Source organism: Pseudomonas sp. V98_8, from assembly GCF_029967975.1.
Lineage (GTDB): Bacteria > Pseudomonadota > Gammaproteobacteria > Pseudomonadales > Pseudomonadaceae > Aquipseudomonas > Aquipseudomonas umsongensis.
Window position 1 is genome coordinate 57146 of record NZ_JASCAE010000053.1, and the last position, 56388, is coordinate 113533.

Annotated in this window: 56 protein-coding genes and 1 pseudogene (2 of these 57 only partly in view); 39 read left to right on the forward strand and 18 right to left on the reverse strand. The window is 60.2% G+C overall.

What is annotated here, in order from left to right:
• From fdx to QLG10_RS18115, 13 genes are all read left to right on the forward strand, one after another.
• A protein-coding gene (gene fdx, locus QLG10_RS18055; protein ID WP_020795601.1) for an ISC system 2Fe-2S type ferredoxin crosses the window boundary here: on the forward strand, nt 1-35 show its 3' end. It extends 307 nt beyond the left edge of the window; 35 of the gene's 342 nt are visible here — the last part of the coding sequence; its start codon lies off the left edge, out of view; the stop codon is at nt 33-35.
• Between the two features lie 14 nt (nt 36-49).
• Complete coding sequence (gene iscX / locus QLG10_RS18060) at nt 50-250, forward strand: Fe-S cluster assembly protein IscX (RefSeq protein WP_168757286.1); 201 nt, start codon at nt 50-52, stop codon at nt 248-250.
• A gap of 88 nt (nt 251-338) precedes the next feature.
• Nucleotides 339-764 (forward strand): nucleoside-diphosphate kinase, encoded by a 426-nt coding sequence (gene ndk, locus QLG10_RS18065; protein ID WP_020795603.1) that lies wholly within the window; start codon nt 339-341, stop codon nt 762-764.
• A gap of 28 nt (nt 765-792) precedes the next feature.
• Nucleotides 793-1935: a 23S rRNA (adenine(2503)-C(2))-methyltransferase RlmN gene (rlmN, locus tag QLG10_RS18070; RefSeq protein ID WP_020795604.1), complete on the forward strand. Its 1143-nt coding sequence runs from the start codon at nt 793-795 to the stop codon at nt 1933-1935.
• A 16-nt stretch (nt 1936-1951) separates the two neighbouring features.
• Nucleotides 1952-2710, forward strand: coding sequence for a type IV pilus biogenesis/stability protein PilW (gene pilW / locus QLG10_RS18075; RefSeq protein WP_248678826.1), 759 nt, complete (start codon nt 1952-1954; stop codon nt 2708-2710).
• The gene (locus QLG10_RS18080; RefSeq protein ID WP_188265058.1) at nt 2710-3732 is read left to right on the forward strand and encodes a RodZ domain-containing protein; all 1023 of its coding nucleotides are present in this window, start codon (nt 2710-2712) and stop codon (nt 3730-3732) included. The genes pilW and QLG10_RS18080 overlap by 1 nt, the downstream gene beginning before the upstream one ends.
• A gap of 3 nt (nt 3733-3735) precedes the next feature.
• Nucleotides 3736-4845, forward strand: coding sequence for a flavodoxin-dependent (E)-4-hydroxy-3-methylbut-2-enyl-diphosphate synthase (gene ispG / locus QLG10_RS18085; RefSeq protein ID WP_020795607.1), 1110 nt, complete (start codon nt 3736-3738; stop codon nt 4843-4845).
• Nucleotides 4846-4882: 37 nt separating this feature from the next.
• Nucleotides 4883-6172, forward strand: coding sequence for a histidine--tRNA ligase (gene hisS / locus QLG10_RS18090; RefSeq protein ID WP_020795608.1), 1290 nt, complete (start codon nt 4883-4885; stop codon nt 6170-6172).
• 41 nt (nt 6173-6213) lie between these two features.
• The gene (locus tag QLG10_RS18095; protein ID WP_110747052.1) at nt 6214-6855 is read left to right on the forward strand and encodes a tetratricopeptide repeat protein; all 642 of its coding nucleotides are present in this window, start codon (nt 6214-6216) and stop codon (nt 6853-6855) included.
• Nucleotides 6848-7999, forward strand: coding sequence for an outer membrane protein assembly factor BamB (gene bamB, locus QLG10_RS18100; RefSeq protein WP_020795610.1), 1152 nt, complete (start codon nt 6848-6850; stop codon nt 7997-7999). The genes QLG10_RS18095 and bamB overlap by 8 nt, the downstream gene beginning before the upstream one ends.
• 249 nt (nt 8000-8248) lie before the next feature.
• Complete coding sequence (der, locus tag QLG10_RS18105) at nt 8249-9718, forward strand: ribosome biogenesis GTPase Der (protein ID WP_110747055.1); 1470 nt, start codon at nt 8249-8251, stop codon at nt 9716-9718.
• 225 nt (nt 9719-9943) lie between these two features.
• Nucleotides 9944-11092, forward strand: a complete 1149-nt coding sequence (locus QLG10_RS18110; protein ID WP_110747058.1) for a pyridoxal phosphate-dependent aminotransferase — start codon at nt 9944-9946, stop codon at nt 11090-11092.
• Nucleotides 11080-11871 (forward strand): amidohydrolase, encoded by a 792-nt coding sequence (locus QLG10_RS18115; RefSeq protein WP_188265059.1) that lies wholly within the window; start codon nt 11080-11082, stop codon nt 11869-11871. The genes QLG10_RS18110 and QLG10_RS18115 overlap by 13 nt, the downstream gene beginning before the upstream one ends.
• A gap of 179 nt (nt 11872-12050) precedes the next feature.
• Here QLG10_RS18115 and leuA read toward each other — a convergent pair whose 3' ends face one another.
• Complete coding sequence (gene leuA, locus QLG10_RS18120; protein WP_020795615.1) at nt 12051-13730, reverse strand: 2-isopropylmalate synthase; 1680 nt, start codon at nt 13728-13730, stop codon at nt 12051-12053.
• A 388-nt stretch (nt 13731-14118) separates the two neighbouring features.
• Between leuA and QLG10_RS18125 the strand changes: the two genes are divergently transcribed.
• Entirely contained in the window at nt 14119-14475 is a 357-nt protein-coding gene (locus QLG10_RS18125) for a hypothetical protein (protein ID WP_020795616.1), read from the forward strand.
• A 100-nt stretch (nt 14476-14575) separates the two neighbouring features.
• Here QLG10_RS18125 and QLG10_RS18130 read toward each other — a convergent pair whose 3' ends face one another.
• Nucleotides 14576-15397 (reverse strand): M23 family metallopeptidase, encoded by an 822-nt coding sequence (locus QLG10_RS18130; protein WP_033041361.1) that lies wholly within the window; start codon nt 15395-15397, stop codon nt 14576-14578.
• Nucleotides 15398-15400: 3 nt separating this feature from the next.
• Nucleotides 15401-16780, reverse strand: a complete 1380-nt coding sequence (gene xseA / locus QLG10_RS18135; protein ID WP_020795618.1) for an exodeoxyribonuclease VII large subunit — start codon at nt 16778-16780, stop codon at nt 15401-15403.
• Nucleotides 16781-16952: 172 nt separating this feature from the next.
• Between xseA and QLG10_RS18140 the strand changes: the two genes are divergently transcribed.
• The 6 genes from QLG10_RS18140 to tadA all read left to right on the forward strand — a co-directional run bounded on the left by QLG10_RS18140 (nt 16953) and on the right by tadA (nt 23777).
• Nucleotides 16953-17732 carry a sulfite exporter TauE/SafE family protein gene (locus QLG10_RS18140; RefSeq protein ID WP_282487782.1) on the forward strand — a complete coding sequence of 260 codons (780 nt, stop codon included), beginning with the start codon at nt 16953-16955 and terminating at the stop codon, nt 17730-17732.
• 61 nt (nt 17733-17793) lie between these two features.
• A complete protein-coding gene (locus tag QLG10_RS18145) occupies nt 17794-18342 on the forward strand; it encodes a hypothetical protein (RefSeq protein ID WP_020795620.1) in 549 nt (182 codons plus the stop codon).
• A gap of 218 nt (nt 18343-18560) precedes the next feature.
• On the forward strand, nt 18561-20030 hold the full coding sequence (guaB, locus tag QLG10_RS18150; RefSeq protein WP_020795621.1) for an IMP dehydrogenase: 1470 nt from the start codon (nt 18561-18563) through the stop codon (nt 20028-20030).
• Nucleotides 20031-20129: 99 nt separating this feature from the next.
• A complete protein-coding gene (gene guaA / locus QLG10_RS18155; protein WP_083348292.1) occupies nt 20130-21707 on the forward strand; it encodes a glutamine-hydrolyzing GMP synthase in 1578 nt (525 codons plus the stop codon).
• Between the two features lie 196 nt (nt 21708-21903).
• Nucleotides 21904-23280, forward strand: coding sequence for a multicopper oxidase family protein (locus tag QLG10_RS18160; RefSeq protein ID WP_282487783.1), 1377 nt, complete (start codon nt 21904-21906; stop codon nt 23278-23280).
• Nucleotides 23280-23777, forward strand: coding sequence for a tRNA adenosine(34) deaminase TadA (tadA, locus tag QLG10_RS18165; protein WP_110747066.1), 498 nt, complete (start codon nt 23280-23282; stop codon nt 23775-23777). The genes QLG10_RS18160 and tadA overlap by 1 nt, the downstream gene beginning before the upstream one ends.
• A 132-nt stretch (nt 23778-23909) precedes the next feature.
• On the opposite strand, the gene cmoB is transcribed toward tadA, so the two are convergent.
• From cmoB to QLG10_RS18210, 9 genes are all read right to left on the reverse strand, one after another.
• Nucleotides 23910-24866, reverse strand: coding sequence for a tRNA 5-methoxyuridine(34)/uridine 5-oxyacetic acid(34) synthase CmoB (gene cmoB, locus QLG10_RS18170; RefSeq protein WP_188265062.1), 957 nt, complete (start codon nt 24864-24866; stop codon nt 23910-23912).
• Nucleotides 24863-25642 carry a carboxy-S-adenosyl-L-methionine synthase CmoA gene (cmoA, locus tag QLG10_RS18175; RefSeq protein WP_177411559.1) on the reverse strand — a complete coding sequence of 260 codons (780 nt, stop codon included), beginning with the start codon at nt 25640-25642 and terminating at the stop codon, nt 24863-24865. The genes cmoB and cmoA overlap by 4 nt, the downstream gene beginning before the upstream one ends.
• A 145-nt stretch (nt 25643-25787) precedes the next feature.
• On the reverse strand, nt 25788-26246 hold the full coding sequence (locus QLG10_RS18180; protein ID WP_282487784.1) for a hypothetical protein: 459 nt from the start codon (nt 26244-26246) through the stop codon (nt 25788-25790).
• A 171-nt stretch (nt 26247-26417) separates the two neighbouring features.
• Nucleotides 26418-27053, reverse strand: coding sequence for a lysoplasmalogenase (locus QLG10_RS18185; protein WP_282487785.1), 636 nt, complete (start codon nt 27051-27053; stop codon nt 26418-26420).
• Between the two features lie 2 nt (nt 27054-27055).
• On the reverse strand, nt 27056-27448 hold the full coding sequence (locus QLG10_RS18190; RefSeq protein ID WP_110755150.1) for a protease inhibitor I42 family protein: 393 nt from the start codon (nt 27446-27448) through the stop codon (nt 27056-27058).
• Between the two features lie 137 nt (nt 27449-27585).
• Nucleotides 27586-27972, reverse strand: coding sequence for a hypothetical protein (locus tag QLG10_RS18195; RefSeq protein ID WP_282487786.1), 387 nt, complete (start codon nt 27970-27972; stop codon nt 27586-27588).
• Between the two features lie 168 nt (nt 27973-28140).
• Nucleotides 28141-30558, reverse strand: a complete 2418-nt coding sequence (gene lon / locus QLG10_RS18200; protein ID WP_110755148.1) for an endopeptidase La — start codon at nt 30556-30558, stop codon at nt 28141-28143.
• Between the two features lie 184 nt (nt 30559-30742).
• Complete coding sequence (locus tag QLG10_RS18205; protein WP_188265066.1) at nt 30743-31246, reverse strand: L,D-transpeptidase family protein; 504 nt, start codon at nt 31244-31246, stop codon at nt 30743-30745.
• A 125-nt stretch (nt 31247-31371) separates the two neighbouring features.
• Nucleotides 31372-31923, reverse strand: coding sequence for an NUDIX hydrolase (locus tag QLG10_RS18210; protein ID WP_020795633.1), 552 nt, complete (start codon nt 31921-31923; stop codon nt 31372-31374).
• Between the two features lie 147 nt (nt 31924-32070).
• Between QLG10_RS18210 and QLG10_RS18215 the strand changes: the two genes are divergently transcribed.
• The 5 genes from QLG10_RS18215 (at nt 32071) to purT (ending at nt 35336) form a co-directional block, all read left to right on the forward strand.
• A complete protein-coding gene (locus QLG10_RS18215; protein WP_110755146.1) occupies nt 32071-32670 on the forward strand; it encodes a CoA pyrophosphatase in 600 nt (199 codons plus the stop codon).
• A gap of 55 nt (nt 32671-32725) precedes the next feature.
• A complete protein-coding gene (locus QLG10_RS18220) occupies nt 32726-33250 on the forward strand; it encodes a gamma carbonic anhydrase family protein (RefSeq protein WP_188265067.1) in 525 nt (174 codons plus the stop codon).
• Nucleotides 33247-33462 carry a DUF1289 domain-containing protein gene (locus QLG10_RS18225; RefSeq protein ID WP_282487787.1) on the forward strand — a complete coding sequence of 72 codons (216 nt, stop codon included), beginning with the start codon at nt 33247-33249 and terminating at the stop codon, nt 33460-33462. Before QLG10_RS18220 ends, QLG10_RS18225 begins: the two co-directional genes overlap by 4 nt.
• 125 nt (nt 33463-33587) lie before the next feature.
• Nucleotides 33588-34055: a hypothetical protein gene (locus QLG10_RS18230; protein WP_020795637.1), complete on the forward strand. Its 468-nt coding sequence runs from the start codon at nt 33588-33590 to the stop codon at nt 34053-34055.
• Nucleotides 34056-34154: 99 nt separating this feature from the next.
• The gene (purT, locus tag QLG10_RS18235; protein WP_110755142.1) at nt 34155-35336 is read left to right on the forward strand and encodes a formate-dependent phosphoribosylglycinamide formyltransferase; all 1182 of its coding nucleotides are present in this window, start codon (nt 34155-34157) and stop codon (nt 35334-35336) included.
• Nucleotides 35337-35443: 107 nt separating this feature from the next.
• Here purT and QLG10_RS18240 read toward each other — a convergent pair whose 3' ends face one another.
• The 3 genes from QLG10_RS18240 to ccsA form a co-directional block, all read right to left on the reverse strand.
• Nucleotides 35444-36757 (reverse strand): MFS transporter, encoded by a 1314-nt coding sequence (locus tag QLG10_RS18240; protein WP_188265069.1) that lies wholly within the window; start codon nt 36755-36757, stop codon nt 35444-35446.
• A gap of 262 nt (nt 36758-37019) precedes the next feature.
• The gene (locus tag QLG10_RS18245) at nt 37020-38273 is read right to left on the reverse strand and encodes a transporter associated domain-containing protein (RefSeq protein WP_282487788.1); all 1254 of its coding nucleotides are present in this window, start codon (nt 38271-38273) and stop codon (nt 37020-37022) included.
• Between the two features lie 12 nt (nt 38274-38285).
• Nucleotides 38286-39098 carry a cytochrome c biogenesis protein CcsA gene (ccsA, locus tag QLG10_RS18250; RefSeq protein WP_110755139.1) on the reverse strand — a complete coding sequence of 271 codons (813 nt, stop codon included), beginning with the start codon at nt 39096-39098 and terminating at the stop codon, nt 38286-38288.
• Between the two features lie 195 nt (nt 39099-39293).
• Between ccsA and ffh the strand changes: the two genes are divergently transcribed.
• The 11 genes and pseudogenes from ffh (at nt 39294) to QLG10_RS18305 (ending at nt 49267) form a co-directional block, all read left to right on the forward strand.
• Complete coding sequence (gene ffh / locus QLG10_RS18255) at nt 39294-40670, forward strand: signal recognition particle protein (RefSeq protein ID WP_020795642.1); 1377 nt, start codon at nt 39294-39296, stop codon at nt 40668-40670.
• A gap of 249 nt (nt 40671-40919) precedes the next feature.
• Complete coding sequence (gene rpsP / locus QLG10_RS18260; RefSeq protein ID WP_003198088.1) at nt 40920-41171, forward strand: 30S ribosomal protein S16; 252 nt, start codon at nt 40920-40922, stop codon at nt 41169-41171.
• Nucleotides 41172-41176: 5 nt separating this feature from the next.
• A complete protein-coding gene (gene rimM / locus QLG10_RS18265) occupies nt 41177-41713 on the forward strand; it encodes a ribosome maturation factor RimM (protein ID WP_020795643.1) in 537 nt (178 codons plus the stop codon).
• Between the two features lie 2 nt (nt 41714-41715).
• A complete protein-coding gene (gene trmD / locus QLG10_RS18270; protein WP_188265071.1) occupies nt 41716-42468 on the forward strand; it encodes a tRNA (guanosine(37)-N1)-methyltransferase TrmD in 753 nt (250 codons plus the stop codon).
• Between the two features lie 45 nt (nt 42469-42513).
• On the forward strand, nt 42514-42864 hold the full coding sequence (gene rplS, locus QLG10_RS18275; protein ID WP_003175895.1) for a 50S ribosomal protein L19: 351 nt from the start codon (nt 42514-42516) through the stop codon (nt 42862-42864).
• A gap of 99 nt (nt 42865-42963) precedes the next feature.
• Entirely contained in the window at nt 42964-43860 is an 897-nt protein-coding gene (gene xerD / locus QLG10_RS18280; protein WP_110755138.1) for a site-specific tyrosine recombinase XerD, read from the forward strand.
• A 250-nt stretch (nt 43861-44110) separates the two neighbouring features.
• The gene (gene dsbC, locus QLG10_RS18285) at nt 44111-44842 is read left to right on the forward strand and encodes a bifunctional protein-disulfide isomerase/oxidoreductase DsbC (RefSeq protein WP_034149004.1); all 732 of its coding nucleotides are present in this window, start codon (nt 44111-44113) and stop codon (nt 44840-44842) included.
• Between the two features lie 123 nt (nt 44843-44965).
• Nucleotides 44966-46270, forward strand: coding sequence for a homoserine dehydrogenase (locus QLG10_RS18290; RefSeq protein ID WP_110755152.1), 1305 nt, complete (start codon nt 44966-44968; stop codon nt 46268-46270).
• 69 nt (nt 46271-46339) lie between these two features.
• The gene (gene thrC, locus QLG10_RS18295) at nt 46340-47749 is read left to right on the forward strand and encodes a threonine synthase (protein ID WP_020795649.1); all 1410 of its coding nucleotides are present in this window, start codon (nt 46340-46342) and stop codon (nt 47747-47749) included.
• 121 nt (nt 47750-47870) lie between these two features.
• Nucleotides 47871-48806 (forward strand): annotated as a pseudogene (locus tag QLG10_RS18300) (transporter substrate-binding domain-containing protein); the annotation flags it as partial.
• A gap of 173 nt (nt 48807-48979) precedes the next feature.
• Nucleotides 48980-49267 (forward strand): DUF3509 domain-containing protein, encoded by a 288-nt coding sequence (locus QLG10_RS18305; RefSeq protein WP_020795651.1) that lies wholly within the window; start codon nt 48980-48982, stop codon nt 49265-49267.
• Between the two features lie 168 nt (nt 49268-49435).
• Here QLG10_RS18305 and QLG10_RS18310 read toward each other — a convergent pair whose 3' ends face one another.
• Both QLG10_RS18310 and QLG10_RS18315 read right to left on the reverse strand, forming a co-directional pair.
• Nucleotides 49436-50404, reverse strand: coding sequence for a TIGR02285 family protein (locus tag QLG10_RS18310; protein ID WP_110755136.1), 969 nt, complete (start codon nt 50402-50404; stop codon nt 49436-49438).
• Complete coding sequence (locus QLG10_RS18315) at nt 50358-51557, reverse strand: CaiB/BaiF CoA-transferase family protein (RefSeq protein WP_110755135.1); 1200 nt, start codon at nt 51555-51557, stop codon at nt 50358-50360. Before QLG10_RS18315 ends, QLG10_RS18310 begins: the two co-directional genes overlap by 47 nt.
• A 147-nt stretch (nt 51558-51704) precedes the next feature.
• Here QLG10_RS18315 and QLG10_RS18320 point away from each other — a divergent pair, with 147 nt between their 5' ends.
• The 3 genes from QLG10_RS18320 (at nt 51705) to QLG10_RS18330 (ending at nt 55403) form a co-directional block, all read left to right on the forward strand.
• On the forward strand, nt 51705-52247 hold the full coding sequence (locus QLG10_RS18320; protein ID WP_008057823.1) for a YaeQ family protein: 543 nt from the start codon (nt 51705-51707) through the stop codon (nt 52245-52247).
• Nucleotides 52248-52304: 57 nt separating this feature from the next.
• The gene (gene recJ, locus QLG10_RS18325; protein WP_083348302.1) at nt 52305-54014 is read left to right on the forward strand and encodes a single-stranded-DNA-specific exonuclease RecJ; all 1710 of its coding nucleotides are present in this window, start codon (nt 52305-52307) and stop codon (nt 54012-54014) included.
• 282 nt (nt 54015-54296) lie between these two features.
• Nucleotides 54297-55403: an NADH:flavin oxidoreductase/NADH oxidase gene (locus QLG10_RS18330; protein ID WP_110755134.1), complete on the forward strand. Its 1107-nt coding sequence runs from the start codon at nt 54297-54299 to the stop codon at nt 55401-55403.
• A gap of 55 nt (nt 55404-55458) precedes the next feature.
• Here the strand turns inward: QLG10_RS18330 and QLG10_RS18335 are convergent, their stop codons facing one another.
• Nucleotides 55459-56388 carry the 3' portion of a glucan biosynthesis protein D gene (locus tag QLG10_RS18335; protein WP_110755133.1) on the reverse strand. 696 nt of this gene lie beyond the right edge of the window, so only the last 930 of its 1626 coding nucleotides appear in the window; the start codon falls outside the window, past its right edge; it ends in the stop codon at nt 55459-55461.

Genomic DNA, 56388 nt, shown 5'->3' on the forward strand with positions numbered 1-56388 from the left:
ACTCGCTCAACCACGCAGCCGAAGCGCCGCACTGATTCAAGGAACTGTCATGAGTCTCAAGTGGACTGATGTGCTGGAAATCGCGATCCAGCTGGCTGAAAGCAAGCCTGAAGTGGACCCTATGTCGGTCAACTTCGTCGATCTGCGTAAATGGGTGATGGAATTGCCCGAATTCGACGACAAGCCTGAGCATTGTGGCGAAAAGATCCTGGAGGCCATTCAGGCCCACTGGATCGAAGAACGCGACTGAGCCACGCAGCAGGTTAGGCAATACCCAAGAACCCGCGTATAATTCGCGGGTTTAATTTTTCGCAAATTACCGTTTCTGGAGTTACACCATGGCTGTTCAACGTACTTTCTCCATCATCAAGCCTGACGCCGTTGCTAAAAACGTGATCGGCAAGATCGTTTCCCGTTTCGAAGACGCTGGCCTGCGCGTTGTAGCTTCGAAAATGAAGCAACTGTCCAAAGCCGAAGCCGAAGGCTTCTACGCTGAGCACAGCGAGCGCGGTTTCTTCGGTGACCTGGTAGCGTTCATGACCTCCGGTCCGGTTGTTGTCCAGGTTCTGGAAGGCGAAAACGCCATCGCTCGCAACCGTGAGCTGATGGGCGCTACCAACCCTAAAGAAGCTGCTGCCGGCACCATCCGTGCTGACTTCGCTGAATCGATCGACGCCAACGCCGTACACGGTTCGGACTCCGAAGCCGCTGCCGCTCGCGAAATCGCATACTTCTTCGCAGCTACTGAAGTAACCACTCGCTAAGCATTGGCTTAAGAGTGAAGGTGAATCCATGACTACATCGACTGTAAAAACCAACCTGCTGGGTCTGACTCAACAGGAAATGGAAAAATTCTTCGACTCAATCGGGGAGAAGCGTTTCCGTGCCGGTCAGGTAATGAAATGGATTCACCACTTTGGCGTCGATGATTTCGACGCCATGACGAACGTCAGCAAGGCCCTGCGCGAGAAGCTCAAGGCCGTTGCTGAAGTTCGCGGTCCGGAAGTGGTCAGCGAGGACATCTCCAGCGACGGCACCCGCAAGTGGGTGGTGCGCGTGGCGTCCGGCAGCTGCGTCGAGACCGTGTACATTCCCCAGGGCAAACGCGGCACCTTGTGCGTTTCGTCCCAGGCAGGCTGTGCCCTGGATTGCAGTTTCTGCTCCACCGGCAAGCAAGGCTTCAATAGCAACCTCACCGCCGCCGAAGTCATCGGCCAGGTGTGGATTGCCAACAAATCCTTTGGCAGCGTCCCGGCAACCGTCGACCGTGCCATCACCAACGTGGTGATGATGGGCATGGGTGAGCCGCTGCTGAACTTCGACAACGTCATCGCGGCCATGCACCTGATGATGGACGATCTGGGCTACGGCATTTCCAAGCGCCGCGTGACCCTGTCGACCTCCGGCGTGGTGCCGATGATCGATGAGCTGTCCAAGCACATCGACGTCTCCCTGGCGTTGTCACTGCACGCACCGAATGACGCATTGCGTAACCAATTGGTGCCGATCAACAAGAAGTATCCGCTTAAGATGCTTCTCGAGTCGTGCCAGCGCTACATGTCGTCCCTGGGCGAAAAGCGCGTGCTGACCATCGAGTACACCTTGCTCAAGGACGTGAACGACAAGGTCGAGCACGCCGTTGAAATGATCGAGCTGCTCAAGAACATCCCGTGCAAGATCAACCTGATCCCGTTCAACCCGTTCCCGCACTCCGGTTACGAGCGGCCTAGCAACAATGCCATTCGTCGGTTCCAGGATCAGCTTCATCATGCCGGTTTCAACGTCACTGTCCGCACCACCCGTGGTGAAGACATCGACGCGGCCTGTGGTCAATTGGTAGGGCAGGTGCTGGATCGCACCCGTCGCAGCGAACGTTATATCGCCGTGCGTGAACTGAGCGCCGACAACGATATGGCGTCGAACGCTGCGAAGTAATCAAGAGAGGATCTCCATGTCCCTGCGCTTTGCGCTGCTTTTGCTAATGGCCAGCCTGTGCGCTGGCTGTGTGCTTTCGGGCGACTACAACCCGATGAAGACCAGCAAAGGCCGTGGCGAGGCGCGTGAGGCGTATGTGCAGCTGGGCATCGGTTATTTGCAACAAGGCATGACCGAGCGCGCAAAAGTGCCCCTGAAGAAGGCGCTGGAGCTGGACGCCGCAGACCCGGACGCCAATGCTGCGCTGGGGTTGGTGTTCCAGGCCGAAATGGAGCCGGAACTGGCTGACCAGCATTTTCGCACGGCGCTGTCTTCCCGTCCCGCCGATGCGCGAATCCTCAACAACTACGGCAGCTTTCTCTACGAGCAGAAACGTTACAAGGAAGCCTACGAGCGTTTCGAACAGGCCGCCGCCGATACCCTGTATCCTGAGCGTTCGCGCGTGTTCGAGAACCTGGGCATGACGGCTTCGATGCTCGGCCAGCGCGAGTTGGCCCAGCAGCAACTGGAAAAAGCCCTGCGTTTGAATCGACAACAGCCTCGGGCATTGCTGGAAATGGCTGAGTTGTCTTACGAAGACAGGCATTATGTGCCCGCGCGTGACTTTTACGACCGTTTTAGCCTGCTTGCCGAGCAAAATGCACGTAGTCTATTGCTCGGCATTCGCCTGGCAAAAGTGTTTGATGATCGCGACAAGGCCGCCAGTGCGGGCCTGCAATTAAAACGACTTTATCCCGGTACATCGGAATATCAGCAATACCTGTCGGAGCAATGATGAAAGCGGCGCATCCCGAAGTTGTAGCAGCGAATCGCGTTAACCCCGGTGAGACCTTGCGCCAGGCCCGCGAAAGCAATGGCTGGTCGCTGGCCGAAGTGGCCCTTAAGCTCAACCTTACCGTCAATTCCCTGAGCAATCTGGAAGCCGGCGATTTCGACAAGCTGCCAGGGCATACCTTCGCCCGCGGCTATATCCGCGCCTATGCCAAATTGCTCGGCATGGACCAGGCCGTCCTGGTCCAGCAGTTCGACCAATCCACCGGTACCGACTCCAAGGGCAGCAGCGTTCACAGCCTGGGCCGTATCGAAGAGCCAGTGCGCGTGTCCCACACCATCCTGCGCATTGTCAGCCTGTTGTTGCTGGTGGCTGTGGTAGGTGGTGGTTTTGTCTGGTGGCAGGACCAGACCTCGCTGCGCACCAAGGACCTGATCAGCCTTGCCCCGGAACACGTGGAAGTCGAAGGTGCCGACGGCACCACCCAGATTCATCCGCTGGATGAGCCGGAAGACCAGGCGGTGGCCGAGGGTGAGGCGCAAAACGCAACAGCCCTGGCATTGCCCCAGGCCGACTCCGCGACCCCGGCTCCGGCTGAAACACCAGCGCCGGCCCCCGTTGCACCGACCGCCGCCGCACCGACCGCCGCCACGCCTGTGACGCCAGCCCCGGCTGTTCCTGCAGCTCCAGCTGTTGCAGCGCCGACGGTGACTGCACCGGTTGCTCCAAGTGTTGCAGCGCCAACCGCTGCGGCACCGGCGCCAGCAGCGCCTGCTGTGGCAGGTCAGGGCCAGGTCCAACTGCAGTTCACCGCCGACTGCTGGACCCAGGTGACCGATGGCAACGGCAAGGTGCTGTTGAGCGGCCTGAAGCGTAAAGGCGAAAGCGTTTCCCTCAATGGCAAGCCGCCGTTTTCCGTACGCCTGGGTTATGCCCGCGGCGCGCAGGTCAGCTACAACGGTCAGGCGGTCAATGTCGCTCCGTTCACCAGTGGCGAGACTGCTCGCCTGAAGTTGGGTCAATAAGTCATGCACGGCGAATCTCCAATCAAACGTCGCGAATCGCGCAAGATCTGGGTCGGTAATGTACCTGTTGGCGGCGATGCGCCCATCGCTGTGCAAAGCATGACCAACAGCGACACCAACGACGTCGCTGCGACCGTTGCGCAAATCAATCGCCTGGAAGCCGCGGGTGTCGATATCGTGCGGGTGTCCGTGCCGGACATGGACGCCGCCGAGGCCTTCGGCAAGATCAAGCAACTGGTCAAGGTGCCCTTGGTCGCCGACATTCACTTCGACTACCGCATCGCCTTGCGCGTGGCCGAACTTGGCGTTGACTGCCTGCGCATCAACCCGGGCAACATCGGTCGCGAAGACCGCGTGCGCGCGGTGGTCGATGCCGCTCGCGATCGTGGCATTCCGATCCGTATCGGGGTGAACGCCGGCTCCCTGGAAAAAGACCTGCAGAAAAAATACGGCGAGCCGACGCCTGCCGCGCTGGTTGAATCGGCGTTGCGCCACGTCGAACACCTTGAGCGCCTGAACTTCCAGGACTTCAAGGTCAGCGTGAAAGCCTCCGACGTGTTCATGGCCGTCGAAGCCTACCGCTTGCTGGCCAAGGAAATCGTCCAGCCGCTGCACCTGGGGATTACCGAAGCCGGTGGTTTGCGTTCAGGCACGGTGAAATCTGCCGTGGGCCTCGGTATGCTGCTCGCCGAAGGGATTGGCGATACCATTCGCATCTCGTTGGCGGCTGATCCGGTCGAGGAAGTGAAAGTCGGCTACGACATTCTCAAGTCCCTGCATCTGCGTTCCCGTGGCATCAACTTCATCGCCTGCCCGAGTTGCTCGCGGCAGAACTTCGATGTGGTCAAGACCATGAACGAGCTGGAAGGGCGCCTCGAAGACCTGCTGGTACCGCTGGACGTCGCGGTCATCGGTTGCGTGGTCAACGGGCCGGGCGAAGCCAAGGAAGCCCATATCGGCTTGACCGGCGGCACGCCAAACCTGATTTACATCGACGGCAAGCCGTCGCAGAAACTGACGAATGACAATCTGGTGGACGAGCTGGAACGCTTGATCCGCGAGAAAGCGGCCGAGAAGGTCGAAGCTGACGCTGCAGTCATTGCGCGCGGCTGAGCCCGATCGAAGCGCCGAACGAATTTAAGGATTTAATGTGAGCAAGTCTCTGCAAGCCATTCGTGGCATGAACGACATCCTGCCCGAACAGACCCCCCTGTGGCGTCATTTCGAAGGCACCGTTTCGCGCCTGCTGGATAACTACGGTTACAAGCAGATCCGCATGCCGATCGTCGAGTTCACCGAGCTGTTCAAGCGCTCCATCGGTGAAGTGACCGACATCGTCGAAAAAGAGATGTACACCTTCGACGACCGTAACGGCGACTCCCTGACCCTGCGTCCCGAAGGCACGGCAGCCTGCGTGCGCGCGGTGCTCGAGCACGGCATCACCGGCGGTGGCCAGGTGCAGAAGCTTTGGTACATCGGTCCGATGTTCCGCCACGAGCGCCCACAGAAAGGCCGCTATCGCCAGTTCCACCAGATCGGTGTCGAGGTGTTCAACCTCGACGGTCCGGACATCGACGCCGAACTGATCGTGCTGACCTGGCGCCTGTGGGGCGAGCTGGGCATCCGCGATGCGGTCAAGCTCGAACTCAACAGCCTGGGCACCAGCGAGTCCCGTGGCCGCTATCGCGAAGCGCTGGTCGAGTTCCTGTCCGGTCACCTGGACAAGCTGGACGAAGACAGCCAGCGCCGCCTGAAAACCAACCCGCTGCGGGTCCTGGACACCAAGAATGCCGATACACAGGCGATTCTGGTCGATGCGCCGAAAATGGCCGACTACCTCGACGAAGAATCCCGGGTGCACTTCGAGGGCCTCAAGGCTCGCCTGGATGCCGCCGGTATTCCCTATGTGATCAACCCGAAGCTGGTTCGCGGGCTGGACTACTACAGCAAGACCGTTTTCGAATGGGTCACCGACAAACTTGGCGCCCAGGGCACCGTGTGTGCCGGTGGTCGTTACGACGGCCTGGTCGAGCAGATGGGCGGCAAGCCTACTGCCGGCGTCGGTTTCGCCATGGGTATCGAGCGCCTGGTATTGCTGCTCGAAACCCTGGAGCAAATCCCGGAAGAAATCTCCCGTCAGGTCGACGTCTACCTCTGTGCCTTCGGTGAAGCCGCCGAGCTGGCAGGCCTGGCCCTGGCCGAGCGCGTGCGCGACCAGTTGCCCAACCTGCGCCTGCAAGTCAATGCCGGCGCTGGCAGCTTCAAGAGCCAGTTCAAGAAGGCCGACAAGAGCGGTGCGCTGTTCGCACTGATCCTCGGCGACGACGAGATGGCCCAGCAAGTGGTAGGTTTCAAACCCCTGCGTGGCCAGGGCGAACAACAAAGCATTGCCTGGGATGCGCTTGCTGCACACCTGGCCACCTGCGTCGTGCAGGGTTGAAGCTGTCATAACAGCCGAATTAGCGATTAAGGAGTATTGGGGTGTCGAGTACCGAAGACGAACAGCTGGCGGATTTTAAGGAATGGTGGTCACGCAACGGCAAGCCCCTGGTGACTGGCGGCCTGTTGGCGCTGGTCATCGTGTTCGGTTGGCAGGCGTTCCAGAAGTATCAGAGCAACCAGTCGCAAGGCGCCTCGATGCTCTATCAGCAATTGCTCGAAACCACGCTGACGCCTGACGGCAAGCCGGATGCGGCGCGTGTCTCGGACCTGGCCGGCAAGCTCAACAGCGAGTTCGGCGGCAGCGCCTATGCGCAATACGGCAGCCTGTTCGTGGCGAAAGTCGCGGTCGACAGTGGCAAGCTCGATGACGCAGCCAACGAGCTCAAGGCCATCGTCGCCAAGCCGGCCAACCCGGCCTTGGGCGAAATCGCCCGTCAGCGCCTGGCGCAGGTGCTGGCCGCGCAGGACAAGGTCGATGAAGCCCTGAAGCTGCTGGAAGGCGATGCCGACAAGGCCTTCCTGGCCACTCGTGAAGAACTCAAGGGCGACCTGCTGGTGCAGTTGGGTCGTACCGACGAAGCGCACGCGGCGTATCAAAAAGCCAAGGCGGCACTGTCGGATGAAGCGGCGGTCGGTGGCCTGCAAATCAAGCTGGACGACCTGGCCAAAGGGGATGCGTGACGTGATTCGTTGGAAGCATGCAGCATTGCTGGCCCTGGCCATTTTGGCCGCGGGTTGCAGCAGCAACAGCAAGAAAGAATTGCCACCGGCCGAATTGACCGACTTCAAGGAAGAAGTGGTCCTGCAGAAGCAGTGGAGTCGTTCGATCGGTGACGGTCAGGGCGAAACCTACAACATGCTGGTTCCGGCCATCGATGGCGATACCATCTATGCCGCCGATGTCACCGGTGTGGTGATGGCGCTGGATCGCAGCAACGGCGACGTCAAATGGAAAAAAGATCTCGAACTGCCTGTTTCCGGCGCTGTTGGCGTGGGTTACGGTCTGCTGACGGTGGGTACGATCAAGGGTGAAATCGTTGCCCTGGACGCCATCAACGGCGAAGAGAAATGGCGCGCGCGCGTGTCCAGTGAAGTCCTCGCACCCCCGGCCAACAATGGCGATGTGGTCGTGGTCCAGACCCAGGACGACCGTTTGATCGGTCTGGATGCCGCCACCGGCAACCAGCGCTGGCTGTATGACAGCACGCCTGCGGTACTGACCCTGCGCGGTACCAGCGCACCGATCGTCACCAACCGCCTCGCGGTGGCTGGCTTTTCGACCGGAAAAGTGGTCGCGCTCGACATTTCCAACGGCGTGCCGGTGTGGGAACAGCGTGTAGCGATCCCGCAAGGTCGTTCGGAACTGGAGCGTGTTGTCGACATCGACGGCGGCTTGCTGTTGTCCGGTGAGACGATTTATGTCGCCAGCTACCAGGGTCGCGTTGCGGCACTGGACCTGCAAAGCGGTCGGCAGCTCTGGCAGCGTGATGCTTCCAGCTATGCCGGTGTCGCCCAGGGTTTTGGCAGCGTCTATGTGAGCCTGTCTTCGGGCACGGTTGAAGGCGTCGACGAGCGTTCCACCACAGCCTTGTGGAGCAACGATTCGCTGGCTCGCCGCCAACTGTCGGCTCCGGAAGTGTTCTCCAGTTATGTTGCAGTCGGTGACCTGGAAGGTTACCTGCACCTGTTGAGTCAGGTGGACGGTCGATTCGTCGGCCGTGAGCGCATCGACAGCGACGGCCTGCGTGCCCGTCCGCTGGTGGTGGGTGACACGATTTATGTATATGGCAACAGCGGCAAACTGGAAGCCCTGACCATTAAGTAAGAACTATGCTTGGGGTTAACCACCCCTGGCTGCTTCACTTGCGGGTATGAATGTGGGAGCGAGCCTGCTCGCGATGGACGTTAACGATGACGTTGGCGACCTGAATAAACGCGGTGCTCCGGCGTTTTTCGTCGGGCCGCCTGGAGCAGGCTCGCTCCCACAGACAAGCGCACAGTGTTGCCCCGAGCACCAGCCGCTGCCCTCGCAGCGGCTTTTGTATTTTCTGAAATAAACGAAGTGGAGAGCCGCATGGTTCCCGTAATCGCCCTGGTGGGCCGACCGAACGTCGGCAAGTCCACCTTGTTCAACCGCCTGACCAGGACTCGCGACGCTATCGTCGGCGACTTGTCCGGTCTGACCCGTGATCGCCAGTACGGTGAGGCCAAGTGGCAAGGGCGTTCCTACATTCTGGTCGACACCGGCGGTATCTCCGGTGACGAGCATGGTATGGACGAAAAAATGGCCGAGCAGTCGCTGCTGGCCATTGAAGAAGCGGATGTCGTTCTATTCCTGGTAGATGCCAAGGCCGGTTTCACCGCCGCCGACCAGATGATCGCCGAGCATTTGCGCAAACGTAACAAGCGTTCCCACGTGGTCGCCAACAAGGTCGACAACATCGACCCGGAAATGGCCCGCGCCGAATTCGCCCCACTGGGTATGGGCCACGCGATCCCGATCGCCGGTGCTCACGGCCGAGGCATCACCCAGCTGCTGGAAATCGCCTTGGGCGACTTCCCGAAAGACGAAGACGAGCCGGAAGAAGGCGAGGAAGAGGACGTTGCCGAAGGCGAGGAAGCCAAGCGCATTCCTGGCCCGAGCGAAAAAGACGGGATCAAGATCGCGATCATCGGTCGCCCGAACGTCGGCAAGTCGACCCTGGTCAACCGCATGCTCGGTGAAGACCGGGTGATCGTCTATGACCAACCCGGCACCACCCGCGACAGTATCTACATCCCGTTCGAACGTAACGACGAGAAGTACACGCTGATCGACACCGCCGGTGTGCGCAAGCGCGGCAAGATCCACGAAGAAGTCGAAAAGTTCTCCGTGGTCAAAACCCTGCAAGCGATCAAAGACGCCAACGTGGTGATCTTCGTGATGGACGCCCGCGAAGGCGTGGTGGACCACGACCTCAACCTGCTGGGCTTCGCCATCGAGTCGGGTCGTGCGCTGGTCATCGCGATCAACAAGTGGGACGGCATGACGCCGAGCGAGCGCGACTTCGTGAAGGTCGAGTTGCAGCGTCGACTGTTCTTCGTTGACTACGCCGACATCCACTTCATCTCGGCGCTGCACGGCACCGGTGTGGGCAACCTCTACGCCTCGGTGCAGAACTCGTTCAAGTCCGCGGTCACCCGCTGGCCGACCAACCGCCTGACCCAGATCCTGGAAGACGCAGTTGGCGAACACGCACCGCCGATGGTCAACAACCGCCGGATCAAGCTGCGTTACGCTCACCTGGGTGGTGCGAACCCGCCGATCATCGTGATCCACGGTAACCAGATCGAGAAGGTGCCGAAGTCCTACGTGCGTTACCTGGAAAATACTTACCGCCGTGTCTTGAAGCTGGTCGGTACGCCGATCCGCATCGAGTTCAAAGGCGGCGAGAACCCGTACGAAGGCAACAAGAACTCGCTTACCGACCGCCAGGTCAACAAGAAGCGTCGCTTGATGTCGCACCACAAGAAAGCCGACAAGAAGCGCCGCGACAAGCGCTGATCTAAGGCTTGCCTCACTCATGTGGGAGCGAGCCTGCTCGCGAATGCAATCTGTCAGTCAACGTTTATCGCGACTGACACACCGCCTTCGCGAGCAGGCTCGCTCCCACAGGGTAGGACGAGAAGAAGGGCGCTTTTGGCGCCCTTTTTTTATGGGCGCCGTTTGGGCTATCCTCGGGCTCTCCCGCGCCGCCGTTAGAGCCGGGTGTAGAGCAGGGAATCCTCGATGATCACCAGTAAGCTGCCGAATGTCGGCATCACCATCTTCACGCAGATGTCTCAGCTCGCGGCGCAAACCGGGGCGCTCAACCTGTCCCAGGGCTTTCCCGATTTTGCTGCACCGCAAGCCCTGTGCGATGCGGTCGGCCGGCATATTGCCAATGGCCACAACCAATACTCGCCAATGACCGGCCTGCCGGTACTGCGTCAGCAGATCGCGGCGAAAATCGCCCGCAGCTATGGCGTCAGCGTCGATGTGGACAGCGAAGTGACCGTGACGCCCGGCGCGACCGAGGCGATTTTCTGCGCCATCCAGGCCGTTATCCACAGCGGTGACGAGGTCATCGTGTTTGACCCGGCCTATGACAGTTACGAGCCTTCGGTTGAGCTGGCCGGTGGCCGTTGCGTTCATGTGCAACTGGGGTTGGATGACTTCAGCATCGATTTCCAGAAGCTCGCCCAGGCACTGAGTCCGCGTACGCGGATGATCATCCTCAACACTCCGCACAATCCCAGCGGCGCACTGATCAACCGTGCGGAGCTGGACCAACTGGCGGCGTTGATCCGCGATCGTGACATCTATGTGATCAGCGACGAGGTCTACGAGCACCTGGTCTACGACGGTGTGCCCCACGTCAGTGTGCTGGCCCATGAAGAGTTGTATCAGCGCGCCTTCGTGGTCAGCTCCTTCGGCAAGACCTATCACGTCACCGGCTGGAAAACCGGCTATGTAGTCGCGCCGCCGGCGCTGACGGCAGAGCTGCGCAAGGTGCACCAGTACGTGAATTTCTGCGGCGTCACACCGTTGCAGTATGCCTTGGCCGACTTCATGGCCGAACACCCGGAACACGTGGAAGAGTTGCCGGCGTTCTATCAGGCCAAGCGCGACCTGTTTTGCGACCTGCTGGCGCCTTCGCGCTTCAGCTTCACACGGGTAAGCGGTACGTATTTCCAGCTGGTCGACTACTCGCAGATCCGTCCGGATCTCAACGACGTCGAGATGGCCCTGTGGATGACCCGTGAACATGGCGTGGCGAGCATTCCCATCTCGGTGTTCTACCAGACCCCCCCGGTCGGCCAGCGCCTGGTGCGCCTGTGCTTTGCCAAGCGTGAGGAGACCCTGCGTGAAGCAGCGGAAAAACTATGCGTGATCTGAGTGCGTTACCCAACCTGACCGTAGCGCTGATCCAGACCACCCTGGCCTGGCACGATCGCCAGGCCAACCTGGAGCATTTCGAGCATTTGCTGGAACAGGCTCGCGGTGCGGACCTGATCATTCTGCCGGAGATGTTCACCACCGGTTTCTCGATGGAGTCCGAGACCCTCGCCGAAGCGGAAAACGGACCGACCAGCAAATGGTTGCGGGCTCAGGCGGAAAAATTCGATGCAGTGATCACCGGTAGCGTGATTGTGCAGGCCGCTGATGGCAGCCATCGTAACCGCCTGTTGTGGGCGCGGCCGGATGGCGAAGTGTGGCACTACGACAAACGTCACCTGTTCCGCATGGCCGGCGAGCACAAGCACTTCACCCCCGGCGAACGCCAGGTGCAGTTCGAACTCAAGGGCTGGCGAGTGCGGCCGCTGATTTGCTACGACCTGCGCTTCCCGGTGTGGAGTCGCGATGCGCAGGACACTGACCTGCTGCTGTACACCGCCAACTGGCCGGGCGCACGGCGCCAGCACTGGAACCGCTTGCTGCCGGCGCGGGCCATCGAGAACTTGTGCTACGTGGCAGCGGTTAACCGCATCGGCACCGATGGCAAAGGCTTTGCCTATACCGGGGACAGCCAGGTGCTGGATTTCCAGGGCGAGACGTTGCTCAGCGCGGGGGAGGCGGACGGGGTGTTCAAAGTGGTGCTGGATGCGGCGGAACTGGCGGCCTATCGCACACGTTTTCCGGCGAACCTGGATGCCGACACCTTCGAGTTCACCTGAGACTTGCACTGCCTGAGCTGGCCCCTTCGCGAGCAGGCTCGCTCCCACATTGGAATGCGTTCTCCTGTGGGAGCGAGCCTGCTCGCGAAGATGGCATGACAGGCACTACAAAAACTACAGGCAAACAAAAAGGCCCCGAGATCGCATCTCGGGGCCTTTTGTATTTCAGCGAAGGCTAATTACGCCGCTTTCGCTTCCGGCTGGCTCAGCGAGCGGTTCAGCGCGCTGAACAGGGCCTTGAAGCTGGCGGTGGTGATGTTTTCATCGATACCCACGCCGTGCACCGCACGCTCACCATTGACTCGCAGCTCGATGTAGGCCGCCGCCTTGGCATTGGTGCCTGCGCCGATGGCGTGTTCGTTGTAGTCCATGATTTCCACCGGGATCGGCAGGCCGGCCACCAGTGCTTCCAGGGCGCCGTTGCCCTTGCCGCGCCAGTGCAGGTTGGTTTCGCCCTGGCCTTTGCTGGCCACTTCCACTTCGACGGCGCTGTGGCCGTTTTCTTCCTGCAGGCGATGGCTGACCAGCGCATACGGGGTATTGGCCTGCAAGTACTCGCTGTGCAGCAGCGCGTGGATCTGCTGTGCGGTCATTTCCAGGCCCAGGCGATCGGTTTCACGCTGTACGACCTGGCTGAATTCGATCTGCATGCGACGTGGCAGGCTGATGCCGTATTCCTGCTCCAACAGATAGGCGATGCCGCCCTTGCCCGACTGGCTGTTGACGCGGATGACCGCCTCGTAGCTGCGGCCGATGTCGGCCGGGTCGATCGGCAGGTATGGCACTTCCCACAGGGCGTCCGGTTTCTGCTGGGCGAAGCCCTTGCGGATCGCGTCCTGGTGCGAGCCGGAGAATGCGGTGTGCACCAGGTCGCCAACGTACGGGTGACGCGGGTGAACCTGGATCTGGTTGCACTCTTCGACGACCTTGCGCACGCCGTCGATGTCGGAGAAGTCCAGCTCAGGGTTCAGGCCCTGGGTGTACATGTTCAAGGCCACGGTTACCAGGTCGACGTTACCGGTACGCTCGCCGTTGCCGAACAGGCAGCCTTCGACGCGGTCGGCGCCAGCCATCAGGCCCAGTTCGGTGGCGGCAACGCCAGTGCCACGGTCGTTGTGGGTGTGCAGGCTGATGATCACGCTGTCACGACGGTTGATGTGACGGCCGAACCATTCGATCTGGTCGGCATAGATGTTCGGGGTGGCGCATTCGACGGTGGCCGGCAGGTTGAGGATGATCTTGCGCTCGGGTGTCGGGTTCCAGACTTCGATCACCGCGTCGCAGACTTCCTTGGCGAACTCCAGTTCTGTGGCGCTGAAGGTTTCCGGGGAATACTGGAAAGTCCACTCGGTTTCCGGCTGCTGGGCGGCATATTTGACGAACAGCTTGGCCGCGTTTACGGCGATTTCCTTGACCCCTTCCAAGTCCTGGTTGAAGACAATGCGGCGGAAAGAAGGAGACGTGGCGTTGTACAGGTGAACGATGGCTTTTTTCGCGCCGCGCAGGGATTCGAAAGTACGCGCGATCAAATCCTCACGTGCCTGGGTCAATACCTGGATGGTGGTGTCGTCCGGGATATGACCGTCTTCGATCAGGGTGCGTACGAAGTCGAAATCGGTCTGCGAGGCGGACGGGAACGACGCTTCGATTTCCTTCACGCCGACCTGCACCAGGGTTTTCCAGAAGCGCAGCTTCTTGACGGCGTCCATCGGTTCGATCAGCGACTGGTTACCATCGCGCAGGTCGGAGCTGCACCAGATTGGCGCGGCGGTGATGGTCTTCGACGGCCAGGTGCGGTCCGGCAGATCGATGGTCGGGAACGCGCGGTATTTCGAAGACGGGTCTTTGAGCATGCTCATCGGGAAATCCTTATTGTGTTGGCCGAAAAAAGGCGGCCTGCCGGTGGATCAAAATGTTCTTGGAGTAACGCTTGGGATGAGGCGCCGCGATTCAGCCCGGCAGTCGTGCACTGACAAGGCACAAACTGCGGTGCTGACGAAGCTGAATGAGGGTGTGAGAGGTTTTCATGCCTTCAACCCTAACCGCGGGGGGAAAGGATGGCAAGCGGTGGAAAAAAATTGAGAGGAATCCTCTTTAAGGCTTGTTTGGCGAGATTTTATTGCTCTGGAGTACGGTGATCTTCAGGTTGCTTGCTCAAGGTTCGAGCTGTGCGCAATCGACGATGCTGGCATCTTGTTCTGCTGACGAAGCTATTCTTAAGTCTTGGAGGCCCAGCAGGAGTCGGTGATGAACGAGTCTGATTGGAAACAATACTGCGTGTTGCGTCCGATAGCCCATGAGCGGATGTGTGAGCGGATTCTATCGGATGTCGAAAAGACGCTATTGGACAAGAGTATCGCGCCGTACGAGCGGATAGATCGCAGCGAGGAATTGCTCAAGGCTGGGCAAAAGGAGTTGTACTGGGCGTTTGGCGTGTTCAGGTTCTCGCGGCATGAAGCCCGTTCGCATTTGCTCGGGCTGTGCGCGCGGGAGTTGATTACGGCGCAGGAGTTGAGCTGGTTTTCAGTGGAGACTCAGGAGTGGGTCAGGCATTGCCTGGCGGACCGTGAGGTCCATGGGATCGAGGATCTGGATGCGGAGTAGTGGCCTTGAAAGATCGCAGCCTGCGGCAGCTCCTACAGGGTTCAGCGATACGACACGAACCCTGTAGGAGCTGCCGCAGGCTGCGATCTTTTGATCTTGCTTAAGGCTGAAACGCCCCGATAAAGATCGCCGGATCCACCCGCGCATCATTCAGGCTGACATTCCAGTGCATATGCGGCCCGGTCGCCCGACCGGTCGCCCCGACTTTTCCGACCACACCGCCACGCGCCATCTGCTGGCCGACCTTCACGTCGATTTTCGACATGTGGCAGAACATGCTGATGAACCCCTGGCCATGGTCGACAAACACCGTATTGCCGTTGAAGAAGTAGTTGCCGATCAAGATCACCTTGCCTGCGGCCGGCGTCTTGATCGGCGTACCGGCAGGCACGGCGAAATCCAGGCCTGAGTGAGGATTACGCTCCTCACCGTTGAAGAACCGGCGTACCCCGAACTTGCTCGACAGCGGTCCGTTTACCGGTTTGTCCAGCAGCACGTTACTTGGCGAATTCGGGCTGAACGTACGGTAGGCAGCGATCTGCTCGGCCAGTTCGCGCTCGATGCGCTTGAGATTGTCCGGGTCTGGATTGACCTGTTGGGTGTTTTTCAGGGTGATTCGCTGCTCCGGGTATTTCTTGTTGCCGACGGTGAAACCAAGGCTGCGCCCACCACTGCTGATGGCCTGGGCGCCCGGCTTGACCGTCAACGGCACGCCGACAATCGCCAGCCAGTTGTTCTGTTCCTTGATCACCAGAACGGGTTTGCCCTGATAACTGGCTTTCGGCGCTTGCGCGGCAGCGCCCAGGTCGACCACCGCCACGCCGCCCGGCACCGGTTTGTTCAACAGGCGGGTGATGTAGCTGTCGGCGTGGGCGTTGAAGGTCAGGCAAAGCAACAGCAGCGGAGCTAAGAAACGCGGCATGGATCAGTCCAGTAGAGAAAGGGTGACGGGCGTCAGGTGATTGTCTTCGACCCGCACGTGCAGTTCGCCTTCACCCAGTTTGGCCTTCAGGCGCTGGCCGGTGTGGGTCTGTGCGGCGCTGCGGATCGCATTGCCACGCTCGTCGAGCAAAATGCTGTAGCCACGGCCAAGAGTCGCCAGGGGGCTGACCACGTGCAGTGTTTGCATCTGGCTCTGCAGTTGCAGGCGACGGTTTTTCAGGCCCTCGCGGATGGCGCGGGGCAAGCGTTCGGCGAGGCTGTCGAGACGTTGGCGCAGCATCGCCAATTGACGTCCCGGATGCTGCCCGGCCAGGCGGGTTTCCAGGCGGATCAACCGTTCGCGACGGGTGTTGAGGCTGCGTTCGAAGGCCCGACGCATGCGCATGTCCAGATCATCCAGGCGTTGCGCTTGCTGGCGCAGGCGTTCGCCGGGATGGCGCAGACGCCGAGAGATGCCTTCCAGGCGCAGCCGGTCACGCATCAGGCGATCACGCATGCGCATCACCAGGCGCCGATGCAGGCTCTCGACCCGGCGGACCAGATCACTGGAATCCGGCGCCAGCAGCTCGGCCGCGGCCGATGGCGTGGGCGCACGGACGTCGGCGACGAAGTCGCTGATCGATACATCGGTTTCGTGGCCGACGGCGCTGACGATCGGTGTCACGCAGGCATCCACCGCGCGCGCTACGGCTTCTTCGTTGAAGCACCAGAGGTCTTCCAGCGAGCCGCCACCGCGGGCCAGTATCAGCGCGTCGAAACCGCGGGCGTCCGCCAGTTTTAACGCGCGGACAATCTGCGCGGTGGCTTCGCGGCCCTGCACGGCAGTGGGGATCAGGGTCAATTGCACCTGCGGCGCGCGGCGGCGGAACACGCTGATGATGTCGCGGATGACCGCGCCGGTGGGCGAACTGATGATGCCGATGCGTTGCGGATGCGCCGGCAGCGGTACTTTGCGCTCGGCACTGAACAGGCCTTCGGCGCTGAGTTTTTCCTTCAGGGCATCGAACGCCAGGCGCAATGCTCCATCACCGGCCGGCTCCACGGTATCGAGGATCAGCTGGTAATCGCCGCGTCCCTCGAACAACGAGACTTTGCCGCGTACCTTGACGGCCAGGCCATCCTTCAGCGCTTGACGCACACGCGCGGCGTTTTGCCGGAACAGCGCGCAACGCACCTGGGCGCCGCTGTCCTTGAGGGTGAAATAGACGTGGCCAGACGCGGGGCGGGCGAGGTTGGAGATTTCGCCTTCGACCCAGATGTTGCTGAAAACGTCTTCAAGCAACACCCGCGCGCGGCCGTTGAGCTGGCTGACGGTCAGGACTTCGCGGTCCAGGCCGAGTCTTGCAAAGGGATCTTTAATCATGGGGCGCAGTTTAAAGGCATTCTCCAACCGAATGCACGATCCCCTGTAGGCGCGAGCACGCTCGCGATGGAGGTCAATGATGATGCGGGGAGCCTGACACCCCGCGGTGTTCTCAGGTTTTTCGCGAGCATGCTCGCTCCTACAGGGGTAGAGTCTGCTTCGCAATTCATGGATGACTTGGGGAACTCACGTGTTTGAACTGATGAATCAATGGCCCTTTGGCGCTACGGACTGGCTGGTCATCGCGCTGGGCATCGCCCTGGCCTATATCGTGTTCGGCATTGCCGGTTTCGGCACGGCGCTGGTCGCCGGACCGATCCTGATCCTGTTCATGCCGCTGTCGAAGATCGTGCCGTTGCTGGTGTTGCTCGATTTTGTCGCGGCGTTCGGCAACCTGCTGCCCTCGCGGCGTGATGTCGCCAAGCCTGAGCTGCTGCGATTGTTGCCCTGCATGGCCGTGGGTTGCACGCTGGGCGTGATCTTCCTGTTGAACCTCAAGTCGGATTTGTTGCTGCTGTTGATGGGGCTGTTTATCAGCGCCTACGCCATCTACACCCTGTGGATTAAAGCCCGTCCGGCGCAATTGTCTGCCGCCTGGGCCTTGCCGATGGGCACCGTGGGCGGGATGTTCGGGGCGTTGTTTGGCAGTGGCGGCTTTCTGTACGCGATCTATTTGAACAGCCGCTTGCCCAAGGAGGCGGCTCGAGCGACCCAGAGTGCGCTGATCAGTTGCAGCACGGTGGTGCGCCTGAGCCTGTTCATTGTCGCCGGTGTCTATGCCGAGCTACCCTTGTTGGTGCTGGCGTTGTGTTTGCTGCCGGCCATGGCGCTGGGCCTGTGGATCGGTCGACGGTTGACCCTGAAATTGTCACGCGAGGCGTTCGTCCGCCTGGTGACCTGGCTGGTCCTGGCCAGCGGTATCGCCCTGATCGGGCGTTACTTGAGTACTTGACCTCTGAAGCCTTGGGCTTAAGCTGCCGGGCTTCTTTCAAAGCGTTACAGCAGGTCGCCCCATGAATTCCCAAAGCATCATTGTCCCGAAAATTTCCACACTGCCGGTGCATGAGCCGCGGGCCCGGGCGATCGTGCGCTGGCTGGTGCGCAAGAACATCATCAACGAACAGTTGACCACCTGCGGCCGCACCGGCAATCGCATGGCCCACGCCATCGCCGAGGGTGCCAGGGAAGTGGTCCTGCACCCGCAAGCCCTGCCGTTCGGCGAGCCGATCAATGGCCTGGAGATCGTCACCAAGCGCTGCATCTATACACCGGCCAAGGGGTTTCTTGGCGAGGCCGGTTGTGCCGAGTGCCGCAAGGAAATCGGTGAAGCACTGTTTGAAAGCCTCGAAGACTGGATGCCCGGACGGACCGATAACTTCACCTGCCCTGAATGCGGGCATGAAGATGACATCAACGGTTTCCTGTTCCTGCAGGAGTGCGGCTTTTCCAACCTGGGCTTCATTTTCAACAACTGGGCCGAGGCGGGGTTCAAGCAGAGCTTTCTCGACGAGTTTGCCGATTGGCTGGATCAGCCGGTAAGTTGGGTGAAAGTAGAGCTCTGATCGTTGCATCCCCCCTGTAGGAGCTGCCGAAGGCTGCGATCTCTTGATCTTGCTTTTGAAGATCAATGTCAAAAGATCGCAGCCTTCGGCAGCTCCTACAGGGGGCGATATGTTCCGTATATCCATAAGGTCGATAATAGACAGAGTTTTACATTGAACCCGAGGGGGTGTCTGACTATAATGGCGCGCTTCCATTTTCCCGCTCGGGAGCCCCCGCGATGCTGCGTATCAGCCAAGAAGCTCTGACATTCGACGACATTCTCCTAGTGCCTGGTTATTCCGAGGTGCTTCCTAACGAAGTCAGTCTCAAGACCCGCCTTACCCGTGGCATCGAGCTGAATATTCCACTGGTCTCCGCCGCCATGGACACCGTCACTGAAGCCCGTCTGGCAATTGCCATGGCTCAGGAAGGTGGTATCGGTATCATCCACAAGAACATGACCATCGAGCAGCAAGCTGCCGAAGTGCGCAAGGTCAAGCGTTACGAAGCCGGTGTGGTCAAGGATCCGATCACCATCGATGCCGACGCTACCGTGCGCGAACTGTTCGAATTGACCCGCATGAACAACATCTCCGGCGTTCCGGTGCTGCACAATGGCGACCTGGTCGGCATTGTCACTTCCCGTGACGTGCGTTTCGAGAACCGTCTGGAAGCCACTGTCCGTGAAGTGATGACGCCTAAAGAGCGCCTGGTCACGGTCAAGGAAGGCGCCGACAAGAACGACGTTCGTGAGTTGCTGCACAAGCACCGCATCGAACGCGTGCTGATCGTCGACGACAAGTTCGCCCTCAAGGGCATGATGACCGTCAACGACATCGAAAAAGCCAAGGCTTACCCGCTGGCCAGCAAGGACGATCAAGGTCGTCTGCGCGTGGGCGCCGCGGTCGGCACCGGTAAAGACACCGGTGACCGTGTGGCTGCCCTGGTCAACGCCGGCGTTGACGTGGTGGTGGTCGACACCGCTCACGGTCATTCCAAAGGCGTGATCGACCGCGTTCGCTGGGTTAAACAAAACTTCCCTGAAGTGCAAGTGATCGGCGGCAACATCGCCACCGGCGCTGCCGCCAAGGCCCTGGCCGAAGCGGGCGCTGACGCAGTCAAGGTCGGTATCGGCCCTGGCTCGATCTGCACCACCCGTATCGTCGCCGGTGTCGGCGTGCCGCAAATCAGTGCCATCGCCAACGTCGCCGCTGCCCTCGAAGGCACTGGCGTTCCATTGATCGCCGACGGCGGCATCCGTTTCTCCGGTGACCTGTCCAAGGCCATCGTGGCCGGTGCTTCCTGCGTGATGATGGGCTCGATGTTCGCCGGTACCGAAGAAGCGCCAGGCGAGATCGAACTGTTCCAGGGCCGTTCGTACAAGGCTTATCGCGGCATGGGTTCGCTGGGCGCCATGTCCCAGGCCCAGGGTTCCTCCGACCGTTACTTCCAGGACTCCTCCGCGGGTGCCGAGAAGCTGGTTCCGGAAGGTATCGAAGGGCGTGTGCCGTACAAGGGCACCCTGAGCGCCATCATCCATCAACTGATGGGCGGCCTGCGTTCCTCGATGGGTTACACCGGCAGTGCCGACATCGAAGAAATGCGCACCAAGCCTGAGTTCGTGCGGATCACCGGTGCTGGCATGGCCGAGTCCCACGTCCACGACGTACAGATCACCAAGGAAGCGCCAAACTACCGCGTAGGTTGAGGCTTCAAGCAAATCGTTAAGCAACCGGGGCTGTTCTATTCAGCCCCGAGTTGTTTCTGAATCACGACTGTTTCTGAATTACTTAGACGAGACTGAATCATGGCCCTCGACATTCACGCTCACCGCATCCTGATCCTCGATTTCGGTTCCCAGTACACCCAGCTGATTGCCCGCCGCGTGCGTGAAATCGGCGTTTACTGCGAACTGCATCCGTTCGACATGGACGAGGAAGCCATTCGCGAATTCGCTCCAAAAGGCGTGATCCTCGCCGGCGGCCCCGAGTCCGTGCACGAAGCCGACAGCCCTCGCTGCCCGCAAGCAGTGTTCGACCTGGGCGTGCCAGTCTTCGGTATCTGCTACGGCATGCAGACCATGGCCGAGCAACTGGGCGGCAAGGTTGAAGGTTCCGACCTGCGTGAGTTCGGTTATGCCCGCGTAGACGTGGTTGGCAAGAGCCGCCTGCTCGACGGCATCGAAGACCACATCGACGCCGATGGCCTGTTTGGCCTCGACGTATGGATGAGCCACGGTGACAAGGTCACCAGAATGCCGGAAGATTTCCACATCCTGGCCAGCACCCCGAGCTGCCCTATCGCTGGCATGTTCAGCGACGAGCGTCGTTACTACGGCGTGCAGTTCCACCCGGAAGTGACCCACACCAAGCAGGGCGGTCGCATCCTGTCGCGCTTCATCCTCGACATCTGCGAGTGCGAAGCGTTGTGGACCCCGTCGAAGATCGCTGAAGACGCCATCGCCCAGGTTCGCGCCCAGGTTGGCACCGACAACGTACTGCTCGGCCTGTCCGGCGGCGTGGACTCGTCCGTGGTTGCCGCACTGCTGCACAAGGCCATCGGCGACCAACTGACCTGCGTTTTCGTCGACAACGGCCTGCTGCGCCTGCACGAAGGCGAGCAAGTGATGGCCATGTTTGCCGAGAACATGGGCGTCAAGGTGATCCGCGCCAACGCCGAGGACCAGTTCCTCGACAACCTGGCCGGCGAAGCCGACCCAGAGAAGAAGCGCAAGATCATCGGCCGTACCTTCATCGACGTGTTCGATGCCGAATCCTGCAAGCTGGACAACATCAAGTACCTGGCCCAAGGCACCATCTACCCGGACGTGATCGAGTCGGCTGGCGCGAAAAGCGGCAAGGCCCACGTGATCAAGTCGCACCACAATGTGGGCGGCCTGCCGGAAGAAATGAACCTTAAGCTGGTTGAACCGCTGCGTGAGCTGTTCAAGGACGAAGTCCGTCGCCTGGGCCTGGAACTGGGCCTGCCGTACGACATGGTCTACCGTCACCCGTTCCCGGGCCCGGGCCTGGGCGTGCGCATCCTCGGCGAAGTGAAGAAGGAGTACGCCGACCTGCTGCGTCGTGCCGACCACATCTTCATCGAAGAACTGCGCAAGGCCGACTGGTACCACAAGGTCAGCCAGGCGTTCGTGGTGTTCCAGCCGGTGAAATCGGTTGGCGTGGTGGGTGATGGCCGTCGTTACGCCTGGGTCGTGGCCCTGCGTGCCGTGGAAACCATCGACTTCATGACCGCGCGTTGGGCACACCTGCCTTACGAGCTGCTGGAAACCGTCAGCGGCCGCATCATCAATGAAATCGAAGGCATCTCCCGCGTCACCTACGACGTGTCGAGCAAGCCGCCAGCGACGATTGAGTGGGAGTGATCCCGTACCAGCCCTGAGGGGTTGATCGCTGGATAAAAAGCCGTGTGAACGTGAGTTCACGCGGCTTTTTGCATTCATGCCCTGCCTGCGGCCCGGGATCATGCCTGCTTTGCTGTTTCTTTCACAATTGCGGGTGTATCGTATTCGCCTTTTGCGGGCCCAGGGCCTGCCGCGTTCAAGTGAGGTAGTTGAGTTCATGTCCTTTACCCGTCGCCAAATCCTCGGTGGCCTGGCCGGTCTTGTTGTCGTTGGTGTCGGAGCAGGGGGCGCGTCGCGGTACTGGCTGGGCAGGATGGCCGACGCTGAGGCGGGCCATGACTATGAGCTGATCGCCGCGCCGCTGGACGTCGAACTGGTGGCCGGGCACAAGACCGAGGCCTGGGCATTCGGCCCGTCGGCGCCGGGCACCGAGTTGCGCGTGCGCCAGGGCGAATGGCTGCGGGTGCGGTTCATCAACCACCTGCCAGTGGCGACGACCATCCACTGGCATGGCATTCGCCTGCCGCTGGAGATGGACGGTGTGCCGTACGTGTCGCAGTTGCCGGTATTGCCCGGTGAATACTTCGACTACAAATTCCGCGTGCCCGATGCCGGCAGCTACTGGTATCACCCCCATGTGAGCAGCAGCGAAGAACTCGGGCGCGGTCTGGTCGGCCCGTTGATCGTCGAGGAGCGCGAGCCGACAGGTTTCAAGTACGAGAAAACCTTGAGCTTGAAGAGCTGGCATGTCGATGAGCAGGGCGCTTTTGTCGACTTCAGCATTCCTCGCGAAGCCGCCCGAGGCGGTACGGCGGGGCGCCTGTCGACCATCAACGGTGTCCCGCAAGCGATCATCGACTTGCCCGCCGGGCAGATCACCCGGATGCGGGTGCTTAACCTCGATAACACGTTGACCTACCGCCTCAATATTCCGGGTGTCGAAGCGCAGATCTATGCGCTGGACGGCAATCCCGTCGAACCGCGCCCGCTGGGCAAGGAGTACTGGCTCGGCCCAGGCATGCGTATTTGCCTGGCGATCAAAGCGCCGCCGGCGGGTGAAGAGTTGTCCCTGCGCAACGGCCCGGTTCGCTTGGGCACGCTGCGCTCCGTGGCCAACACCGACGCGCCGACTACATGGCCTGCGGCTCTGCCCGCCAACCCGGTGGCCGAACCGGACCTGGCCAATGCCGAGAAACTCAACTTCAATTTCGAATGGGTGGGGTCGGTGTCGGTGAATGTCGACAACGGCAAGCCGCCAAGCCTGTGGCAGATCAATGGCAAAGCCTGGGACATTACGGACAAAACCTGCGCCGACCGCCCGATTGCCAAGCTCGAGAAGGGCAAGAGCTACATTTTCGAATTGAAGAACATGACTCAATATCAACACCCGATTCACCTGCATGGCATGAGCTTCAAGGTCATCGCCTCGAATCGGCACAAGGTCATCCCGTATTTTACCGACACGTATTTGCTGGGTAAGAACGAGCGCGCGCAAGTGGCGCTGGTGGCGGATAACCCCGGGGTGTGGATGTTCCATTGCCATGTGATTGATCACATGGAAACCGGCCTGATGGCCGCGATCGAGGTGGCGTAATGCGTCAGATACGTCCCGCCGCGATCATCGACCGCAGCCGTGATCGCGACTTCATGCGCGAAGCCCTTGCCCTCGCCGCTCAAGGTGCCGCGTTGGGCGAAGTGCCCGTGGGTGCGGTGCTGGTGCAGGACGGTGAAATCATCGGTCGCGGCTTCAACTGCCCCATCAGCGGCAACGATCCGAGTGCCCATGCCGAGATGGTCGCGATCCGCGCTGCCGCGCTAGCCGTCAGCAACTATCGACTGCCGGGCAGCACGCTGTATGTGACGCTGGAACCGTGCAGCATGTGCGCCGGGCTGATCGTGCATTCGCGGATTGCACGGGTGGTGTATGGCGCGCTGGAACCCAAGGCCGGGATTGTGCAGAGCCAGGGGCAGTTTTTTACCCAGGGCTTTTTGAATCACCGGGTGTTGTATGAAGGTGGGGTGTTGGCCGAGGAGTGCGGGGCCGTGCTCAGCGAGTTCTTCAAGGCCCGTAGAGCCAAACCTTCAGACTGAACACTAAACCCTGTGGGAGCGGGCTTGCTCGCGAATGCGATTTAACATTCAACAGAGATGTTGGCTGACTCACCGCATTCGCGAGCAAGCCCGCTCCCACATTTGATCTTCATCGGCAGGGGCGGCGGGGGGTTATTTGCGGGCGACGATGACAGCCCGCATCGGCGCCGGCAGGCCTTCGATGGTCTTGCTGTGATCTTGCGGATCGAGGAAGTCGCTCAGCGACTGATACTTCATCCATTCCGTGCCGCGCTGTTCCTCAACCGTAGTCACGCTCACGTCCACGCATTTCACATCAGTGAACCCGGCACGGCGCAGCCACAACTCCAGCGCCGGCACCGACGGCAGGAACCATACGTTGCGCATCTGCGCATAACGGTCTTCCGGCACCAGCACTTGATGTTTGTCGCCTTCGACCACCAGCGTCTCCAGTACCAGTTCGCCGCCCTTGACCAGGCAATCCTTCAGCGCCAGCAAGTGCTCGATCGGCGAACGGCGGTGGTAGAACACACCCATCGAAAATACGGTGTCGAAGCCTTCCAGGTTCGGCGGCAGGTCTTCGAAAGGAAATGGCAGGTGCCAGGCATTCGGCTCGGCCAGGTAACGTTGCACCGCCTGGAACTGGCAGAAGAATAACCAGTTGGGATCGACACCGATTACGCTGTCGGCCCCTGCGCCGAGCATGCGCCACATGTAGTAGCCATTGCCGCAGCCGACATCGAGGATGCGCTTGCCCTTGAGGTCCAGGTGCGGGGCGACGCGCGACCACTTCCAGTCCGAACGCCATTCGGTGTCGACATGCACGCCAAACAGATCGAAGGGGCCTTTGCGCCACGGCGACAAGCCCATCAGCGCGGTGCGCATCTTCGCACGGGTTTCATCGTCGCAATCGGTGTCCAGCTTCAAACCGTTCAACAGGTCGATTTCGCTTGGCTGGATCTGAGGCAAGGCATCCAGCGCGCTTTGCCAGCGCTCCAGGTCGCCGTGACCTTTCTCCATTTTCTTGTCGAGTTGCGCCTGCAGTGTGTTGGCCCATTCGGCCAGCGGTGTGCCAGCCAGGCGGCGGGCGAGGGGGGACAGATCAATCATGGCAAGGCAATCAACGAGGCAAAGTTAAGACACTGGAACCACGGCACGACTTTCGAGAACCCGGCGGCCAACAGGCGTTCGCGGTGTTCTTCGAGGCTGTCGGGCTTCATGACGTTTTCGATGGCGCTGCGCTTCTGGGCGATTTCCAGTTCGCTATAGCCGTTGGCGCGCTTGAAGGCGACGTGCAGATCGGTGAGCAAGGCGTGCTCCTGCTCGTCTTCAAACCGCAGTTTTTCCGAGAGAATCAGTGCACCACCGGGCAACAGGGACTGGTGGATGCGCGACAGCAGCGCGCTGCGCTGATCCGGAGCAATGAATTGCAGGGTGAAGTTCAGCGCCACCACCGAGGCAGGCTGGAATTCGAGGGCGAGGATGTCACCTTCGATCACTTCCACCGGCAGCAACTCCTGGAACATCGAGTCCTGGCCGTTGAGGTACTCACGGCATCGTTCGACCATTGCCGCGGAGTTATCCACAGCGATGACACGGCAGCCGTCAGTGCGCACATGTCGACGCAGCGCCTGAGTCACAGCGCCCAGGGACGAGCCGAGGTCGTAGAGCACAGTGTTGGGCTGGGCGAATTGTGCGGCAAGCACACCGAGGTTTTCGACAATGGTCGGATAACCCGGCACCGAGCGCTTGATCATGTCCGGGAACACCCGCACCACGTCCTCGTTGAAGGCGAAGTCAGGCACCTGGGCCAAAGGCTGGGCGAAAAGGCGATCGGATTCTTTGCTCACGGCGGTTCCGGCGGTGTCGGTGGAAAAGGCCGGCATTTTAGCCAAGTTGGCGCGGGGATGCGCGGGTTGTCTGATAAACCGACGGGACTGACGCTTTGCTCGCCCCCACGCTCACACAGCGGCTGATACCCATCACGCTATCGGAACACACGAACGACACGGCTCCGTCGGTTACCTGTATTCAAGCTTCCACAGAAAAAGCAAATTTGGCTTGGGATACAAACTCACGGTTTTGTTTGTCCTTGAAGCTGACATTGAATGTGCCGGAGTATTCTTGCTTGTCAGCGTTAACGACCAGATTCATTGCGCCCTTGAATGCCCAGTAACTGGTGTAAGTCGGGAATTTTTCAGTCAAGGCGATTTCTATCCGTTGATCCGGTGAGTTTAATTCGTAGTAACCGGTTTCGATGTTTTTAGGGATGTAGATATCGAAAGCGCGGTCTTCAGGGGTGTCTTTTTCTCCCGCTTTGAAAACAGCCAATATTTCCCGGGAGCCGACGCTGATGTAAAACTCCTCTGAGTTGAACTCCTCGCGATCCTGAAAGGTGGCACTCAGATAATTTTTCTGACAGCACTGGCGGAATTTCATTTCAACATGGATGCGACTGTCGACAAAACTTCTTCGTTGCTGGATATCCATGGGGCCTGTCTCTTCAAGGATTGTTGGAATCTTGAATGTACGGCCTGCGAGCGGTCCGGGCGACTATTCGAACTAACAGGTTTCAAAAGACATTAATGACAATGTATGAATTGATCGTTCCCACGCTCTGCGTGGGAATGCCGTCCGGGACGCTTTGCGTCCCTTCGCGATCTAACGCAGTTTTTGATCGAACGCCGATGCCGTGATGCCCCATTGCCCCAGCCAATAACTGAGGATGATCACGTACGGCGCCGCATCAAACGGCACCACAAAGCGGCTGATACCAATCACGCTATCGGAAAACACGAACGCCACGGCTCCGGCTGCCGCAAGCAGCGCCGAACGCTTGGGCACATCGGTACCCAGGCGCGCCAGTGAGCGCCAGAGCATGGCGCTGATCGCCAGGCCATAGACGATCACCGGAATCAGCAAAGGCCCGAGATCGTGGGCAATCAGTATCCCCAGCAGAACCGCGCCGACCCCGAGGGCCAAAACCAGTGGCAACAGGGCCAACCGTCTGCAGTCCGTTAAATAAGCTTTCAGATAAGCCAGGTGGGCGACGAGAAACGCCCCGAGGCCGAACACAAACAAATCCCCCGGCCATGCCAGCAACACGTCGCCGACCAGGGAGAAAATCAGTCCAAGACTGATCCAGCGCCGATACTCGCCGGGTGGTGCGTCGTGCAGCCAGCCGAGCAGGGCCAGGACAGGCAGCGGCTTGACCAACAGGCAGAGCAGCGCAGCGTGCACGCTCAGGCCATAGAGAAAAGTCACTGCGCCCATCAGCGCCAGAATCAGCCAGCCCATGGTCAGTTGACCGAAATGGCGCAGTCGAAAGCGTCCACCGGAAGCACTTCCGGTGCCCAAGGTTGTTGCGAGGTCAAGCGTAAGCGTCCAGTGCCGGGGGCGAACGCCTGGAATCGCCAGGTCGAAACGCCGGCAGCACCCACGACGCCGGCATCTTCCGGGTTGCTGTAGACCTCAGGGCTGAGCGCGCGCAACACGCCACCGGCCGAGTCCTGGATCGACCAGCGGTAACCCGTAGTCGGATTGCTGGGCAGGGTCAGGATCAGGTTCTGTCCGCTGGTGAGCTGCACCGGGCATTCGCTTTGTTTTTCCACGGTCACGTTGTGTTTCGATTGCGTGGCACAGGCGGCCAGCAAGGCGAGGGCGAGGGGAACAAGCAGGCGGGTGGGGGACATGGGGTCAGCGGCTCCGGCATTCACGACGAACGGCGAGCATAACTGAAGATGAGACAAAATGTGACCAGAGCCGGGTCGAGGAACTGCTAGCGTACAGGCTCTGGCGTCAGTGGTGCGCATATAAGCGGATTAAGTATCTACTCGCTGACGTCGAGCTCACATTGAATGGATTGACCGCCACCAAACAGTAAGTCGAACGATAACTTGTGCTGTTTAGTGAGGTGGTTGAGAGTGGCAGTGTATGTCCCGCTAATGGCATAAGCCAATCCGCTTTCAGTTTGGTAACTCACTGACTTTAGCCATGATTGAGGATCAAACGTTTGCTCCCCGCCAGGGGTGTTGGGATCGATAAGAACTGTCATTATTTTTTGGTTCGAGCCCGCAAAATCGATATAACCGTTAATTTCCATGTTAAGTCTTTCGTGCGTTATATAAATTTGGTCGGTATAGAATTTTTCTTCTTTGATAGTCCATTCGAAATAACCGCTAGCCTTCGTCCCGCGCTGAGTATTATCAGTCGACATAATGTGCTCGTCCCTTGAAGATGGTCGGGTAGTCGAGTGACAGGCTAGGACATTAATAATGGGTTTGACACTGTCATTAATGACAGTTTTTTATATCCGATCGCGATAGCTGTTCAGAAAATCATGTGTGAAGTGGCCAGAGCAGGCTCTGGCCACTTCAGCGTGTGACTAGAACAACACCTTCGCCACATCCGCAAATCGCTTGGCAAAGTGCACGGTAATCCCTTCCTTGAGGTAGTCCGGCAGTTCTTCAAAGCTGCCACGGTTGGGCTCCGGCAAGATCAGCTCGAAAATCTTCTGCCGCCGCGCTGCAATCACCTTCTCCCGAACCCCGCCAATCGGCAGTACATGCCCGGTCAACGTCAGTTCGCCGGTCATGGCCACGCCTTTTTTCGGCGGCTGGTTGCGTGCGAGCGACAACAGGGCACTGGCCATGGTCACGCCAGCGCTCGGGCCGTCTTTTGGAGTGGCGCCTTCCGGCACATGGAGGTGCACGAAGGCTTCGTCGAAGAATTTCGGATCACCGCCAAACGACTTCAGATTGGAGCTGACGTAGCTGTAGGCAATTTCCGCGGACTCTTTCATCACCTCGCCCAGTTGCCCGGTGAGCTTGAAACCGCGATTGAGGGTATGAATGCGCGTGGCTTCGATCGGCAGGGTTGCACCGCCCATGCTGGTCCAGGCCAGGCCGGTGATTACTCCCGTCCCGGACAGTACTTGTTCATTACGGAATACGGGTTTGCCCAATGAAGCTTCGAGGTCTTTCGGACCAAATTTGATCGCCGCGCCTGGATCTTCGAGCAGCTTCACCACGGCTTTACGCACCAGTTTGCCGAGATTTTTCTCCAGCTGGCGAACGCCGGCTTCACGGGCATAACCGTCGATCAGCGCTCTGAGGGCACTGTCGCTGATGCTCAGGCTGCCTTTCGAGACCCCGGCCTTCTCAAGCTGTTTGGGCCATAGGTGGCGTTTGGCGATGGCGATTTTCTCTTCGGTGATGTAACCCGACAGGCGGATGACTTCCATCCGGTCCAACAGGGGGCCGGGAATCGAATCCAGGGTGTTGGCGGTGCAGACGAACAGCACCTTCGACAGGTCCAGGCGCAGGTCCAGGTAGTGGTCGAGGAATTCGACGTTCTGCTCCGGGTCGAGGGTTTCCAGCAACGCCGAGGCCGGGTCGCCCTGGTAGCTTTGGCCCATCTTGTCGATTTCGTCGAGCATGATCACCGGGTTCATCACTTCGACGTCTTTCAGCGCTTGCACGAGTTTGCCCGGCATCGCACCGATGTAGGTACGGCGGTGCCCCTTGATTTCCGCTTCGTCGCGCATGCCGCCGAGGCTGAAGCGGTAGAACGGTCGACCGAGGGATTCGGCGATGGATTTGCCGACGCTGGTCTTGCCCACGCCCGGCGGTCCCACCAGCAGCACGATGGAGCCGCTGATTTCACCCTTGTAGGCACCGACCGCGAGGAACTCGAGGATGCGGTCCTTGATATCGTCGAGGCCGGCATGGTGGTTGTCCAGCACCTTGCGCGCGTGCTTGAGGTCCAGCTTGTCCTCGCCGTACACACCCCAAGGCACCGAAGTCGCCCAGTCAAGGTAGTTGCGCGTGACCGCGTACTCCGGTGAGCCGGTCTCGAGGATCGACAGCTTGTTCATCTCCTCTTCGATGCGCTTCTGCGCCTGCGCTGGCAGCACCTTGCCGGCCAGCCGTTGCTCGAATTGTTCGATGTCGGCGCTGCGATCGTCCTTGGTCAGCCCCAGCTCCTGCTGGATGACCTTGAGTTGTTCCTTGAGGAAGAATTCGCGCTGATGTTCGCCGATCTTGCGGTTCACCTCGGCGGAAATCTCTTTTTGCAGGCGTGCGACCTCGACCTCCTTGCGCAGCATTGGCAGGACTTTTTCCATGCGCTTGAGCATGGGCACGCAGTCGAGCACTTCCTGCAGTTCGCTGCCGGTCGCCGACGTCAGTGCGGCGGCAAAGTCGGTCAACGGCGATGGATCGTTGGGGCTGAAGCGGTTGAGGTAGTTCTTCAGCTCTTCGCTGTACAGCGGATTGAGGGGCAGCAGTTCCTTGATCGCATTGATCAGCGCCATCCCGTAGGCCTTGACCTCGTCGGTCGGCTCGGTGGGCTGGTGCGGGTACTCGACTTCCACCAGGTACGGCGGGCGGTGGTGCTTGAGCCAGGTCTTGAGGCGCACACGGGTCAGGCCCTGGGCGACGAATTGCAATTTGCCGTTTTCGCGACTGGCGTGATGCACCTTGACCAGGGTGCCGTAGAGCGGCAGCGCCGAGGTATCAAAATGGCGCGGGTCTTCCTGGGGCGTGTCCATGTAGAACAGGGCCAGGGAGTGATGCTCGGATTTGGCGACCAGGTCGAGGGTTTCAGCCCAGGGTTCTTCATTGACGATGACCGGCAGCACCTGGGCCGGGAAGAAAGGGCGGTTGTGAATCGGAATGATGTAGACCTTATCCGGCAGGTTCTGGCCGGGCAGGGCGAGGCCCTTGCCGGTGTGGTGGTGTTCGGCGTGTTCCGGGTCGGCGTATTCGCTGGGGTCTTCGGGGAATGCTTGCTGGTCGCTCATGGGGCACCTGCGCAATGGGGTATGGGTCTTAGATGGGGCAGGCCGAGGGTGGTTTCAATGGGGGAGGGGATATTCGGGGAGCGTTCAGGATCTGGACAGGTCCTGGGGATCAGTCTGTAACACGCATGGCGCGCAGGGCAAAACGGGCAGCGTTCCCACGGTATGGGAACGCTCATTCGTCAAATCAAGGGCGAATCTCGATCATCGTGCCGTCCGGTACCAGGTTCCAGATTTCACGCATGTCCATGTTGCGCATGGCAATGCAACCGTCGGTCCAGTCCAGGGTGTGGAACAGGTGCTCGGGGTTTTCCTCGGTGTCGGGGGTGCCGTGGATCATGATCATGCCGCCGGGATCGACGCCTTCACGGCGTGAGCGGGCGGAATCAGTGATATTCGGGTAGGAAATGTGCATCGCCAGGTTGAAGCGGTCGCTGACCTTGCGCCAGTCGATCCAGTAGAAACCTTCTGGTGTGCGTTTGTCGCCTTCCATCAGCTTGGGGCCCTTGGGCCGTTTACCCAGGGAAATGCGATAGGTCTTGAACGGCTTGCCGTCATTGATCAACTGCAATTGATGGGCCGACTTGAGAACCAGGATTTTCTCGATGACCTTGCCATCCAGGGGCTCCATGGCAGTAGCCTGGGACACCGTGATGAACGACAAGCAGAACAGGGCAAGCAACCAGCGCATTGAAACGATTCCCCAAGAGGTGTCGCGACCATATATCTATTTATAGGTGTTTTTGCAGGCGCTGCCGAAGGTCCGGGCCGAGTTCGGACGATCTGTGTGCGCCGGGTGATGATACCAAGATGACATCAAGTGATGACAGACTGAACCAGCGGCGGGATTGATTCGGACCGCACGGGATAGACTTCGGTCTTCCGGTCAGCGAAGAAGCATTCTAAGGTACGGCCCACCGTGCGGAAAGCCAGCTCGTCCCAAGGGATGTCGGCTTCGTCGAATAGTTGCACCTCCAGGCTCTCTATACCGGCGGCAAAATCCAGGTCCGCCAACTCGGCGCGGAAGAACACGTGCACCTGGCTGATGTGCGGCACATCGATCAACGTATAGATGCTCAGGTTGCGCACTCGGGCGCAGGCTTCCTCGGCCGTCTCGCGAATGGCCGCCTGCTCGATGGTCTCACCGTTTTCCATGAAACCGGCGGGCAGGGTCCAATAGCCCCGGCGCGGCTCGATGGCGCGGCGGCACAACAGGACCTGGGTGCCCCAGGTCGCGACGCAACCGGCGACGATGTTGGGGTTCTGGTAGTGAATGGCGTGACAGCTGTCGCAGACAAAACGCAGGCGTGAATCGCCCTCGGGAATGCGTTGGGTCACCGGGTTGCCGCACTGACTGCAAAATTTCATGCTTGGGTTCCTGAATGCTGCGCCTATCTTGGCGTGCGGTGGTGGCTGTCGGCAAGTTGTCGTTTCGCGACATGCCACTGTCCGGGGGGTTGGGCGACCGGAGCGATTGGTGCATGATGCAGGGTAAGGCACTGATCGAGAACACTCATGCTGGACGAGCTACTGCATCGGGTAAGTCACCACACACCGCGTACGTTGGAGACCGACCGACGTTTCCCAGAGGCCGCCGTCCTGGTGCCGATCACCCGCAGTGACGAGCCGGAACTGGTATTGACCCTGCGCGCCAGCGGGCTGTCGACCCATGGTGGCGAAGTCGCCTTTCCCGGTGGTCGCCGCGACCCTGAAGACCCCGACCTGGTTTTTACCGCGCTGCGCGAAGCCGAAGAAGAAATCGGCCTGCCACCGGGCCTGGTCGAAGTGATCGGACCGCTGAGCCCGTTGATCTCCCTGCACGGCATCAAGGTCACACCTTATGTCGGGGTGATTCCGGATTTTGTCGAGTACCGGGCCAACGATGCCGAGATCGCCGCCGTGTTCAGTGTGCCCTTGGAGTTCTTTCGCGAAGACCCGCGCGAGCACACCCATCGCATCGATTACCAGGGACGAAGCTGGTACGTGCCGAGTTATCGCTATGGTGAATTCAAGATCTGGGGCCTGACGGCGATCATGATTGTCGAGTTGATCAATCTGCTCTATGACGCGAAAATCAGCCTGCATCTACCACCTAAAAGCTTTATCAATACCTGAAGCCATCACTCGAATGGCTTGAACACGCCGCTGCCTGAGCCTTGAGGACAACAAGATGAAATACCGCCTGGGCGACGCCCGTGTCGAGACCCATCCACAGAGCTGGGTCGCTCCCAACGCCGTGCTGGTGGGCAAGGTCAAACTGGAAGAGGGCGCCAACGTCTGGTTCAACGCCGTGTTGCGGGGCGACAACGAGCTGATCCTGATCGGCAAGGACAGCAACGTCCAGGATGGCACCGTGATGCATACCGACATGGGTTACCCGCTCACCATCGGCACCGGCGTGACCATCGGCCACAACGCCATGCTGCACGGCTGCACCGTGGGTGACTACAGCCTGATCGGTATCAATGCGGTGATCCTCAACGGCGCGAAAATCGGCAAGAACTGCATCATCGGCGCCAATTCGCTGATCGGCGAAGGCAAGGAAATACCCGACGGTTCGCTGGTCATGGGTTCCCCCGGCAAAGTGGTGCGCGAGCTGACCGAACAGCAGAAAAAGATGCTGGAGGCCAGCGCCGCCCACTATGTGCATAACTCACAGCGCTATGCACGCGACCTGGCTGAGCAGGAAGAATGAGCACTCCCGAACGCCCGGTTGCATCGCCTTGTGTGAATATCTGCGCACTGGACGACGATGACATTTGCACGGGCTGTCAGCGCACGGTAGAGGAAATCACCCGCTGGAGCCGCATGAGCAACGACGAGCGCCGCACGGTGTTGGCGTTGTGCCATGAGCGGGCCAAGGCCAGTGGGTTGGTGTGGATGATCGGCAAGACACCCGGCCGATAAGATCAAAAGATCGCAGCCTGCGGCAGCTCCTACATTTGATCCCGTGTAGGAGCTGCCGCAGGCTGCGATCTTTTGATTTGGCGTTTGGTTGAAGTACCCTGTGCGCCAAATTGACAGGTGCCTCCATGTTCTTCCTGATCGCCTATATCGGCAGCGTCGTGCTGATCAACTACGCCTTCTCCACTGCCCCGCACCTGGACATCATCTGGTCGGCCTGGGGCGGCCTGGTGTTCGTGTTGCGCGACATGGTGCAAATCCGCTTCGGTCACGGCGCAATCGCGGCGATGTTGGCGGCGCTGGTGTTGTCGTACATCACCTCCGATCCCTCTATCGCCCTGGCCAGCGCCACGGCATTTGCCGTGTCGGAGTGCATCGACTGGCTGGTGTTCAGCATCACCCGGCGCCCGTTGCACGATCGACTGTGGATAAGTTCAGCCCTGAGCATTCCGCTCGATACGTTTATCTTCTTCGGCATGATCGACGCGCTGACCCCGGGGGTGATTCTCACCGCACTGGGGTCCAAGTTCGCCGGCGTCACGGCGGTATGGCTGATCATGGCCTGGCGCTTGCGCAAGCAGGCACTCGTCAGCTGAAGCCAAACCCTGCGGTTCATGTAAAATGCCGCGCTTTCTCCCCATGGGAAGCGCGCCAGGCGCCGCATCCCTCGATGATCCGCTTCTTGAGGACTTGAGATGACCCGTATCGGAACTCCATTGTCGCCCACCGCGACCCGCGTATTGATGTGTGGCTGTGGCGAACTGGGTAAGGAAGTGGTGATCGAGCTGCAACGCCTGGGCGTTGAAGTGATTGCCGTGGATCGCTACGCCAATGCGCCGGCCATGCAGGTGGCGCATCGCAGCCACGTGATCAACATGCTTGATGGCGCGGCACTGCGCGCGGTCATCGAAGCCGAGCAGCCGCACTTCATCGTGCCGGAAATCGAAGCCATTGCCACCGCGACCCTGGTGGAACTGGAGTCCGAAGGCTTCACCGTGATCCCCACCGCGCGGGCCGCACAGCTGACCATGAACCGCGAGGGCATCCGTCGCCTGGCCGCCGAAGAGCTGGACCTGCCGACCTCGCCTTACCACTTCGCCGACACCTTCGAGGATTACAGCAAGGCCGTCGAAGACCTCGGTTTCCCCTGCGTGGTCAAGCCTGTCATGAGCTCGTCGGGCAAGGGCCAGAGCCTGCTGCGCAGCGTCGATGACGTGAAGAAGGCCTGGGATTATGCCCAGGAAGGCGGTCGTGCCGGTAAAGGCCGGGTGATCATCGAAGGTTTCATCGATTTCGATTATGAGATTACCTTGCTGACCGTGCGTCACGTCGGTGGCACCACCTTCTGTGCACCGGTCGGTCATCGCCAGGAGAAAGGCGATTACCAGGAAAGCTGGCAGCCTCAGGCCATGAGCCCGGTGGCGCTGGCGGAATCCGAGCGCGTGGCCAAGGCGGTGACAGAGGCCTTGGGTGGCCGTGGCCTGTTTGGCGTCGAGCTATTCATCAAGGGTGATCAGGTGTGGTTCAGCGAAGTGTCGCCGCGTCCGCACGACACCGGTCTGGTGACGTTGATTTCACAGGACCTGTCGCAATTCGCCCTGCATGCACGGGCGATCCTGGGGCTGCCGATTCCGCTGATCCGTCAGTTCGGCCCGTCGGCTTCGTCGGTGATCCTGGTGGAAGGGCAGTCGACCCAGACCGCGTTTGCCAACCTGGGTGCAGCGTTGAGCGAGCCGGATACGGCATTGCGTCTGTTTGGCAAGCCTGAAGTGAATGGCCAGCGCCGGATGGGTGTGGCGCTGGCGCGGGATGAGTCGATCGAGGCGGCTCGTGCCAAGGCAACCCGCGCATCCCAGGCAGTTGTGGTAGAGCTCTAACCGCGGCGCGGCATTCGCGAGCAGGCTCGCTCCCACATTGGATCGGTGTACACCAGAACCATGTGGGAGCGAGCCTGCTCGCGAAGCTTCTGATCGTTCCTACGCTCTTATGAGACTCGATTCAGGTCGTTATTGCGCGTTTCCTTCAGGCACAGCACGGCGATCAGGCTCAGCACCGCCGCCCCCGACACATACCCGCCGACGTAACTCAGTCCGCCCATCGCCACCAGTTTCTGCGCAAAGAAAGGTGCCGCCGAAGCCCCGACGATCCCGCCCAGGTTGTACGCTGCCGAGGCGCCGGTGTATCGCACGTGGGTCGGGAACAGCTCTGGCAGCAGCGCGCCCATCGGCGCAAACGTCACGCCCATCAGAAACAGTTCGATGCACAGGAACAGCGCCACGCTCCAGGTCGAACCTTGCGTCAGCAGAGGCTCCATCAAAAAGCCCGAGAGGATCGCCAGCACACCGCCGACGATCAGCACCGGTTTGCGCCCGTAACGGTCGCTGGCCAAGGCTGAGAGCGGCGTGGCCGCGGCCATGAACAGCACCGCGAAGCACAGCAGGCCGAGGAAGGTTTCGCGGCTGTAGCCGAGCGTCGCCACGCCGTAACTCAGCGAGAAAACGGTCGAGATGTAGAACAGCGCATAACACACCACCATCGAACCGGCCCCCAGCAATACCGGTACCCAGTATTGGCTGAACAGTTCCACCAGCGGGATCTTCACCCGTTCCTGGCGCGCCATGGCGTTGGCGAACACCGGTGTTTCGTGGAGTTTGAGTCGCACGTACAGGCCGACCATCACCAACGCCGCGCTGAGCAGGAACGGAATCCGCCAGCCCCAGGAGCGGAACTGTTGATCATCCAGCGTCATGGCCAAGGTCAGGAACAGGCCGTTGGCCGCGAGGAAGCCGATGGAGGGGCCCAATTGCGGGAACATGCCGAACCAGGCGCGCTTGCCCTTCGGGGCATTTTCCGTGGCGAGCAAGGCGGCACCGCCCCATTCGCCGCCCAGTCCCAGGCCCTGGCCGAAGCGCAGCACGCACAGCAGGATCGGTGCCCAGGCCCCAATACTGTCGTAACCCGGGAGCACGCCGATCAGCGTGGTGCACACACCCATCAACAACAGGGAGGCCACGAGGGTCGATTTACGGCCGATGCGGTCGCCAAAGTGCCCGAACAACGCCGAACCCAGCGGTCGTGCCAGGAAGGCGATGCCGAATGTGAGGAAGGCCGAGAGCATCTGGGCCGTGCCGGAGGTCTGTGGAAAGAACACCGGGCCAATCACCAGCGCGGCTGCGGTGGCATAGACGTAGAAGTCGTAGAACTCGATGGCCGTGCCGATGAAGCTCGCGGTGGCCACGCGGCTGGCGGAGTTCACCGGTGCGGGTGTGGCGTCGTTGTAGGTCGTGCTGGTCGTCATGCGGTAATCCCTGACTGTCATGTGCCCCAGTGGAGCGAATTATTATGGTCGGTTACCCAGGGATGTGGGTGCAGGCGCGGGTCGCCGTTCCAGGTCGGAGCAGGCGTCGGTTTGTAGCGGGCGTGTCTGATGGTCAGGCCGGAACTTGCGATGTGCAGGGTAAGCACGGGACGGCGAGGCTTGGGTAAGCCGTTCGATTATAGGAAGGTGGCTAACGATTCAACAAGTGCAAAAAAGATCGCAGCCTGCGATCTTTTAACGGTTATTGGACTGATGCAACTGCCGGTACAGAACTGTTGTGCCAGATCAGCACCCGCGTGACACGGTTGTCCTCGGTTTCGAGAATTTCCAGGCGATAGCGGCCGATTTTCAGGCATACCGGACAGTCCGGGATGGTTTCCAGCGCTTCGGTCACCAGGCCGTTCAGGGTTTTCGGGCCGTCGCTGGGCAGGTGCCAGCCGAGGCTCTTGTTCAAGTCGCGGATCGAGGCGGCACCGTCGATCACCAGGCGGCCATCGGCCTGTGGATGGATGTGTGGGTTGTCCTGGCTTTGCTGGCTTTCGAATTCACCGACGATTTCTTCGAGAATGTCTTCGAGGGTGACGATACCCAGGACTTCGCCATATTCGTCGACCACCATGCCCACGCGCCGCTGTTGCTTGTGGAAGTTCAGCAATTGCAATTGCAGCGGGGTGCTTTCAGGGACGAAGTAGGGTTCGCGACAGGCCGCCAGCAAGGCTTCCAGGGTCAGGCTGCCGTCGGGTAGCAAATGGCCGATTTGCCGGGTATTGAGCACCGCTTCCACTTGGTTGATGTCGCTGTGGAACACCGGCAGGCGGGTGCGCTGGTTGTGGCGCAGTTGCTCGATGATGTCTTCGATCGGGTCGTCGAGGTTGATCCCGTCGACCTCGCTGCGCGGCACCAGGATGTCGTTGACCGTGATGTTATCCAGTGCATGGATGCCCGGCAGCGCGTGCGGACGGCTGACAGCATGCTCTTGATGGCCGTGAGGGTCGTGCCGCGGCGGTACGGGCTCGTCTTCGCTCTGTTGCACGACATTGGCTTTGCGAGCGAACGGGCGCAACAGCAACTGGCTGATGGCATTGAGCAGCCACGCTGCCGGATATACAAGCTTCAGGGGGATGGCCAGCAAGTTGTTGCCCAGGGCCAGGATTGCGTCCGGATGACGGGTGGCGAGGGCTCGCGGCAGGTAGTCGGCCAGGATCAACAGAAGGGCGCCGGCGCCCGCACACGCCAGCCACGGGCCGTTTTCAGCCCAGGTAAAAATCGCCAGCAGGGTACAGATGACCATGACCAGGGCGCGGCACAGGGTATTGCAGAAGATCAGGCTGACAAGGGGGAAGCTCAACCTGGCCAGCGGTTTGTCGCTGGCGCGCGATGCATTGCGCTGGGCCAGCAGGTGCTGCTGCGCGGCTTCTATGGCAGTAAACAGCCCCGACCACAATATCAGCAAGGCTACTACTGCAAGCATCGGCCCTATGGGCAAGTCGTCCATTATTGCCGCCCGTCAGATGTGCAGGATGTATTCACGAACCAGCTTGCTGCCGAAATACGCCAGCATCAACAGGCAGAAACCGGCCAGGGTCCAGCGAATGGCCTTGTGACCTCGCCAGCCAAGGTGGTTACGGCCCCAGAGCAGCACGCTGAAGACGATCCAGGCCAGGCAGGCCAGCAGGGTCTTGTGCACCAGGTGCTGGGCGAACAGGTTGTCGACAAACAGCCAGCCGGAGATCAGCGACAGCGACAACAGTGTCCAGCCGGCCCAAAGGAAGCCGAACAGCAGGCTCTCCATGGTTTGCAGTGGCGGGAAGTTCTTGATCAGCCCGGAGGGATGCTTGTGCTTGAGTTGATGATCCTGGAGCAGCAGCAGTAGCGACTGGAACACTGCAATGGTGAACATGCCATAGGCGAGGATCGACAACAGGATGTGGGCGAGAATGCCTGGCTCCTCGTCGATGATTTGCACAGTACCGGTGGGTGCGAACTGTGCCAGCAGCGCGGTCAATGCACCCAGGGGGAACAGCAGCACCAGCAGGTTTTCCACCGGAATGCGTGAGCAGGCCAGCAGCGTCAGGGCGATGACCGCAGCGGCAATCAGGCTGGCGGCACTGAAAAAATCCAGGCCCAGGCCAATCGGGGTCAGCAGGTGGGTCACCAGGCTGGCGCTGTGGGCCAGCACCGCCAGCACGCCGAGCGTAACCAGCAGGCGCTTGTTGGCCTTGGCTCCGGTGGCCAGGCGAGTGCCTTGATAGAAGGTCGCAGCGGCGTATAAGCAGGCGGCGGCGAGGGTAGCAAGCAAACTGGGTGACAAGGGGAGCATAAGTCCTGTTAGGCAAGCCCGAAAGGCGCTGAGTTTGGCATAGAACCCACGCGACACGAAAGTGCGAGGTGTCCGCCAGACGCAGTCTTCGCTATAATCCGCGACCTGCCCACGCCGCAGGCTCGCCGAGCACACGTTTAGTCCGGTCTGGGCCGCCATTATCCCGGTCTACACAGGGCCTGAAAGGATCGCGCAATGTTTGAAAACTTAACCGACCGTCTCTCGCAGACGCTGCGCCATGTCACCGGCAAGGCGAAGCTGACCGAAGACAACATCAAAGACACCCTGCGCGAAGTGCGCATGGCGTTGCTCGAAGCCGACGTCGCCCTGCCGGTGGTCAAGGACTTCGTCAATTCGGTCAAGGAACGCGCTGTCGGCACCGAGGTGTCGCGCAGCCTGACGCCGGGCCAGGCCTTCGTGAAGATCGTCCAGGCCGAACTCGAAAGCCTGATGGGCGCGGCCAACGAAGACCTGAACCTGAGCGCCGTGCCGCCAGCGGTCATCCTGATGGCCGGTTTGCAGGGTGCTGGTAAAACCACCACCGCCGGCAAACTTGCGCGCTTCCTTAAAGAGCGCAAGAAAAAGTCGGTCATGGTCGTGTCCGCGGACGTTTATCGCCCAGCGGCGATCAAGCAGCTGGAAATGCTCGCGGGTGAAGTCGGTGTTACCTTCTTCCCGTCCGACCTGAGCCAGAAGCCGGTCGCGATCGCGCAGGCGGCTATCAAGGAAGCAAAACTCAAATTCATCGACGTGGTCATCGTCGATACCGCCGGCCGCCTGCACATCGATGAAGAGATGATGGGTGAGATCAAGGCGTTGCACGCCGCGATCAATCCGGTCGAAACATTGTTCGTGGTCGATGCCATGACCGGCCAGGACGCCGCCAACACGGCCAAGGCCTTCGGCGATGCGCTGCCACTGACCGGCGTGATCCTGACCAAGGTCGACGGCGACGCCCGTGGCGGTGCCGCCCTGTCGGTGCGTGCCATCACCGGCAAGCCGATCAAGTTCATCGGTATGGGTGAGAAGAGCGAAGCGCTCGACCCGTTCCACCCGGAGCGTATTGCCTCGCGCATCCTCGGCATGGGCGACGTGCTCAGCCTCATCGAGCAGGCGGAAGCGACCCTCGACAAGGACAAGGCCGACAAGCTGGCCAAGAAGCTGAAGAAGGGCAAGGGCTTCGACCTCGAAGACTTCCGTGACCAGCTGCAACAGATGAAGAACATGGGCGGCCTCGGCGGCCTCATGGACAAACTGCCGAACATGGGCGGTGTGAACCTGGCGCAAATGGGCAATGCCCAGAGCGCGGCAGAGAAACAGTTCAAGCAAATGGAAGCCATCATCAACTCCATGACCCCGGCCGAGCGCCGTGACCCTGAGCTGATCAGTGGTTCGCGCAAGCGTCGTATCGCCATGGGTTCCGGCACCCAGGTGCAGGACATCGGTCGCTTGATCAAGCAGCACAAGCAGATGCAGAAGATGATGAAGAAATTCACCGCCAAAGGCGGAATGGCCAAGATGATGCGCGGCATGGGCGGTATGTTGCCCGGCGGCGGCATGCCAAAAATGTAAAGAATTCGCGCAAGGGCTTGCTCTTGCGCAGCCCACACGGACGTGGGATTCACAGCAAACCCGCACTTGGCGGGAGCTGACCGGCCGTTTTTACCGACGGCTCTATAGCAAATCTTGATGGCGGCCGAAAGGCAGCCGGAAAAAGTCATTTGCAAAAGTCCGGATATTCCTTAGAATATGCGGCCTTTCGGGCACCCATGCCCGCTGTGCCTTTAGATTTGCAGCACCGACTACAGGAACGATGTTCACATGCTAACAATCCGTCTTGCCCTTGGCGGCTCCAAAAAGCGCCCGTTTTACCACTTGACCGTAACCGACAGCCGCAACCCGCGCGACGGTTCGCACAAGGAACAGGTTGGTTTCTTCAACCCTGTTGCTCGTGGTCAAGAAGTTCGTCTGTCCGTGAACCAAGAGCGCGTAGCCTACTGGCTGAGCGTTGGTGCACAACCTTCTGAGCGCGTTGCTCAGTTGTTGAAGGAATCTGCTAAGGCTGCGGCCTGAGCAATATGAACGCGACGCCAGCTGCTGCTGATGATTTGATCGTTATCGGCAAGATTTACTCGGTTCACGGCGTTCGCGGCGAAGTGAAGGTGTATTCCTTTACTGATCCGATTAAGAACCTGCTGGATTACAAAACCTGGACGCTCAAGCGTGACGGCAATGTAAAGCAGGTAGAGCTGGTCAGCGGACGCGGGAACGACAAGTTCCTGGTCGCAAAGCTCAAGGGTCTTGATGATCGTGAAGAAGCGCGTCTTCTGGCCGGTTATGAGATCTGCGTGCCGCGCAACCTGTTCCCTGAATTGACCGACGGCGAGTACTACTGGTACCAGCTGGAAGGTTTGAAGGTCATCGATACCCACGGGCAACTGTTCGGGAAAATCGATCATCTTCTGGAAACCGGCGCCAATGATGTAATGGTGGTCAAGCCTTGCGCTGGCAGCCTGGATGATCGCGAACGCCTGTTGCCCTATACCGAGCAATGCGTGTTGGCCGTCGACCTGGCCGCAGGTGAGATGAAGGTGGATTGGGATGCGGATTTCTAAGCGTGGCTAATTTGCGCGTAGAAGTGATCAGTTTGTTTCCCGAGATGTTCTCCGCCATCAGCGAGTACGGCATCACCAGTCGGGCGGTGAAACAGGGGCTGTTGCAGCTCACCTGTTGGAACCCGCGAGACTACACGACGGATCGACATCACACTGTGGATGATCGCCCTTTTGGCGGTGGTCCGGGCATGGTGATGAAGATCAAGCCCCTGGAAGATGCTCTGGTCGAGGCCAAGGCAGCCGCCGGGGAGGGAGCGAAGGTGATTTACCTGTCCCCCCAAGGCCGTCAACTGACTCAGTCGGCGGTACGCGAGTTGGCGAATCTGGATGCATTGATCCTGATTGCCGGTCGTTATGAAGGCATTGACGAGCGTTTTATTGATGCTCATGTCGATGAAGAGTGGTCGATTGGCGACTATGTACTGTCTGGCGGCGAGCTGCCGGCGATGGTCCTGATCGATGCGGTTACACGACTGCTGCCTGGAGCTTTAGGGCATGCGGACTCCGCCGAGGAAGATTCCTTTACGGATGGTTTGCTGGATTGCCCGCACTACACCCGACCGGAGGTGTATGCGGATCAGCGTGTTCCCGACGTATTGCTAAGTGGCAATCACGCGCACATCCGGCGTTGGCGTTTAAAGCAGTCCCTTGGTCGGACCTTTGAACGACGCGTCGATCTTCTGGAAAGCCGCTCGCTTTCTGGAGAAGAGAAGAAGCTGCTCGAGGAATACATCCGCGAGCGGGACGATAGTTAACAACGTATCGATGGTAGATCCGACGATTTACCTTAGGAGCACAGCATGACTAACAAAATCATCCTTGCACTCGAAGCAGAGCAGATGACCAAAGAGATCCCTACCTTTGCCCCGGGCGACACCATTGTCGTTCAGGTGAAAGTGAAGGAAGGCGACCGTTCGCGTCTGCAAGCGTTCGAAGGCGTTGTAATCGCCAAGCGTAACCGCGGCGTTAACAGTGCATTCACCGTGCGTAAGATCTCCAACGGTGTTGGCGTAGAGCGTACTTTCCAGACCTACTCCCCGCAAATCGACAGCATGGCTGTCAAGCGTCGCGGTGACGTACGTAAAGCCAAGCTGTACTACCTGCGTGACCTGTCGGGTAAAGCAGCTCGCATCAAGGAAAAACTGGCTTAAGTCCAGCTTCCGATGCAGAAAAAAGCAGCCTACGGGCTGCTTTTTTGTTGCCCGCGATTTATCTTCGTTGACCGTGTTGCCGGTCCCACCTGAGCCTTTATGCCCGCCATCGATCACCCCCTGATAGACCAGTTCCTCGACGCTCTCTGGCTGGAAAAAGGCCTGTCCGACAACACCCGCGATGCCTATCGCAGCGATCTGGCCCTGTTCAACGGCTGGCTGCAGGAGAAGGGCCTGGAACTGGTCAATGCCGGTCGAGAATTGATTCTCGATCACCTGGCCTGGCGTCTGGAACAGAACTACAAACCCCGATCCACGGCGCGATTTCTCTCGGGTGTGCGCGGCTTTTATCGCTATCTGCTGCGGGAAAAGCTGATCGCCATCGATCCGACCTTGCGCGTGGACATGCCGCAGTTGGGCAGGCCCTTGCCCAAATCCCTGTCGGAAGCTGACGTCGAAGCCTTGCTCAAGGCGCCGGATTTAAGCGAAGCCATCGGCCAGCGCGACCGCGCCATGCTCGAAGTGCTCTATGCCTGTGGCCTGCGGGTGACAGAGCTGATCAGCCTGACGCTGGAGCAGGTCAACCTGCGCCAGGGCGTGTTGCGGGTGATGGGCAAGGGCAGCAAGGAGCGGCTGGTGCCGATGGGCGAGGAGGCGATTGTCTGGGTCGAACGTTATCTGCGCGATGGTCGCGGCGAGTTGCTCGGCGGGCGGCCCAGCGATGTGCTGTTCCCCAGCCAGCGCGGCGAGCAGATGACCCGCCAGACGTTCTGGCACCGGATCAAGCACCAGGCCAAGGTTGCCGGGATCGGCAAGTCGCTGTCGCCGCACACCTTGCGCCATGCGTTCGCCACGCATCTGCTCAACCACGGTGCGGACCTGCGGGTGGTGCAGATGCTGCTCGGCCACAGCGACCTGTCGACCACGCAGATCTATACCCACGTCGCCCGGGCGCGTTTGCAGGACCTGCACGCCAAACACCACCCTCGAGGCTAATGTTGTCCCCTGTGGGAGCGAGCCTGCTCGCGAATGCGGTGGACCCGCTACACCATCTTTGGCTGGCACACTGCTTTCGCAAGCAGGCTCGCTCCCACAGAAAAACGGTCTGCGATGCCTTGTATCACCGGGAGTCGGCCACGCGAGCCTTATGTGGTAGGCTTTGCCGGTTTGCACGATGGGCGTTTATGACCCGGTGTTTCGGCACGGGCGTTCTGAGCGTCCCATTTGTCCGCCTTCAGGAGTTCTCATGCGTCTGACCCAGATTTTCGCCGCCGCCGCCATTGCGTTGGTCAGCACCTTTGCCGTCGCCGATGACGCGGCCGATAAAGCCATTCGTAAAAGCCTGGAAAACCTCCAGCTCGAAGTTCCGGTGGAAAGTATTTCCGCCAGCCCGCTGCCGGGCCTGTATGAAGTCAAGCTCCAGGGCAGCCGCGTGCTGTACGCCAGTGCTGACGGCCAGTACGTCGTCCAGGGCTACATGTTCCAGCTCAAGGACGGCAAGCCGGTCAACCTGACCGAGAAGACCGAACGCCTGGGCGTTTCCAAACTGGTCAATGCGATCCCTGTCGCGGAAACCGTGGTGTACCCGGCCATTGGTGAAACCAAGTCGCACATCACCGTGTTCACCGACACCACCTGCCCGTACTGCCATAAACTGCACGCCGAAGTGCCTGAACTGAACAAGCGCGGCATCGAAGTGCGCTATGTTGCGTTTCCGCGCCAGGGCCTGGGTTCGCCGGGTGACGAGCAGTTGCAGGCGGTCTGGTGCTCCAAAGACAAGAAAGCCGCCATGGACAAAATGGTCGATGGCAAGGAAATCAAGGCCGCCAAGTGCGATAACCCGGTGTCCAAGCAGTTCGCCCTCGGCCAGTCGATTGGTGTGAACGGCACACCGGCCATCGTTTTGGCGGACGGTCAGGTCATTCCGGGCTACCAGCCAGCGCCACAAGTCGCCAAACTGGCGCTGGGCGCCAAGTAATTCTAGTCAGCCTTTGACGCGTGTGGTCCGACGGCAGCTCAGTCGGGCCATCAATAGTGAGCCGCGAGCATGCGGCTGTTTTCACGGCCGGCCTCGAGTCGGCCGTTTTATGGGGAGTTCACAGTGAAACCGGTCAAAGTAGGCATCTGTGGGTTAGGGACCGTCGGTGGCGGTACCTTCAACGTACTTCAGCGCAACGCCGAGGAAATTGCTCGTCGTGCCGGGCGTGGAATCGAAGTGGCACAAATTGCCACGCGCACGCCAAAGCCTCAGTTCCAAACGACCGGTATTGCGATTACCACCGATGTCTTCGAAGTGGCCACGAACCCTGAGATCGACATCGTCATAGAGCTGATGGGCGGCTACACCGTTGCCCGCGAGCTGGTACTCAAGGCCATCGAGAATGGCAAGCATGTGGTCACCGCGAACAAGGCGCTTATCGCCGTTCACGGTAATGAAATTTTCGCCAAGGCACGCGAGAAGGGCGTGATCGTTGCGTTCGAAGCGGCCGTGGCCGGCGGCATCCCGGTGATCAAGGCGATCCGTGAAGGCCTGTCCGCCAACCGCATCAACTGGGTGGCTGGCATCATCAACGGCACCGGCAACTTCATTCTCACCGAGATGCGGGAGAAAGGCCGTACCTTCGAAGACGTGTTGGCCGAAGCCCAAGCCCTGGGCTACGCCGAAGCCGACCCGACCTTCGACGTCGAAGGTATCGATGCGGCGCACAAACTGACGATCCTGGCGTCCATTGCCTTCGGCATCCCGTTGCAGTTCGACAAGGCCTACACCGAAGGCATCACCAAGCTGACCACCGCTGACGTGAATTACGCCGAAGCCTTGGGCTACCGCATCAAGCACCTGGGCGTGGCGCGCAGCACCGCGGCCGGTATCGAGCTGCGCGTGCACCCGACGCTGATCCCGGCCGATCGCCTGATCGCCAACGTCAACGGCGTGATGAACGCGGTGATGGTCAACGGCGACGCCGCCGGTTCGACCCTGTTCTACGGCGCGGGCGCCGGCATGGAGCCGACCGCTTCGTCGGTGATTGCCGACCTGGTGGACGTGGTTCGCGCCATGACCTCGGACCCGGAAAACCGCGTACCGCACCTGGCGTTCCAGCCGGACTCGCTGTCGGCGCACCCGATCCTGCCGATCGATGCCTGCGAAAGCGCGTACTACCTGCGGATCCAGGCCAAGGATCATCCGGGCGTCCTGGCCCAGGTGGGCAGCATCCTGTCCGAGCGTGGCATCAACATCGAGTCGATCATGCAGAAGGAAGCCGAGGAGCACGATGGCCTGGTGCCGATGATCCTGCTGACCCACCGTGTGGTGGAACAGCGTATCAACGACGCCATCGAGGCACTGGAAGCGCTCCAGGGCGTGGTTGGCCCGGTAGTGCGGATTCGCGTCGAGCACCTGAACTAAGCCGTTATCGATTACCGGGCGCCGTGACCGGCGCCCGGCATTGCGAACACTGTCCCAATGGAGTCAGTCATGCGTTACATCAGTACCCGCGGCCAGGCACCGGCCCTGAATTTCGAAGACGTCCTGCTGGCAGGCCTTGCCACCGACGGCGGTCTGTACGTCCCGGAAAACCTGCCACGTTTCACCCAGGAAGAAATCGCTTCCTGGGCCGGCCTGCCGTATCACGAGCTGGCCTTCCGCGTTATGCGTCCGTTCGTCACCGGCAGCATCCCGGATGCCGATTTCAAAAAGATCCTTGAAGAAACCTACGGTGTGTTTGCCCACAGCGCCGTCGCGCCGCTGCGTCAGTTGAACGGCAACGAATGGGTGCTGGAGCTGTTCCACGGCCCGACCCTGGCGTTCAAGGACTTCGCCCTGCAACTGCTCGGGCGCCTGCTCGACTACGTGCTGGAAAAACGCGGCGAGCGCGTGGTGATCGTTGGCGCCACTTCCGGCGATACCGGCTCGGCGGCCATCGAAGGTTGCAAGCACTGCGAAAACGTCGACATCTTCATCCTGCACCCACACAACCGTGTGTCCGAAGTGCAGCGTCGGCAGATGACGACCATTTTCGGCGAGAACATCCACAACATCGCCATCGAAGGCAACTTCGATGACTGCCAGGAAATGGTCAAGGCGAGCTTCGCCGACCAGGGCTTCCTCAAGGGCACACGCCTGGTGGCGGTAAACTCGATCAACTGGGCGCGGATCATGGCCCAGATCGTCTACTACTTCCACGCAGCCCTGCAACTGGGCGGTCCGGCGCGCTCGGTGGCGTTCTCGGTGCCAACCGGTAACTTCGGCGACATCTTCGCCGGCTACCTGGCACGCAACATGGGCCTGCCGATCAACCAGTTGATCGTCGCCACCAACCGTAACGACATCCTGCACCGCTTCATGAGCGGCAACCAGTACGTCAAGGAAACGCTGCACGCGACCCTGTCGCCGTCGATGGACATCATGGTGTCCTCGAACTTCGAACGCCTGCTGTTCGACCTGCACGGTCGCAACGGCGCGGCGATTGCCGGGCTGATGGACAGCTTCAAGCAGGGCGGCGGTTTCAGCGTCGAGCAGGAGCGCTGGACGGAAGCGCGCAAACTGTTCGACTCGCTGGCCGTGGACGATGAGCAAACCTGCGAAACCATCGCCGAGGTCTTTGAACAGACCGGTGAAGTGCTGGACCCGCACACCGCGATCGGCGTCAAGGCCGCACGCGAATGCCGTCGCAGCCTGGATATCCCGATGGTGATCCTGGGCACGGCCCATCCGGTCAAATTCCCGGACGCCGTGGAAAAAGCCGGTGTAGGAAAAGCCCTCGAGCTGCCTGCACATCTTTCTGATTTGTTTGAAAGAGACGAGCGCTGCACCGTATTGCCGAATGACCTGAAGGCCGTGCAGGCCTTCGTCAGCCAACACGGTAACCGCGGTAAGCCTTTGTAACGGGCAAACCCTGTCACACAACAAAGCCCGTCTCCTGACGGGCTTTGTTGTTTTTGCATGCCACACTTGCCAACAGGATTCGCCCACGGAGAGGGGCGAGCGGTTCTGCAAGGAAGTGGCAATGCCGGTTTACAGACAATCCAGGCCAGCGGCGTGCTGGCTGCTATTGCTCAGTGTCCTGGGCATCATGGCTCAGTGGGCAATCGCCGCGCCTGAACCGGCTCGTGAACCGGCAAAGGCGGGCGCCGGTGTGCGGATCGCGCTGGATGCCCTGGAACTTGAATGGATTGCCGGGCAACCGCCCGTCAAGGTAGCGTCGCTGGAATACCCGCGCTACCTGTTCAAGAATGAACAGGGCCAGTGGAGCGGTCTTAACAGGGACATGCTCGATCGCATCAGCGCCATGACGGGGCTGCGTTTTGTCCATGTCGAGTCATTCTCCATCGAGCATATGCTTCAAAGCCTGGAGCGCGCAGAAGCGGACATGAGCACGACGCTGGCAATGAATGACGAGCGCAAGGTGTTCCTGGATTTCAGCCATTCCTATGGCGGCTCTGGCTGGGTGTTTGTCGGGCGGGCCGGGGCACCGCAGGTCGAGTCACTGCAGCAGTTGGCCAAGCGCGTGTTGGTACTGCCGACCCGGCATGTGCTGGAGGCGGTGATTCGTCGTGACCACCCCAGCATCGAGTTGCGTTCGGTCAAGACCTATGCGCAAGCCCGCGCGCTGGTGGAAAGCGGGGAGGCCCATGCCACCATCGAAAGCGAAACAGGCGCACGACTCTTGCCCTTGGGCCAGCTTCAGGTGGGGCAAATCGTGGAAGCCCAGTGGGACCCGGACTACCTGACGGTACGCAAAGGCCAATCGCAACTGCTCAGTATCCTCAACAAGGCCCTCGAGGCTTTTCCTCCCGCTGAACTACGTGCCTTGCGTTCGAAGTGGCTCAATGGCGATCCCCTCCCGACAGCCTGGCAGCAATTTGCCCCATGGGCTGGCTGGGGCCTGTTGGCCGCCAGCCTGTGTGGTTTGCTCTCGCTACGCTGGAGGCGCCGTTTGGCCGGACAGGTGTAAGGCTGATGTTTTTTCCCTGTCATCTTCGCCGTGCATGCTCTATCGACCGCAGGCGCAGGCTCACCTGCACGCGGTTTTCAGAACTTTCTACTCGGCCCAGCGGTCATTTACAGTACACACGCCCCAGGCACTTTGTTTTCGGACTATTGAGTGGTGATCGGATGGAAAGTATCAGTCTATTGCTCGGTGAGGCTCTGAGCCCGTACCAGGTGACGTTGACCCCGTCAGGCATACATGGCGAATGCCGGGTGACCTTGAAGAATGCAATCGGTGCCATAGTGGTCGATCGGGTGTTCAATCAGGCGCAGTTGGCCGACAAGCGTCAGTTGACGGATGTCGTCGACGGTCTGCACCGCGATGTGCTGATTGCCGAAGGACGCCTGGAGCCCTGCGTTATCGCAGCGTTGCGCAATGCGGCACAGGACAAGTTGGTGGCTAGCCGAAATTGAATGGCCGGTTGTGGGAACCTTCCTGCATCCTCATCGTCAGATCCAGTAACAGCGGGATCAAGCATTGTGCTCCGGTGCTTGTCGCTTGCTGTTACTGGTCTTTGAAAGACCACGTTTAACCCCGAGTCGTCTCCCCACTTCTCGGGGTTTCTTTTTGCCTGGCAATTGTCAGTAGCCGTCCTGATGCTCGAAAAATTCCCGGGCTTCTCGCAGGTAGTCGCTGCGGCTTTGCGGGTCGAGCCAGCCGGCATACGCCTCGCTCAAATGGTCTCGGGGCAGGGCGCGCAGCAATTGGTTGATCTCGATGATCGCCTGCCGTCCCTGGGGCGTATTGGTGCAGCCGATGTAGCCGGACAGGTATCTGCCGGTGCCACGAACCGGATAGAACTGCAGCTCCTCTTCCGCGATCCCTTGTTGTCGCGCCTGATAGCGAATCTCCGGGCGATAGCCCAACAGCAACTGCAGGCGTCCCAGGCGTTGCATTTGCAGCAGGCTGCCCAAGGCGTCATTGCCGTAATGAAGCGTCAGCGCCTTGCCCGGCGCCTGTTTGAGCAGGGCGTCAAGGTATTCGCCATAGTTGCGTTCGGCAACAATGCCCAAGGTCACGTTGCCGGTGGCCAACAGGGCCGCCAGGTCTACCTCTCCATCCTTGAGGAACGGCGTCAGTATCTCCCGATCGTTGCTGCGCACGGCCAGGCCATTGCTCATGGCGCGAAAGACCGGCAGGGAAAATGCGATCCAGCTTTCGCGCTCCTTGCTCCAGTTCAGCGCCGCATCGCAGGTGAGGGAGGGTTCGTGAAGCATTTGCAAGCCACGGGCACGATTGACCTTCATCACGCTGTGCCGGTACTGCGGCATGCCGGCGATCAGCTGCCGGAGCAATTGATCGATGACCCCCTGGCCTTTTTCCGGTCCGTTGAAAATGAACAGCGGCGGTAGATCGCGTTTCAGCCAGACCAGGGATTCCTTGGGCTGCGCGGACACGGGCGAGGCCAGCGTAACGATCAGGGCCAGGCTCGCCAATGCGCGCAGGCGTCGCCCGGCCAACAGCAGGCCGGGCTTGATGAGTCGCGCAAACAAACGCTTGAGCTCAGATGGCTCCGTCTTTGCGCAGTTGTGTGATCTGCGACGCGTCATAGCCAAGTTCCTGGAGTACCTGGGCATTGTGCTCACCCAGTTGCGGGCCGACCCATTCACAATCACCGGGTGTCTCTGAGAGTTTCGGCACGATCCCTGGCATCTTGAAGTCCTTGCCATCGGGCAGCTTGGCCTGCAGGAACATTTCCCGGGCGAGGTACTGAGGATCGCTGAACATGTCTTCGGCGCTGAAGATCCGGCTGGCCGGTACGTCGGCCTGGTTCAAACGCTCGATGACGGTGTCCAGGGGCAGTGAATTGACCCAGCGATCGATGACCCCGTAGATTTCGTCGCGACGGCTGTCGCGGCCGTCGTTGCTGGCCAGCAGCGGATCGTTGGCCAGGTCTTCCCGGCCAATGAGCAGCATGAAACGCTTGAAGATGGCATCGCCATTGGCGCCGATCTGCACATGCTTGCCATCGGCACTGGTGTGGATCGAAGAGGGCGTGATGCCCGGCATGATGTTGCCGGTGCGCTCGCGGATGAAGCCGAACACGTCGAACTCCGGCACCATGCTTTCCATCATGGCGAAGATCGCCTCGTACAGCGCCACGTCCACTACTTGCCCCTGACCGCCATTGACCTCGCGGTGACGCAGGGCCATGAGGGCACCGATCACGCCCCACAGCGCGGCAATCGAGTCACCGATGGAGATCCCGGTGCGCACCGGCGGCCGATCCTCGAACCCGGTGATGTAGCGCAGGCCGCCCATGGATTCGCCGACTGCGCCAAACCCGGGTTGATCCTTCATCGGGCCGGTCTGGCCGAAGCCAGAGAGCCGCACCATGACCAGCTTTGGATTCAGTGCATGCAGGACGTCCCAGCCCAGGCCAAGCTTTTCCAGTACGCCGGGGCGGAAGTTCTCGATCAGGATGTCCGCTTCACTGAGCAGTTTCTTCAGGATCGCCTGGCCGTCCGGATGCTTGAGGTTGAGCGTCAGCGACTTTTTATTGCGTGCCTGGACGAACCACCACAGCGAGGTGCCCTCGTACAACTTGCGCCATTTGCGCAATGGATCGCCGCCGTCCGGCGACTCGACCTTGACCACATCGGCACCGAATTCAGCGCAAATGCGCGAGGCGAACGGGCCGGCGATCAAGGTACCCAATTCGATGACTTTCAGACCTGAGAGCGGTTTGGCAGAGGACGGCATGCGGGCTCCTGTTGGACAAGGGTTGAGCGAGTACAGAGTTTTAACATAGCCGACTGTCAGGCGCCCAAGGGAGATCGCCTTCTATTCGTTGATTGGTGGCTGCATCGGTTAGACTTGCCGCCTTTCCACGTATCAAGAAGCCCGTTCATGGCCCAGCCGTCCACGACCTACAAGTTTGAACTGAACCTCACCGACCTCGATCGCAGCGTCTACGAGTCCGTCAAGCAGACCATCGCCCGCCACCCTTCGGAAACCGAAGAGCGCATGACCGTGCGCCTGCTGGCCTACGCCCTCTGGTACAACGAGCAACTGTCGTTCGGCCGTGGCCTGTCGGACGTGGATGAACCAGCGTTGTGGGAAAAGAGCCTGGATGATCGCGTCCTGCACTGGATCGAAGTCGGCCAGCCGGACGCCGATCGCCTGACCTGGTGCTCGCGCCGCACCGAACGCACCAGCCTGCTGGCCTACGGCAGCCTGCGCGTGTGGGAAGGCAAGGTGATCCCGGCGATCAAGAACCTGAAAAACGTCAACATCGCAGCGGTCCCTCAGGAAGTCCTGGAAACCCTGGCCAAAGACATGCCCCGGGTGATCAAGTGGGACGTGATGATCAGCGAAGGGACGATTTTCGTCACCGACGACCGCGGCCAGCATGAAGTCCAGTTGCAGTGGCTGTTGGGCGAACGCGGCTGATCAGTCGCTGCCTCACCGGTTTTATCCTACGTATTGAAGAGAAGCCCCTGTCACCCCATGCGCATCGAACCTCGCCAGCTGCCCGACACCCTGCCATTTCTCGGTGATATCCCACCGCTGCTGACCCGGCTGTACGCAGCGCGGGGCGTGCAATCCGAAGCCGAACTGGACAAAAGCCTGGCACGGTTGATTCCGTTCCAGCAGCTCAAGGGCATCGAGGCAGCGGTGGATCTGCTGGTGACCGCACTCCAGCAGCGCCAGAGGATCCTGATCGTTGGCGACTTCGATGCCGACGGTGCCACCGCCAGTACCGTGGGCACCCTGGGCTTGCGCTTGTTGGGTGCGGCGCATGTCGACTATCTGGTGCCCAACCGATTCGACTACGGCTACGGCCTGACCCCGGAAATCGTCGCCGTGGCCCTGGAGCGTCAGCCACAGTTGCTGATTACCGTGGACAACGGCATTTCTAGCGTCGAAGGCGTGGCCGCGGCGAAAAAGGCCGGGCTCAACGTGTTGGTCACCGACCACCATTTGCCGGGCGATGAACTGCCGCTGGCCGATGCCATCGTCAATCCGAACCAGCCCGGTTGCACATTCCCGAGCAAAGCGCTGGCCGGCGTCGGGGTGATTTTCTACGTGCTGATGGCCTTGCGCGCGCGTTTGCGCGAACTCGGCTGGTACGCCAGCAAGCCGCAGCCGAACATTGGCGAATTGCTCGATCTGGTGGCGCTGGGCAGCGTGGCCGACGTGGTGCCGCTGGATGCCAATAACCGCATCCTGGTGCATCAGGGCCTGGAACGCATACGCGCCGGACGTGCCCGGCCAGGGATCAAGGCGATTCTCGAAGTGGCCAAGCGTGATCATGCGCGCATCACCTCCACCGACCTGGGGTTTATCGTTGGTCCACGCCTCAACGCCGCCGGGCGACTGGATGACATGAGCCTGGGCATCGAATGCCTGCTGACCGAAGACGTGGCGCTGGCGCGGGAGATGGCGGCGCAGCTGGACGGGATGAACCAGGACCGTAAATCCATCGAGCAGGGCATGCAGCGTGAAGCGTTGGCCCAGCTCAAGGATTTGCCGGTGGAGTCGATGCCATTCGGTTTGTGCCTGTTCGATCCCGAATGGCACCAGGGCGTCATCGGCATCCTGGCCTCGCGCATGAAAGAGCGTTATTTCCGTCCGACCATCGCCTTTGCCGATGCTGGCGACGGGCTGCTCAAGGGCTCGGGGCGTTCGGTGCAGGGCTTTCATATTCGCGATGCCCTGAGCGTGGTGGCGGCGCAACATCCGAACCTGATCACCAAGTACGGTGGTCATGCCATGGCCGCTGGCCTGACGCTGCCGGAGGCGAATTTTCCATTGTTCGCCGAAGCTTTCGACGCCGAAGTGCGTCGGCAATTGCGCGACGAAGACCTGACCGGGCGTTTGCTGTCGGACGGGGTTTTGGCGGTCGAAGAATTCCACCTCGAACTGGCCCGTGCATTACGCCACGCCGGGCCTTGGGGCCAGCACTTCCCGGAGCCGCTGTTTCATGGCGTGTTTCAGTTGGTCGAGCAGCGTGTCGTCGGTGAACGGCACCTCAAGGTGGTACTCAGGAGCGAGTGCGGCTCGGTCAAGCTCGATGGCATTGCCTTCGGGATCGACCGTGAGGTCTGGCCAAACCCGACCATCAAGTGGGTAGAGCTGGCTTACAAACTCGACGTCAACGAGTTTCGCGGCAATGAGACCGTGCAACTGATGATCGCCCACATCGAACCCCGTTGAACCCGCCCTGTAGGAGCGAGCATGCTCGCGATGGTCGCCAACGATGACGCTGGCTACCTGACACCCCGCGGTGACTGGGACCCCATCGCGAACATGCTCGCTCCTACAGGAGAGGGGGCGACATCCCCCGATGTCGACTAGGCTCTAAAGCACTGCTTGATTATCCTTGTGACGTCTTGTCAATCTTTTGCCCGCGGGGGCGGGTGCTGCATCCCTTTCATGTCACTCGTCGACTATTCAAACAGAACCCTGGAGCCTGCCCACTGATTTGAGAGGTGCCCCATGAGTCTGCTGCTTGAACCCTACACCCTGCGTCAATTGACCTTGCTCAATCGCATTGCGGTATCGCCAATGTGCCAGTATTCGAGCGTCGATGGCCTGGCCAATGACTGGCACCTGGTCCACCTCGGTAGTCGCGCCGTCGGCGGCGCCGGACTGGTCTTTACGGAAGCCACGGCGGTCACGGCCGACGGACGAATCACCGCCCAGGACCTTGGCCTGTGGAGCGATGAACAAATCGAACCCTTGCAACGCATCACCCGTTTCATTGCCGCTCAAGGCGCCGTTGCTGGCATCCAGCTGGCCCACGCAGGTCGCAAGGCCAGTACCTATCGACCCTGGCTCGGCAAGCATGGCAGCGTAAAGATTGACGAGGGCGGCTGGTTGCCGGTTGGCCCGTCGCCAATCGCCTTTGACCCGCAACACACACAACCCAAGCAGCTGGACGAAGGCGAGATCGCTGACGTCATCCAGGCCTTTGTCGACTCGGCGAAGCGCGCGTTGACCGCAGGATTCAAGGTGGTCGAAGTGCATGCGGCCCATGGCTATCTGCTGCACCAGTTTCTTTCGCCCCTGAGTAATCAGCGGCGTGACCAGTACGGCGGTTCCTTCGAAAACCGCATTCGCCTGGTCTTGCAGGTCACCGAAGCGGTGCGCAAGGTCTGGCCCGAAGAGTTGCCGCTGTTCGTGCGGGTGTCCGCCACCGACTGGGTGGAGGATGGCTGGAACCCGGATGAAACCGTCGAGCTGGCGCGACGCCTTAAGGACTTGGGTGTGGACCTCATCGACGTCTCGTCAGGCGGTACGGCAGTCAACGCGGAAATCCCCACGGGTCCGGGTTATCAGACCCGCTTCGCCGAACGTGTGCGCAAGGAGTCAGGCATCGCTACCGGTACGGTGGGCATGATCACTGAGCCTGCACAGGCCGAACATATCCTGCGCACCTGCCAGGCGGACATCATCTTCCTCGCTCGTGAGCTGTTGCGTGATCCTTATTGGGCATTGCATGCCGACGATGACCTGGGTGGGCGCAAAGCCATCTGGCCGGCGCAATATCACCGCGCCACCCATCGTGACCAACCCATTCATGAGTCGGATTTGCGGGATTGAGTGAGGTCGCAAACCAAAAGCCCCGGTCGATTTGACCGGGGCTTTGTTTTCTCCGTCAGCTGTACTTGCGCTTGTCCGGTGCCGGCGGGAAGTACTGGTACAACCACGTTTCACTCAGCGTCCGGTCATTGGTGCGAATGAACAGGCGCAGCTCCACTGGCTCGACACTGTCGTTGGTCGGATACCAGTCAAAGGTGATGCGGTAGCCCTTGATGTCATCGAGCACCAGCACGTTGAAGTCCTTCACCTCTCCGTTCGAACAGGTGACCACCGGTTCTATCCCGGCGCCTGCAGGCAAGCGATCCAGGCCCCCACCGGTAAAGTCCACGGCGAAGCGACGGGCCCAGACCTCTGGGTAATGCTCGCCCGGCGCCCAGCCTTCGGTAAAACCGCCCATGCCCGAACGGGTCGCGTTGACCCGTGCCAGCGGCGTGCCGACGGGTGGCAGGGCGCTCCAGTACAGTTTGTAGCCGTAATTCAGAGAGTCGCCGGCCGCCACCGGCTTTTTCGGGGTCCAGAAGGCAACGATGTTATCGAGGGTCTCGCCGGTGGTAGGAATCTCCAGCAGATCGATAGAGCCTTCGCCCCACGGGGTCGTCGGTTCTACCCACAGGCTTGGGCGTCGGCTGTACCAATCGACAGTATCCTGATAGCTGGCGAATTCGTGATCGGTCTGCACCAGGCCGAAACCTTTCGGGTCCTTGTCGGAGAAGGCGTTGAATTGCAGGGTGGCCGGATTGTTCAGCGGGCGGCAGATCCACTCGCCATTGCCGCGCCACATCGCCAGGCGATCGGAGTCGTGGATTTGCGGGTGAATGGTGTCGCACATGCGGCGCTCGTGGGTGCCGCAACTGAACATGCTGGTCATCGGCGCAATGCCCAGTTGTTCGATGGCGGTGCGCGCGTTGACATGGGCGTCGACCTCCATCACCACGCGTTCGGCCTGGCAATCGATGTCAAAGCGGTAGGCGCCGGTCGCGCTCGG

Coding starts and splice junctions, on each gene's coding strand:
- iscX (WP_168757286.1), top strand. CDS start 50: ATGAGTCTCAAGTGGACTGATGTGCTGGAAATCGCGATCCAGCTGGCT.
- ndk (WP_020795603.1), top strand. CDS start 339: ATGGCTGTTCAACGTACTTTCTCCATCATCAAGCCTGACGCCGTTGCT.
- rlmN (WP_020795604.1), top strand. CDS start 793: ATGACTACATCGACTGTAAAAACCAACCTGCTGGGTCTGACTCAACAG.
- pilW (WP_248678826.1), top strand. CDS start 1,952: ATGTCCCTGCGCTTTGCGCTGCTTTTGCTAATGGCCAGCCTGTGCGCT.
- QLG10_RS18080 (WP_188265058.1), top strand. CDS start 2,710: ATGAAAGCGGCGCATCCCGAAGTTGTAGCAGCGAATCGCGTTAACCCC.
- ispG (WP_020795607.1), top strand. CDS start 3,736: ATGCACGGCGAATCTCCAATCAAACGTCGCGAATCGCGCAAGATCTGG.
- bamB (WP_020795610.1), top strand. CDS start 6,848: ATGCGTGACGTGATTCGTTGGAAGCATGCAGCATTGCTGGCCCTGGCC.
- der (WP_110747055.1), top strand. CDS start 8,249: ATGGTTCCCGTAATCGCCCTGGTGGGCCGACCGAACGTCGGCAAGTCC.
- QLG10_RS18110 (WP_110747058.1), top strand. CDS start 9,944: ATGATCACCAGTAAGCTGCCGAATGTCGGCATCACCATCTTCACGCAG.
- QLG10_RS18115 (WP_188265059.1), top strand. CDS start 11,080: ATGCGTGATCTGAGTGCGTTACCCAACCTGACCGTAGCGCTGATCCAG.
- leuA (WP_020795615.1), bottom strand. CDS start 13,730: ATGAGCATGCTCAAAGACCCGTCTTCGAAATACCGCGCGTTCCCGACC.
- QLG10_RS18125 (WP_020795616.1), top strand. CDS start 14,119: ATGAACGAGTCTGATTGGAAACAATACTGCGTGTTGCGTCCGATAGCC.
- QLG10_RS18130 (WP_033041361.1), bottom strand. CDS start 15,397: ATGCCGCGTTTCTTAGCTCCGCTGCTGTTGCTTTGCCTGACCTTCAAC.
- xseA (WP_020795618.1), bottom strand. CDS start 16,780: ATGATTAAAGATCCCTTTGCAAGACTCGGCCTGGACCGCGAAGTCCTG.
- QLG10_RS18140 (WP_282487782.1), top strand. CDS start 16,953: ATGACTTGGGGAACTCACGTGTTTGAACTGATGAATCAATGGCCCTTT.
- QLG10_RS18145 (WP_020795620.1), top strand. CDS start 17,794: ATGAATTCCCAAAGCATCATTGTCCCGAAAATTTCCACACTGCCGGTG.
- guaB (WP_020795621.1), top strand. CDS start 18,561: ATGCTGCGTATCAGCCAAGAAGCTCTGACATTCGACGACATTCTCCTA.
- guaA (WP_083348292.1), top strand. CDS start 20,130: ATGGCCCTCGACATTCACGCTCACCGCATCCTGATCCTCGATTTCGGT.
- QLG10_RS18160 (WP_282487783.1), top strand. CDS start 21,904: ATGTCCTTTACCCGTCGCCAAATCCTCGGTGGCCTGGCCGGTCTTGTT.
- tadA (WP_110747066.1), top strand. CDS start 23,280: ATGCGTCAGATACGTCCCGCCGCGATCATCGACCGCAGCCGTGATCGC.
- cmoB (WP_188265062.1), bottom strand. CDS start 24,866: ATGATTGATCTGTCCCCCCTCGCCCGCCGCCTGGCTGGCACACCGCTG.
- cmoA (WP_177411559.1), bottom strand. CDS start 25,642: ATGCCGGCCTTTTCCACCGACACCGCCGGAACCGCCGTGAGCAAAGAA.
- QLG10_RS18180 (WP_282487784.1), bottom strand. CDS start 26,246: ATGGATATCCAGCAACGAAGAAGTTTTGTCGACAGTCGCATCCATGTT.
- QLG10_RS18185 (WP_282487785.1), bottom strand. CDS start 27,053: ATGGGCTGGCTGATTCTGGCGCTGATGGGCGCAGTGACTTTTCTCTAT.
- QLG10_RS18190 (WP_110755150.1), bottom strand. CDS start 27,448: ATGTCCCCCACCCGCCTGCTTGTTCCCCTCGCCCTCGCCTTGCTGGCC.
- QLG10_RS18195 (WP_282487786.1), bottom strand. CDS start 27,972: ATGTCGACTGATAATACTCAGCGCGGGACGAAGGCTAGCGGTTATTTC.
- lon (WP_110755148.1), bottom strand. CDS start 30,558: ATGAGCGACCAGCAAGCATTCCCCGAAGACCCCAGCGAATACGCCGAC.
- QLG10_RS18205 (WP_188265066.1), bottom strand. CDS start 31,246: ATGCGCTGGTTGCTTGCCCTGTTCTGCTTGTCGTTCATCACGGTGTCC.
- QLG10_RS18210 (WP_020795633.1), bottom strand. CDS start 31,923: ATGAAATTTTGCAGTCAGTGCGGCAACCCGGTGACCCAACGCATTCCC.
- QLG10_RS18215 (WP_110755146.1), top strand. CDS start 32,071: ATGCTGGACGAGCTACTGCATCGGGTAAGTCACCACACACCGCGTACG.
- QLG10_RS18220 (WP_188265067.1), top strand. CDS start 32,726: ATGAAATACCGCCTGGGCGACGCCCGTGTCGAGACCCATCCACAGAGC.
- QLG10_RS18225 (WP_282487787.1), top strand. CDS start 33,247: ATGAGCACTCCCGAACGCCCGGTTGCATCGCCTTGTGTGAATATCTGC.
- QLG10_RS18230 (WP_020795637.1), top strand. CDS start 33,588: ATGTTCTTCCTGATCGCCTATATCGGCAGCGTCGTGCTGATCAACTAC.
- purT (WP_110755142.1), top strand. CDS start 34,155: ATGACCCGTATCGGAACTCCATTGTCGCCCACCGCGACCCGCGTATTG.
- QLG10_RS18240 (WP_188265069.1), bottom strand. CDS start 36,757: ATGACGACCAGCACGACCTACAACGACGCCACACCCGCACCGGTGAAC.
- QLG10_RS18245 (WP_282487788.1), bottom strand. CDS start 38,273: ATGGACGACTTGCCCATAGGGCCGATGCTTGCAGTAGTAGCCTTGCTG.
- ccsA (WP_110755139.1), bottom strand. CDS start 39,098: ATGCTCCCCTTGTCACCCAGTTTGCTTGCTACCCTCGCCGCCGCCTGC.
- ffh (WP_020795642.1), top strand. CDS start 39,294: ATGTTTGAAAACTTAACCGACCGTCTCTCGCAGACGCTGCGCCATGTC.
- rpsP (WP_003198088.1), top strand. CDS start 40,920: ATGCTAACAATCCGTCTTGCCCTTGGCGGCTCCAAAAAGCGCCCGTTT.
- rimM (WP_020795643.1), top strand. CDS start 41,177: ATGAACGCGACGCCAGCTGCTGCTGATGATTTGATCGTTATCGGCAAG.
- rplS (WP_003175895.1), top strand. CDS start 42,514: ATGACTAACAAAATCATCCTTGCACTCGAAGCAGAGCAGATGACCAAA.
- xerD (WP_110755138.1), top strand. CDS start 42,964: ATGCCCGCCATCGATCACCCCCTGATAGACCAGTTCCTCGACGCTCTC.
- dsbC (WP_034149004.1), top strand. CDS start 44,111: ATGCGTCTGACCCAGATTTTCGCCGCCGCCGCCATTGCGTTGGTCAGC.
- thrC (WP_020795649.1), top strand. CDS start 46,340: ATGCGTTACATCAGTACCCGCGGCCAGGCACCGGCCCTGAATTTCGAA.
- QLG10_RS18305 (WP_020795651.1), top strand. CDS start 48,980: ATGGAAAGTATCAGTCTATTGCTCGGTGAGGCTCTGAGCCCGTACCAG.
- QLG10_RS18310 (WP_110755136.1), bottom strand. CDS start 50,404: ATGACGCGTCGCAGATCACACAACTGCGCAAAGACGGAGCCATCTGAG.
- QLG10_RS18315 (WP_110755135.1), bottom strand. CDS start 51,557: ATGCCGTCCTCTGCCAAACCGCTCTCAGGTCTGAAAGTCATCGAATTG.
- QLG10_RS18320 (WP_008057823.1), top strand. CDS start 51,705: ATGGCCCAGCCGTCCACGACCTACAAGTTTGAACTGAACCTCACCGAC.
- recJ (WP_083348302.1), top strand. CDS start 52,305: ATGCGCATCGAACCTCGCCAGCTGCCCGACACCCTGCCATTTCTCGGT.
- QLG10_RS18330 (WP_110755134.1), top strand. CDS start 54,297: ATGAGTCTGCTGCTTGAACCCTACACCCTGCGTCAATTGACCTTGCTC.